Source organism: Streptomyces broussonetiae, assembly GCF_009796285.1.
Taxonomy (GTDB): domain Bacteria; phylum Actinomycetota; class Actinomycetes; order Streptomycetales; family Streptomycetaceae; genus Streptomyces; species Streptomyces broussonetiae.
The window spans coordinates 8,888,574-8,944,277 of the sequence record NZ_CP047020.1 but is presented as its reverse complement, the minus strand read 5'-3'; the positions used below and the strand labels follow the sequence as shown (position 1 = coordinate 8,944,277).

At 72.0% G+C, this 55,704-nt stretch carries 51 protein-coding genes and 3 pseudogenes (2 of these 54 running past the window's edge); 23 read left to right on the top strand and 31 right to left on the bottom strand.

The features are described 5' to 3' along the window. A protein-coding gene (locus tag GQF42_RS40700) for a thiopeptide-type bacteriocin biosynthesis protein (RefSeq protein ID WP_158928457.1) crosses the window boundary here: on the bottom strand, positions 1-433 show its 5' portion. Its footprint begins 530 nt before the window's first position; the window shows 433 of its 963 coding nt (coding positions 1-433); its start codon is at positions 431-433; its stop codon lies off the left edge, out of view. 337 nt (positions 434-770) lie between these two features. Between GQF42_RS40700 and GQF42_RS40695 the strand changes: the two genes are divergently transcribed. Next, positions 771-1,469: an LmeA family phospholipid-binding protein gene (locus GQF42_RS40695; RefSeq protein ID WP_233273651.1), complete on the top strand. Its 699-nt coding sequence runs from the start codon at positions 771-773 to the stop codon at positions 1,467-1,469. A 666-nt stretch (positions 1,470-2,135) separates the two neighbouring features. Here the strand turns inward: GQF42_RS40695 and GQF42_RS40690 are convergent. Then, complete coding sequence (locus GQF42_RS40690; protein WP_158928453.1) at positions 2,136-3,200, bottom strand: cobalamin-independent methionine synthase II family protein; 1,065 nt, start codon at positions 3,198-3,200, stop codon at positions 2,136-2,138. Positions 3,201-3,393: 193 nt separating this feature from the next. Here GQF42_RS40690 and GQF42_RS40685 point away from each other — a divergent pair, with 193 nt between their 5' ends. Together GQF42_RS40685 and GQF42_RS40680 are read left to right on the top strand one after the other, a co-directional pair. Next, positions 3,394-4,386, top strand: a complete 993-nt coding sequence (locus GQF42_RS40685) for a MerR family transcriptional regulator (RefSeq protein WP_325100417.1) — start codon at positions 3,394-3,396, stop codon at positions 4,384-4,386. 15 nt (positions 4,387-4,401) lie between these two features. Continuing rightward, on the top strand, positions 4,402-5,046 hold the full coding sequence (locus GQF42_RS40680) for an FMN-binding negative transcriptional regulator (protein WP_158928451.1): 645 nt from the start codon (positions 4,402-4,404) through the stop codon (positions 5,044-5,046). Here the strand turns inward: GQF42_RS40680 and GQF42_RS40675 are convergent. Beyond that, positions 5,028-5,492 carry a GNAT family N-acetyltransferase gene (locus GQF42_RS40675; protein ID WP_158928449.1) on the bottom strand — a complete coding sequence of 155 codons (465 nt, stop codon included), beginning with the start codon at positions 5,490-5,492 and terminating at the stop codon, positions 5,028-5,030. The genes GQF42_RS40680 and GQF42_RS40675 overlap by 19 nt on opposite strands. Positions 5,493-5,502: 10 nt before the next feature. Continuing rightward, a pseudogene (locus tag GQF42_RS40670) lies at positions 5,503-6,156 on the bottom strand (alpha/beta fold hydrolase). A 288-nt stretch (positions 6,157-6,444) separates the two neighbouring features. Between GQF42_RS40670 and GQF42_RS40665 the strand changes: the two are divergent. Beyond that, positions 6,445-7,170 (top strand): hypothetical protein, encoded by a 726-nt coding sequence (locus tag GQF42_RS40665; protein ID WP_158928447.1) that lies wholly within the window; start codon positions 6,445-6,447, stop codon positions 7,168-7,170. A 704-nt stretch (positions 7,171-7,874) separates the two neighbouring features. Here the strand turns inward: GQF42_RS40665 and GQF42_RS40660 are convergent. Together GQF42_RS40660 and GQF42_RS40655 are read right to left on the bottom strand one after the other, a co-directional pair. Continuing rightward, a complete protein-coding gene (locus GQF42_RS40660; protein WP_199272970.1) occupies positions 7,875-8,054 on the bottom strand; it encodes a nitronate monooxygenase in 180 nt (59 codons plus the stop codon). Between the two features lie 134 nt (positions 8,055-8,188). Beyond that, the gene (locus GQF42_RS40655; RefSeq protein WP_158928445.1) at positions 8,189-8,644 is read right to left on the bottom strand and encodes a hypothetical protein; all 456 of its coding nucleotides are present in this window, start codon (positions 8,642-8,644) and stop codon (positions 8,189-8,191) included. A gap of 509 nt (positions 8,645-9,153) precedes the next feature. Here GQF42_RS40655 and GQF42_RS47855 point away from each other — a divergent pair. From GQF42_RS47855 to GQF42_RS40635, 4 genes and pseudogenes are all read left to right on the top strand, one after another. After that, positions 9,154-9,606 (top strand): annotated as a pseudogene (locus GQF42_RS47855) (methyltransferase family protein); the annotation flags it as partial. A gap of 241 nt (positions 9,607-9,847) precedes the next feature. Next, positions 9,848-10,597, top strand: a complete 750-nt coding sequence (locus GQF42_RS40645) for an SDR family oxidoreductase (RefSeq protein ID WP_158928443.1) — start codon at positions 9,848-9,850, stop codon at positions 10,595-10,597. A 117-nt stretch (positions 10,598-10,714) separates the two neighbouring features. Further along, a complete protein-coding gene (locus GQF42_RS40640; RefSeq protein ID WP_158928441.1) occupies positions 10,715-11,179 on the top strand; it encodes a MerR family transcriptional regulator in 465 nt (154 codons plus the stop codon). Positions 11,180-11,187: 8 nt separating this feature from the next. Continuing rightward, the gene (locus tag GQF42_RS40635) at positions 11,188-12,213 is read left to right on the top strand and encodes an aldo/keto reductase (RefSeq protein WP_158928439.1); all 1,026 of its coding nucleotides are present in this window, start codon (positions 11,188-11,190) and stop codon (positions 12,211-12,213) included. Here the strand turns inward: GQF42_RS40635 and GQF42_RS47380 are convergent. The 5 genes from GQF42_RS47380 to GQF42_RS47850 are packed head-to-tail and all read right to left on the bottom strand — an operon-like array spanning position 12,210 to position 16,972. Further along, entirely contained in the window at positions 12,210-12,584 is a 375-nt protein-coding gene (locus GQF42_RS47380; protein WP_325100395.1) for a hypothetical protein, read from the bottom strand. The two genes, GQF42_RS40635 and GQF42_RS47380, sit on opposite strands and share 4 nt — an antisense overlap. A 29-nt stretch (positions 12,585-12,613) precedes the next feature. Then, positions 12,614-13,030 carry a type 1 periplasmic-binding domain-containing protein gene (locus GQF42_RS40630; RefSeq protein WP_325100394.1) on the bottom strand — a complete coding sequence of 139 codons (417 nt, stop codon included), beginning with the start codon at positions 13,028-13,030 and terminating at the stop codon, positions 12,614-12,616. Positions 13,031-13,051: 21 nt separating this feature from the next. Next, positions 13,052-14,476 (bottom strand): phytoene desaturase family protein, encoded by a 1,425-nt coding sequence (locus GQF42_RS40625; protein WP_158928437.1) that lies wholly within the window; start codon positions 14,474-14,476, stop codon positions 13,052-13,054. 30 nt (positions 14,477-14,506) lie between these two features. Next, positions 14,507-16,843 (bottom strand): FdhF/YdeP family oxidoreductase, encoded by a 2,337-nt coding sequence (locus GQF42_RS40620; protein ID WP_158928435.1) that lies wholly within the window; start codon positions 16,841-16,843, stop codon positions 14,507-14,509. A gap of 51 nt (positions 16,844-16,894) precedes the next feature. After that, positions 16,895-16,972: a 50S ribosomal protein bL37 gene (locus GQF42_RS47850; protein WP_373287922.1), complete on the bottom strand. Its 78-nt coding sequence runs from the start codon at positions 16,970-16,972 to the stop codon at positions 16,895-16,897. A 111-nt stretch (positions 16,973-17,083) separates the two neighbouring features. Here GQF42_RS47850 and GQF42_RS40610 point away from each other — a divergent pair, with 111 nt between their 5' ends. Beyond that, on the top strand, positions 17,084-17,560 hold the full coding sequence (locus GQF42_RS40610) for a GreA/GreB family elongation factor (RefSeq protein WP_158928431.1): 477 nt from the start codon (positions 17,084-17,086) through the stop codon (positions 17,558-17,560). A gap of 102 nt (positions 17,561-17,662) precedes the next feature. Here the strand turns inward: GQF42_RS40610 and GQF42_RS40605 are convergent, their stop codons facing one another. From GQF42_RS40605 to GQF42_RS40590, 4 genes are all read right to left on the bottom strand, one after another. Further along, positions 17,663-17,947 (bottom strand): hypothetical protein, encoded by a 285-nt coding sequence (locus tag GQF42_RS40605; protein ID WP_158928429.1) that lies wholly within the window; start codon positions 17,945-17,947, stop codon positions 17,663-17,665. A 13-nt stretch (positions 17,948-17,960) separates the two neighbouring features. Further along, positions 17,961-20,507, bottom strand: coding sequence for an ATP-dependent Clp protease ATP-binding subunit (locus tag GQF42_RS40600; RefSeq protein WP_158928427.1), 2,547 nt, complete (start codon positions 20,505-20,507; stop codon positions 17,961-17,963). A gap of 90 nt (positions 20,508-20,597) precedes the next feature. Beyond that, positions 20,598-20,981, bottom strand: coding sequence for an encapsulin (locus GQF42_RS40595; RefSeq protein WP_233273844.1), 384 nt, complete (start codon positions 20,979-20,981; stop codon positions 20,598-20,600). Positions 20,982-21,102: 121 nt separating this feature from the next. Beyond that, positions 21,103-22,095: a Dyp-type peroxidase gene (locus GQF42_RS40590; protein WP_199272969.1), complete on the bottom strand. Its 993-nt coding sequence runs from the start codon at positions 22,093-22,095 to the stop codon at positions 21,103-21,105. A gap of 137 nt (positions 22,096-22,232) precedes the next feature. On the opposite strand from GQF42_RS40590, the gene GQF42_RS40585 reads away from it, so the two are divergent. Beyond that, the gene (locus GQF42_RS40585; protein ID WP_158928425.1) at positions 22,233-23,168 is read left to right on the top strand and encodes a LysR family transcriptional regulator; all 936 of its coding nucleotides are present in this window, start codon (positions 22,233-22,235) and stop codon (positions 23,166-23,168) included. A gap of 16 nt (positions 23,169-23,184) precedes the next feature. On the opposite strand, the gene fdhD is transcribed toward GQF42_RS40585, so the two are convergent. Further along, positions 23,185-24,021, bottom strand: coding sequence for a formate dehydrogenase accessory sulfurtransferase FdhD (gene fdhD, locus GQF42_RS40580; RefSeq protein ID WP_158928423.1), 837 nt, complete (start codon positions 24,019-24,021; stop codon positions 23,185-23,187). Beyond that, positions 24,009-26,330 carry an FdhF/YdeP family oxidoreductase gene (locus GQF42_RS40575; protein WP_158928421.1) on the bottom strand — a complete coding sequence of 774 codons (2,322 nt, stop codon included), beginning with the start codon at positions 26,328-26,330 and terminating at the stop codon, positions 24,009-24,011. The genes fdhD and GQF42_RS40575 overlap by 13 nt, the downstream gene beginning before the upstream one ends. Before the next feature lie 149 nt (positions 26,331-26,479). Between GQF42_RS40575 and GQF42_RS40570 the strand changes: the two genes are divergently transcribed. Together GQF42_RS40570 and GQF42_RS40565 are read left to right on the top strand one after the other, a co-directional pair. Then, entirely contained in the window at positions 26,480-27,742 is a 1,263-nt protein-coding gene (locus GQF42_RS40570) for a molybdopterin molybdotransferase MoeA (RefSeq protein ID WP_158928419.1), read from the top strand. A gap of 181 nt (positions 27,743-27,923) precedes the next feature. Beyond that, a complete protein-coding gene (locus tag GQF42_RS40565) occupies positions 27,924-28,217 on the top strand; it encodes a thioesterase family protein (RefSeq protein ID WP_233273650.1) in 294 nt (97 codons plus the stop codon). A 10-nt stretch (positions 28,218-28,227) separates the two neighbouring features. Here GQF42_RS40565 and GQF42_RS40560 read toward each other — a convergent pair whose 3' ends face one another. The 4 genes from GQF42_RS40560 to GQF42_RS40545 all read right to left on the bottom strand — a co-directional run bounded on the left by GQF42_RS40560 (position 28,228) and on the right by GQF42_RS40545 (position 31,816). After that, a complete protein-coding gene (locus GQF42_RS40560; RefSeq protein WP_158928417.1) occupies positions 28,228-28,590 on the bottom strand; it encodes an NUDIX hydrolase in 363 nt (120 codons plus the stop codon). An 82-nt stretch (positions 28,591-28,672) separates the two neighbouring features. Next, entirely contained in the window at positions 28,673-29,257 is a 585-nt protein-coding gene (locus tag GQF42_RS40555; RefSeq protein ID WP_158928415.1) for a thioredoxin domain-containing protein, read from the bottom strand. 50 nt (positions 29,258-29,307) lie between these two features. Continuing rightward, positions 29,308-30,189: a diacylglycerol kinase family protein gene (locus GQF42_RS40550; protein WP_158928413.1), complete on the bottom strand. Its 882-nt coding sequence runs from the start codon at positions 30,187-30,189 to the stop codon at positions 29,308-29,310. 34 nt (positions 30,190-30,223) lie between these two features. Then, positions 30,224-31,816 (bottom strand): FAD-binding oxidoreductase, encoded by a 1,593-nt coding sequence (locus tag GQF42_RS40545; protein ID WP_158928411.1) that lies wholly within the window; start codon positions 31,814-31,816, stop codon positions 30,224-30,226. Positions 31,817-31,938: 122 nt separating this feature from the next. On the opposite strand from GQF42_RS40545, the gene GQF42_RS40540 reads away from it, so the two are divergent. Further along, positions 31,939-32,538, top strand: a complete 600-nt coding sequence (locus GQF42_RS40540) for a TetR/AcrR family transcriptional regulator (protein WP_158928409.1) — start codon at positions 31,939-31,941, stop codon at positions 32,536-32,538. Further along, a complete protein-coding gene (locus GQF42_RS40535; protein ID WP_158928407.1) occupies positions 32,535-34,118 on the top strand; it encodes a glycerol-3-phosphate dehydrogenase/oxidase in 1,584 nt (527 codons plus the stop codon). Before GQF42_RS40540 ends, GQF42_RS40535 begins: the two co-directional genes overlap by 4 nt. 615 nt (positions 34,119-34,733) lie before the next feature. On the opposite strand, the gene GQF42_RS40530 is transcribed toward GQF42_RS40535, so the two are convergent. Together GQF42_RS40530 and GQF42_RS40525 are read right to left on the bottom strand one after the other, a co-directional pair. Next, positions 34,734-36,185 (bottom strand): WGR domain-containing protein, encoded by a 1,452-nt coding sequence (locus GQF42_RS40530; RefSeq protein WP_158928405.1) that lies wholly within the window; start codon positions 36,183-36,185, stop codon positions 34,734-34,736. A 124-nt stretch (positions 36,186-36,309) separates the two neighbouring features. Further along, positions 36,310-36,981: a TetR/AcrR family transcriptional regulator gene (locus tag GQF42_RS40525; RefSeq protein ID WP_158928403.1), complete on the bottom strand. Its 672-nt coding sequence runs from the start codon at positions 36,979-36,981 to the stop codon at positions 36,310-36,312. A 160-nt stretch (positions 36,982-37,141) separates the two neighbouring features. Between GQF42_RS40525 and GQF42_RS40520 the strand changes: the two genes are divergently transcribed. Then, positions 37,142-37,927 carry an SDR family NAD(P)-dependent oxidoreductase gene (locus GQF42_RS40520; protein WP_158928401.1) on the top strand — a complete coding sequence of 262 codons (786 nt, stop codon included), beginning with the start codon at positions 37,142-37,144 and terminating at the stop codon, positions 37,925-37,927. Positions 37,928-38,334: 407 nt separating this feature from the next. Here GQF42_RS40520 and GQF42_RS40515 read toward each other — a convergent pair whose 3' ends face one another. From GQF42_RS40515 to GQF42_RS40505, 3 genes are all read right to left on the bottom strand, one after another. Beyond that, positions 38,335-39,303, bottom strand: coding sequence for a threo-3-hydroxy-L-aspartate ammonia-lyase (locus tag GQF42_RS40515; RefSeq protein ID WP_158928399.1), 969 nt, complete (start codon positions 39,301-39,303; stop codon positions 38,335-38,337). Between the two features lie 171 nt (positions 39,304-39,474). Next, the gene (locus GQF42_RS40510; protein WP_158928397.1) at positions 39,475-40,461 is read right to left on the bottom strand and encodes an aldo/keto reductase; all 987 of its coding nucleotides are present in this window, start codon (positions 40,459-40,461) and stop codon (positions 39,475-39,477) included. Between the two features lie 131 nt (positions 40,462-40,592). Then, a complete protein-coding gene (locus GQF42_RS40505; RefSeq protein WP_158928395.1) occupies positions 40,593-40,769 on the bottom strand; it encodes a hypothetical protein in 177 nt (58 codons plus the stop codon). A 112-nt stretch (positions 40,770-40,881) separates the two neighbouring features. Here GQF42_RS40505 and GQF42_RS40500 point away from each other — a divergent pair, with 112 nt between their 5' ends. Both GQF42_RS40500 and hemL read left to right on the top strand, forming a co-directional pair. Further along, positions 40,882-41,301, top strand: a complete 420-nt coding sequence (locus tag GQF42_RS40500) for a hypothetical protein (protein WP_158928393.1) — start codon at positions 40,882-40,884, stop codon at positions 41,299-41,301. Beyond that, the gene (gene hemL, locus GQF42_RS40495; protein ID WP_158928391.1) at positions 41,298-42,638 is read left to right on the top strand and encodes a glutamate-1-semialdehyde 2,1-aminomutase; all 1,341 of its coding nucleotides are present in this window, start codon (positions 41,298-41,300) and stop codon (positions 42,636-42,638) included. Before GQF42_RS40500 ends, hemL begins: the two co-directional genes overlap by 4 nt. Before the next feature lie 374 nt (positions 42,639-43,012). On the opposite strand, the gene GQF42_RS40490 is transcribed toward hemL, so the two are convergent. After that, on the bottom strand, positions 43,013-43,717 hold the full coding sequence (locus GQF42_RS40490) for an SDR family oxidoreductase (protein ID WP_158928389.1): 705 nt from the start codon (positions 43,715-43,717) through the stop codon (positions 43,013-43,015). Between the two features lie 205 nt (positions 43,718-43,922). Here GQF42_RS40490 and GQF42_RS40485 point away from each other — a divergent pair, with 205 nt between their 5' ends. The 5 genes from GQF42_RS40485 to GQF42_RS40465 all read left to right on the top strand — a co-directional run bounded on the left by GQF42_RS40485 (position 43,923) and on the right by GQF42_RS40465 (position 50,200). Further along, positions 43,923-45,032, top strand: coding sequence for a 4Fe-4S binding protein (locus tag GQF42_RS40485; protein ID WP_158928387.1), 1,110 nt, complete (start codon positions 43,923-43,925; stop codon positions 45,030-45,032). 404 nt (positions 45,033-45,436) lie between these two features. Beyond that, a complete protein-coding gene (locus GQF42_RS40480; RefSeq protein WP_158928385.1) occupies positions 45,437-46,237 on the top strand; it encodes an SAM-dependent methyltransferase in 801 nt (266 codons plus the stop codon). A 220-nt stretch (positions 46,238-46,457) separates the two neighbouring features. Further along, a complete protein-coding gene (locus GQF42_RS40475; protein WP_233273649.1) occupies positions 46,458-47,870 on the top strand; it encodes a uracil-xanthine permease family protein in 1,413 nt (470 codons plus the stop codon). 36 nt (positions 47,871-47,906) lie between these two features. Beyond that, positions 47,907-49,493 (top strand): amidohydrolase family protein, encoded by a 1,587-nt coding sequence (locus GQF42_RS40470; protein WP_158928383.1) that lies wholly within the window; start codon positions 47,907-47,909, stop codon positions 49,491-49,493. Continuing rightward, positions 49,490-50,200 (top strand): sulfite exporter TauE/SafE family protein, encoded by a 711-nt coding sequence (locus GQF42_RS40465; protein ID WP_158928381.1) that lies wholly within the window; start codon positions 49,490-49,492, stop codon positions 50,198-50,200. The genes GQF42_RS40470 and GQF42_RS40465 overlap by 4 nt, the downstream gene beginning before the upstream one ends. A gap of 34 nt (positions 50,201-50,234) precedes the next feature. Here the strand turns inward: GQF42_RS40465 and GQF42_RS40460 are convergent, their stop codons facing one another. Then, positions 50,235-51,302, bottom strand: a complete 1,068-nt coding sequence (locus GQF42_RS40460; RefSeq protein ID WP_158928379.1) for a substrate-binding domain-containing protein — start codon at positions 51,300-51,302, stop codon at positions 50,235-50,237. Between the two features lie 619 nt (positions 51,303-51,921). Between GQF42_RS40460 and GQF42_RS40455 the strand changes: the two genes are divergently transcribed. After that, a complete protein-coding gene (locus tag GQF42_RS40455; RefSeq protein ID WP_158928377.1) occupies positions 51,922-53,400 on the top strand; it encodes a glutamate-cysteine ligase family protein in 1,479 nt (492 codons plus the stop codon). A 60-nt stretch (positions 53,401-53,460) separates the two neighbouring features. Here the strand turns inward: GQF42_RS40455 and GQF42_RS40450 are convergent. The 3 genes and pseudogenes from GQF42_RS40450 to GQF42_RS40440 form a co-directional block, all read right to left on the bottom strand. After that, positions 53,461-54,830, bottom strand: a pseudogene (locus GQF42_RS40450) (S41 family peptidase). 112 nt (positions 54,831-54,942) lie between these two features. Next, positions 54,943-55,359 (bottom strand): nuclear transport factor 2 family protein, encoded by a 417-nt coding sequence (locus GQF42_RS40445; protein ID WP_158928375.1) that lies wholly within the window; start codon positions 55,357-55,359, stop codon positions 54,943-54,945. A 23-nt stretch (positions 55,360-55,382) separates the two neighbouring features. After that, positions 55,383-55,704 carry the 3' portion of a winged helix-turn-helix transcriptional regulator gene (locus tag GQF42_RS40440; RefSeq protein WP_158928373.1) on the bottom strand. The gene runs 71 nt beyond the window's last position, so only the last 322 of its 393 coding nucleotides appear in the window; its start codon lies beyond the right edge, outside the window; it ends in the stop codon at positions 55,383-55,385.

The following is a 55,704-nucleotide window of genomic DNA, read 5'->3' as shown; positions in this document are numbered from 1 at the left end:
CGAAGAGGTACGTCTCCGGTTCGTACGTCCCGCAGTGCGGCGCGGCGCTCTGTCCGTCGAGGTCGCCGAAGCGGCGGATCAGCTCCGCACGCAGCAGCCCGTGCCCGGCCCCGCGGGCCTCGAACCGTACCCGCAGCCCGGGAGGTTTGTGCATGAAGAAGAAGGAGCCCACCAGGTCCGCGGCGATCAGGGCGCGGGCCGTGTCCGCGATACGGCGGTACGTCTGTTGCCAGGCCGAGGGACCGGGCGAGAGATTGACCTGGACCCAGTTCGTTTCCGGCAGATTCACACGCAGCGCGGACAGCCCGGCCGTCAGAAAGGTGCGGCGGACCGCCGTATATGCGGGTTCCTCGGAGACGACCGGCACCGTGCCCAGAGAAATGTTCCGGGCATCCTGGAGACAATCGGCCAGCAAGCGTTCGACCTCCACCATGGTCCTTCCCTGGCAACCGACGAAAGTGCGCTCCTGTCATCGGAATTCCGCAATTCCTCCCACCTGAAAAACCGACGGCAATTTTTCATATGATCAACGGGGTTACGCCTGGTGCACATACGGCACATGCCACGCCCAAGGCGCACTCCCGCGCGTCCAACCGGGTGCATGGGAACCACGGGGTTGCCATCGGCCGATGCCCGTCGGCCGATGTCCACAGGGCTTTGTCCACAGGGCTGTTGTCCGGGCCGACGACCGTGCATGATCAGTCCGCGCACTGATCGTGTGCGGCACGGGGCCGGGACGACGGGGTGGGGTCGGTATGCAACGTCGATGGGTGAAATTCCTGGCGATCGCGGTCGTCGTGCCGGCCGTCCTGTTCACGGTCGCCGACCGCGTGTCCCTGCACTACGCGGACAAGGAGGCCGAACGGCTCGCCAAGGAGAAGTACCCCTACGGCAACACCACCGACAGCCACGTGGACGTGTCCATCGAGGGTTTCCCGTTCCTGACACAGGTGTTCAGCCAGGACTTCGGCCATGTCAGCCTCTCGGCCGGGCAGTTCACCGTCGACACCACGGCCAACGCGCAGGGCGGCTGTCTGCACGTCAAGCAGTTCCACCTCGACCTGCACGATGTGAAGGTGACGTCCCTGTCGGCCCGCAGCGCCGAGGCGAACATAGCCACCGGCACACTGACGCTGTCGTACGACGAACTGTCCGACGTGGTGACGCGGCTCGCCGGCAGCGGCGGGCCCCTGCGCGTGTCTCAGCCCCCCGGCTCGGCGGACCAGGCCGCCAAGCTCAGGATCACGGGGACAGTCGCCGGAAGACCGCTGGACAGCACGGGCACGCTCCTCGCCCAGGGCACCGAACTCGGCCTGACAGTTCCCGGAGCGGGGCAGTCGGCGTTCACCTGGCGCGTGCCGCTCCCGGACGGCGCGGGTTTCACCGCGGCACGCTCGACCGCGAACGGCGTCGAGATCAGCATGGTCGGCCACCAGGTCACTCTCGGCAGATCACGCTTCGAGCGATGAGCACCGGCGGCCGCCGCTGTGCCGGTACGCGGCAGGGCCCGGTGACGAAGTCGGGGACGACCGGAAGGAGGGGGAGCAGGCTCGTCCCCGCGTGAGGGCACGCTGCGCACCACCCAGCGGCCTGCCGACGCCGAACCGGCATGGCCGGCAGGGGGCTTCGGCACACGGTCGTCACTGCGTCGGGCCCACCGCAGCGCACGTACCGATCCGCACGCATGGCGGCAGCCGGCGGCCGAGGTGCGGCGTCCCGTCGGTACGTTCTTCAAGGCGCGCATCGAGCACCGCCTGGCCGGCGCCGCACTCAAGGCAACGCCTCGGCCGCACAGCGACGGCAGGTGGGACACGGGCCTGACCTCGGCGGTACGCGGCCGCACGGTTCTGCGCCCCGCCGCCGCGCCGGGCCGCCATCTGTTCCGCAGGTCGTTGCGCCAGGCCTTTGCCGACACCGTGGACGCGCTGGCCCCGGAGCGGAACGAGAACGGCCCGCACTCGACGGCTCAGGACTCCTGCCGGCTGCGCGACGAGTGCTGGACGCGGCGGCGGTTCCCCGACCCCCGGGACAGCCGGGTGATGGCCGCACTCCACGGCACGGCCATCCTGATCCGGGCTCGCAGAGGGCCGGACACGGTCGGTCGGCCACATCGGCCGGACGGACCGGGCGCGGCCTCAGATGCCGAGGGCCTCGATGGCGAGGGCGGTGCCCTCGACACGGGCGCGGATCTTGGCGAAGGCCGTGGCACGGGACGTGGAGGCGTCGTCGGCGAACGGGGCGAAGCCCGCGTCGTCGCAGGTGCCCAGCTGGTCCACGGGGATGTGCCTCGCCGCCCGCAGCACCCGGTCACGGACTTCGTCCGGCGTCTCGACACGCGGGTCGATCGGGTCGGTCACCCCGACGAAGACCCTGACGCCGGGGCGGAGGTGGTCGGCGATCAGGGTCAGGACCCGGTCCGGGTCGGACTCGCTCGCCAGTTGCAGATAGAAATTGCCCACCGTGAGCCAGAAGAGCCGGGGCAGCAGCTCGGCATAGTCGACGTCGAGGCTGTGCGTGGAGTCCTGGTCCGCGCCGGGCCCGCTGTAGACGCCGATCCGTGCCCGCTCGCTCTCGGTGAAGCGGGCCAGCACCTGGTTGTTCAGGGAGACCAGATCGTCCAGCAGCCTTCCGCCGGGATCCAGCTTGAGGCAGAGGCGGGCCTCGTCGAAGTCGAGCTGGACGACATGTGCACCCCCGTCCAGACAGGCACGGATCTCCGCCTCCGACTCGTCGGCCAGCTGGTGGAGGAACTCCTCGCGCGGGTACCCCGAGATCCCGGCGGCCGGGTAGAGCAGGCTCAGCATCGAGGGCGCGACGACGGCCTGCTTCACCGGCTTCCTGGTGTGCTGCTGAGCGGCCCGCAGGTACTGGTCTGCGGAGACCTTGTAGCGGAAGGGCCCGGAGGTCAGGGCGGGCAGCCGACGCTGGTGCCCGTCCGCGAAGGGGATCACGACACCGTCGGGGGAAAGCCCCGGCGAGCCCGCGAGGGGGTAGGTGACAAAGCTGGCCTTGGCCTGCTCACCATCGGTGACGACCGGAGACCCGGCCGCCTCCAGCTCCGTGATGGTGTCACGGACGGCCCGTTCCTGGATCTCCTTGAGCGCGGCTCCGTCCATCCGGCCCAACTGGAACTCGGCCATGGCGCTGAGCAGTTCGGGAGAACGCGGGAGGCTGCCGATGGGTTCGGTGGGGATCTTCATGGCGGCAGCCTAGGAAGCACACCGGCACGAACCAGCCCATAACACCTCCCGCACTCGCATGTCCACCCTCCCAGGGCACACCCGTCACACCGCGTTGACCTGGCGCTACGGTCGACGTCCGGTCCGCTCCGGGCCAGGCCCATACCTTCGGTCTTGACCTTGCCCCCGGGGACAAGGTTTAGCGTTGAGCGAGGTGAACGGCATGAAGATCAGTGAGCTGGCGCGTCGTGCAGATGTGACGACGAAAGCGGTGCGGTACTACGAGTCGCTGGGGTTGATCACACCCGGGCGCCTCGCCAACGGCTACCGGGACTACGACGAGGACGACGTACGCCTTGTGCGGGAGATCAGGGCTCTGCACCGACTGGGGATCCCCGTCGAGCGCACCCGGCCCTTCCTCGAGTGCCTGGCCGCCGGAAGCGCCTATGCGGACGACTGCCCTGCCTCGCTGGCGACCTATCGCGAAGCCGTGGACGAGCTGACGGAGCGCATCGAGGCCCTGACCGCCCGTCGCACCACGCTGATCGCCAACCTCAACGCCGCCGCGCGCCGGGGCAGCGCCGTCGTACCGCCCGCGGCGCACGGCGACGGCGAGGACTACCTCACACTCCCGGCGGACCTGCCCACCCCCGAGGACGACGGTGCGGCGGACCACCTGGCCGGTACCGCGATGCCCGCGCTCACCCTGCTCGACACGGCGGGGAGGGCGATCCGCCTGGACGCGCTCGGACCTCGTCGCACCGTCGTGTATGTCTACCCCCTCACCGGCCGTCCGGGGACGGACCTGCCGGAGGGCTGGAACTCCATCCCCGGAGCCCGCGGCTGCACGCCCGAGACATGCGGTTTCCGCGACCACTTCCAGGACCTCCTCGAAGCCGGCGCCGGCCGGGTGTACGGGCTGTCCAGCCAGGACTGCGGCTACCAGAACGAGGTCGTGGAACGCCTCGGCCTGCCCTTCGACATGCTCTCCGACCCCGCACTCGGCCTGGCCGGCAACCTGGGCCTGCCCACGTTCGAGGCCGACGGGATGCGTCTGTTCAAGCGGCTGACGCTGGTCGTCCGCGACGGCGTGATCGAGCACGTCTTCTATCCGGTCTTCCCGCCGAACGCGCACGCCGAGCAGGTTCTGAGCTGGCTGCGCGAGAACCCGCTCCGCGGCGGTGCCGCCACCGCACACTCCGACTGACCGAAAGGCCCATCCGTGTACGTTCCCAAGCCCTTCACGCCCGACGAGGCCGACGTCCGCGCACTGCTCACCCACCTCGGAGCCGCCGACCTGGTGACCATGACCCCGCAGGGCCTGCTGGCCACCCTCCTGCCCTTCGAGTACGACCCGGACACCGGTGAACACGGCGCCCTGATCGGACACATGGCGCGCGCGAACGGTCACTGGCGCGAGCCTGTGCAGGGCGAGGCCATGGTGATCGTCCATGGGCCGCAGGCCTATGTGTCGCCCACGTGGTACGCGACGAAGGCGGAGCATCATCGTGTGGTGCCGACCTGGAACTATGTGAGGGCACACGTGTACGGCCGGTTGGCCGTACACGACGATCCGGCCTGGATCGTGGCACAGATGCGGCGTCTCACCGACCGGCACGAGGCCGGCTCCGCCGAGCCCTGGTCCGTCGACCAGGCCCCGGCGAAGTTCCTCGAAGGCCAGCTGCGCGCGGTCGTCGGCGTCGAACTGGTCATCAGCCGGATCGAGGCCAAGGCCAAGCTCAGCCAGAACCAGCCCCGGCAGAACGTCGAAGGAGTCATAGCCGGCCTGGAGGCCCGCGGCCGGAGCGACGACGCCGCGGTCGCCGCCGCCGTACGCGCCCACAGCCGCTACGCCGACACGCCCTGACCGCCCGCAGCCGGCTCGCGGACCATGAACACGTCGACCGGGTCCTCGGACTCGACCGTGAAACCGTGCCGCTCGTACAGCCACCGGGCCTGACTGCCCCGCAGCACGTTGAGCCGGATGCGGACCCGCTCCCGGTCGCAGCGCGCCGTCAGCATCCTCAGCACGGCCGACCCGATGCCCCTGCGCTGGAGTGCCGGGTGCAGGTAGAAGTGCTCCAGCCAGTGGGCTTCCGGTGCCGCCCGCAGCGCCACGCAGCCGGCCAGGGCTCCGGCCGTCTCGATCACCCAGGTGTGCTCCGGGACGAATCCGTCGCGCAGCCGCTGCCGGACGCGGTGTTCGTCGTAGCGGCCCAAACGCTCCAGATCCGCTCTCAGCACCACGGCCCGCAGCGCGGCCACCGCCTCGACGTCCGCGGCCGACGCCTGCCGTATCCCCCAGTCGGCCATGACCGCGATGCTACAGCCCGCCCAGGAACGTCATGACGGCCGCCACGAACCGGTCCGCGTCGTCCAGCCAGGGGAAGTGTCCGGCACCCGGTTGTACGACGAGTTCGGCGTGCGGGAACAGGCCGGCGAACTCGGCCGCGGCGGGCACAGGCGCGCCCGGGTCGACCTCCCCGGCGACCACCACCGCGGGCTTGCGGTAGCGGCGAGCGCCCTGCGCGTGGTGTCCGGGTCGAAGGCACCCCGCGCGCCGAAAGCCGCCACGACCGCCAGGTTCAGCTGTTCGTCCTCCGCAGCCTTGTGCGCCCGGGCCGCCTCGTCCCAACGCCCGCATGAGAGGAGAGCGATGGCCTGGAAGTTCTCCGCCGTGGCCGCACCCGCTCCGATGGCCTGCAGCGCCGCGAACTTCGTCGCGAACCACGGTTCCTCCCGGCTTCCACATCGGCGACCATGCGGTCACACCGGCAGGAGGAGATGTCCCCGGACATGGCGGAGCCACCGGTGCCCCCCAGGTCCAGTCGGATCAGTGTGCGGTGCGCGGACAGTCAGCCCAGGTCACCGAGGTGGCTGACGGCCGGGGCCCGCCGGGCGGACACACCGTGGGCGTGCCGTCCCCGGAGGCCCGGTAGGCGAGTCCGGTGCCGTCGTAGGAGGTGGGAGTTCCCATGGCAGGCATGGTGCGGACCTCTTTGCGCCGCGGCCATCGGTTATGGCGCGCCGCCGAATGACTCGCGCATTCACCCCGAGGCGGGGTCGGCACAGCACATGAATAACCTGAACGGCCCGTGCGGCACATCTTGTCGGCACGCAACGCACAGGGTTCACTCAGCAGAAAACATGCCGACCCACCCGTATCATCCATGTGTTGTGCGCCCTGAAGCGCAACTTCCGCTCCCCGCCTGCCGCAAGCGGCCGCGAGGAACCGGCGTTTTCACCGTCAGGAATGGAGACACAGATGTCGGAGAACACCACACCCGTCACCCAGTTGACCTCGCAGTACGTCAACCAGGTGACCGGTGACCTCGAACGCAACGTCAAGGAGCAGGACCGCATCACGGCCGAAATCTCCGCCCTGCAGGAGCAGTTGGCCGGTCTGCAGCACGACCACACCGTTCTGGTGAGCATGCAGCAGGCGCTCGGGGTCGCGGCCCCGGCCGGCACACCTGCCGTCACCGAAGGCGCCGTGGTGCCTGCGCCGCGCAAGACGCCCACCGTACTCACCAGCACGCAGCAGCCGCCTAAGAAGGCGGCCGAACAGGAGGCCGAGTCCAGGAAGAGCCCTGCCAGGAAGCCCGCGACGAAGAGGGCCGACGCGAAGACGTCCGACGCGGAGAAGTCCGACGCGAAGAAGTCCGTGGCGAAGAAGTCCGTGGCGAAGAAGGCGGCCCCGCAGGCGGGTCAGCCCACCCTCGTCGAGCTCGTCCGGCGCCACCTGGCGGAGCAGAAGGAGCCGCGCTCCGCTGCGGAGGTCTCCGAGGCGCTCGGCAAGGCACACCCTGCGCGAGAGATCCAGACCAAGGTCATCCGCACCACGCTGGAGAACCTCGTGGCCCGGAACAACGCCCAGCGCACCAAGCAGGGCACGTCCGTCTTCTACACCGTTCCCAGCGCTTCCGCGGAGTCGACGCCGGCACCGGGTGCCGCACGCAAGGAGGAGAGCGGACCTGACGCCGCGCAGTAGGCCATGGCCCCGGCGCCGCCGTTCTGACCGTGCCGCCGGGGCGTCGAAGGAGGTCTCAGGCTGCTCAGGGCCGGTTTCGGGCACCGACGGCGACGGATGTCTGCGGAGTTCCGGATAGGGGCCGGCGGGCCGCGGGCGGGAGTTGGTGCACCTCTGCCGGAGGTCGCAGTGTCGGCGTGTCCCGGGGCGGGTGTCGCCGCGTCCCGGGCCGGGGGGTATGTCCCGGGGGGTGCCGTCGTCGCGTCCCGGGGAGTCTCGGCGCGACTCGGGCGGCGATCGGTGCCTCTGAGGGCGGGTGCCTCTGTGTCCCGGGCACGAGCCGGGGCGTCGGTGTCAAGTTCCCGGTGCCTGGTCGGCGCCAGGCGTGCAACCGGTGTCATGCGCGGGGCGATTGCTCATGCGCGCCCCGTGGAACAGCCCGCCGAGGCGAGCGCGACCGACCAGGCAGCAACTCCGTGTCGCCGCCGCCACGCAAGACCCACTGCCCGCTGCGGGTCCATGCCCGGGCGCCCTGGAGTCCGCGACGCCGAGTGAGCCGGATGCTCCGGTGGACAGACCGAGCAAGTCGAGCCGGTCGTACCGGAAGGACGGGACGGACGCGCTCAGCCTCTGCCCGCGCGGGCCAGTCCGCCCTCCGCCTGGGTCGCCAGGACGCCGACCGGATCGGCGGCGGACAGCTGGTCGTCTTCCGGCACCTTCGGCGGTCACGAGCGGCAGCTCGCGTCGGAGCCGGCCAGATCGCCGGTCCCGCCCCCCACCAGTCCGAGCCCGCCTCCGCGCGAGACCGCGCCGGCGAGCGCGCCACCGGCCCAGCCGCCCATCGGCGCCGGCGCGACCGGGTGCTCCACACCGGACAAATGCGCAAACACTGTCGACAACCCCATGGAACCATCATGTCCCCGCCCCACGTCGTGCCACAGGCAGATCGGTGGTTCCGCCCGAGCGGTGTGCCGGCGGCGGCCCGCTCCCCCAGAGACCGCCGCCGGCTGCTTTTGTGCGGACGTCCCCGCGGTACGCGCTACAGCGAGGCGAACTCGGCGGTGGCCCCGTCTCCGTTGAGGCTGAAGCCGAGCTTCTCGGCGACGAGGGTCGTGCCGTCGCTGAAGCAGAGCGTGACGCGGGCGTCGTCGACGGGCCAGTTGTCGCTGCCCTTCGTCTTGATCCACATCCGGACCTTGAACCCGTCGCAGTCCGACTTGCGTGCACCGGGCGCCTCGACAGCCAGCGGCACGATGTGGTGGGAGTCGTCCTCGTAGGTGGTCATGTCCATGCCTGAACTGTCCGCGTTGTTGATCGAGGCCGGCAGGGCCTTTTCGTCACCGGTTTTCACGGTGAGGTGAGTGCCGGTGTCCGGATCCTTGTTGTCCGAATCTCCGGTCAGGGTGAAGAGTTCGGCGCGGAACAGGATCGGCGCTGCACCAACGCCCGCCTCCTCCGCCCCGTTGGCCTGCCCTGCATCCACCCCCTCGGTCATGCACACATCCCTCAGCAGGTATTCGAGGAATTCGGTCTCCCGTGACGTACCCTCACCCGCCGACCCTAACGGTCGCCGCCGTGAAGAAATGATTCCGCCCCCTTATTTCATATAGGCCGACTAACGGCTCTCGCATACGGACCAGACTTCCCGCAACAGCACCGGACAGTCCTCGCCGTACGTGGGCAACGGCCGCGTACACCGCGCCGAGTGCCGCCCGCAACGGGTGGTTCGGAACTGCAGGGGACCTGCTCCCAACGTCTGCGGATTCGGGCCCCGCACCAGGAGCGGGACATGCCCGGCACCACTACGTCCCGGCACTGACAACGCCCGGCCTCCGGCACATCGCCGCACCCACGTCGTCCCGCTGCTGTGCGGTGTCGCCCGTGGGGTGGAGATCCGAGGTGGAGGAATCGGGTGGAGACGATTTCCACCCGTGGGTGCGTGCTTCGAGAGAGGCAACGGGCGACCGTGGAACGTGACATCGCCGAAGGTGAGGAGCGAGCGCGATGGCTCTCCCCAGTCTGTTCTCCGTGCTGGGCATCATGTGCTGGATCGGGTACGAGATACTGCTGCGCCGTCGGGAGGACTCGGCCGCCGTTACGTGGCAGGCGGACGACCGGGACCGGGGTTCGACCCGGCTGCTTATCGTCTCCTACGTGGCCGCAGCCGTGATCAATACGGTGTTGGGCAGCACGTCGGTCGGCCAACTCCCCATAGCCGTACGCTGGTTCGGCGTCGCTGCCTTGGCCGGCGGGCTGACACTGCGTGCCTGGGGCATGCACACCCTGGCCCAGTACTACACGCGTACGCTGCGCACGGTCGACGATCAGCGTGTGGTCCAGGAGGGCCCGTACCGTCTGATACGCCATCCCGGGTACTGCGGCAGCCTGCTGGTGTGGGCCGGCTACTCGCTGGGCCTGGGCAGCCGGCCCGCGACCCTGATCGTGGCCGCGCTGCTCACGGCGTCCTATCTCTGGCGCATCAGTGCGGAGGAGCGACTGCTGACGGCGGCCTTCGGCCCGGCGTACACGGACTATCGCGGCGGACGAAGCGCCTGGTCCCTTTCCTCTTCTGATTGTCTCCCGACAGGGTGCCGTCCGCGTCCGGCTCCCCCTTCGCCTGACGGCACCCCATCCTCCCCGGCAGGTCGAGGTCCGTTCACCGCCAGCGTGCCTCACGCCCCGCCGATGAGATGGGGACATGACTTCACAAGCACCTCTGAACGGCAGGAAGGCACTGGTCACCGGCGGCAGCCGCGGCATCGGTGCGGCGACGGCACGACGACTGGCACAGCAGGGCGCGGACGTGGCCGTGACCTATGTGCACGGCAAGGAAGCGGCGGCGGAGGTGGTACGGGACATCGAGGCCCTCGGACGGCGGGCGGTCGCCCTGCGGGCCGACGCCGCGGACGCACAGGAGGCGACGGAGGCGGTACATCATGCGGCGCGGACGCTGGGAAGCCTGGACGTGCTGGTGAACAACGCGGCCCTCGGTGTGATGCAGCCGCTGCAGGACCTGTCGCTCGCCGACGTGGACCGGCTCATCGCCGTGAACATCCGCGGGGTGTTCCTCACCTCCCAGGCCGCTGCCGCGCTCATGGCGCCCGGCGGGCGGATCATCACGATCGGCAGCTGCATCACCCAGCGCGTACCGGGGCCCGGGGCCACGTTGTACACCATGACCAAATCGGCGGTCGTCGGGCTGACGAACGCGCTGGCCCGGGAGCTGGGCGCGCGAGGGATCACCGCGAACGTCGTCCATCCGGGCCCGATCGACACCGAAATGAACCCCGCCGACGGTCCCTCCGCGTCCGGCCAGGCTGCCATGACCGCGCTGGGCCGCTTCGGCAGGGCCGAGGAGGTGGCGTCCGCGGTCGCCTATCTCGCGGGACCGGACACGGTGTACCTGACGGGTGCGGAGCTGGCGGTCGACGGCGGCTACGCGGCTTGAGCGGGTGGGGTGGGGTGCGCCCGGGCCGGCGCGGCGCACCCCACCCCCCGGCTTCGAGGGGGCGGTTCACGGAACGCACTTGCTTAAAGCGCACTTGAACCCTCTAGCGTGATCCACATGACGGTGATCGACAGCACCCGGGTGAAGTCCCTGCGCGGGGACTCCTGTTCCTCCCCCGGACCGGAGCGGCCTCGGCCGGACGGTCAGGGCCGCTACACGATCAGCGAGGTCGCGGCGTTCACCGGTCTCCGCGCGCACACGCTGCGCTGGTACGAACAGATCGGCCTGATGCGGCAGGTGGATCGGTCACACGCCGGCCAGCGCCGCTTCGACGACCGGGACCTGGAGTGGCTCTCCTGTGTGACCAGGCTGCGGCTGACGGGGATGCCGGTCGCCGACATGGTGCGCTTCGCGCACCTGGTCCGGCAGGGAGCGCAGACGTACGGGGAACAGCGGCGGATGCTGGAGCGGACCCGCGGCGAGGTCCTCGCGCGCATCGCCGAGTTGCACGACACCCTCACCTACATCGACGCCAAGATCGACTCTTACGGGGACGCCCAGCGGGCGTCGGAAGGAGCCTGAGCGCCACCATGGGCAGCACCATCGAGCAGATACGCAAGGTCGAACTGGGCACCGGCGGACCCCTCGTCGGGGTCCAGGGCTTCGGCGCCATGGGCATCAGCGCGGCCTACGGCCAGACCGATGACGCCGCCGCCCGTGACACCCTGGAGGCGGCCGTCGAGGCGGGCGTCACCCTCATCGACACCGCCGACGTGTACGGCATCGGGGCCAACGAGGAGTTCCTCGCGCCGTTCGTCGCCGCGCACCGTGACACCCTCACCGTGGCCACCAAGTTCGGCATCGAATACCGTGCCGACGACCCGTCCTACCGAGCCATCCGCAACGACCCCGACTACATCAGGAAGGCCGCCGAGGCGAGCCTGCGCCGGCTGGGTGTCGAGGCCATCGACCTGTACTACATGCACCGCCGGGACCTCGCCGTCCCGCTGGCCGAGTCGGTCGGCACCATGGCCGAACTCGTGCGGGAGGGCAAGGTCAGGCACCTGGGCCTCAGCGAGGTCACCGGTGACGAGCTGCGCGAGGCGCACGCCGTGCACCCGATCACCGCCGTACAGACGGAGTGGTCGCTGTTCAGCCGGGACGTCGAGCGCAGTGTGGTGGGCGCTGCCGCCGAGCTGGGAGTCGCCTTCGTGCCGTACTCGCCGCTCGGCCGGGGCTTTTTGACCGGCGCCTTCGCGGACGCGGGCAAGGACCTGTCCGGCGGTGACTTCCGGCAGCTGATGCCCCGGTTCAGCGGCGACAACGCCAAGGCGAACGCGGCGCTCCTCGCGCCCGTGCACGAGATCGCGGCCGACCACGGGGCGACCACCGCGCAGATCGCCCTGGCCTGGGTGCAGCAGCGGGCGCAGGTGCACGGTCTGACGGTGGTACCGATCCCGGGAACCCGCAAGCGCAGCCGGCTGCTCGAGAACGCCGGGGCCACCCGGATCACGCTGAGCGCGCAGGAGCTGGCGCTGCTGGAGCCGATCGCCGACCGGGTGGCGGGCGAACGCTACGCGGACATGTCGCTCACCTCGGCGGGCCGGGAGTCCTAGGGGTTCCGCTCGGCTCCGGTCGCCGCTACGAGCACCCGTACGTCCCATGGGCCGGGTTCGACCGTCGTTCCAGCCGGTACGTCCTCGACCGCGAGGACGTCGCCTTGGCGCCGACGGGATCCCAGCTCCAGTTGCGGACGATGTGGACGCGTCGGCCGTCGGGTGACGTACCGGTGGAGGCCGTGGCGGACGGCGGGACGGCCGGCCGTTGCGCGGCGCGGGCGCCGGTCAGTCGGCGAGGGCCCGGGCGAGGTCGCGGGACCGACCGGGGCCACGGCGTCGAAGGGCCGGCGCACGGTGGTCAGCGGCGGACCGATGCGGACAGCGAGGCGGACGTCGGCGAAGCCGGCCACGCTCACGTCCTCGGGCACGCGCAGCCCGGCCTCGGTGAGCGCGTGGATCAGGCCGGCGCCATGTCGCCGGCGGCGAACACCGCCGTGAGTTCGGGCTGTTCGGGGAGCGCGCGGCCCGCCGTGTATCCGGACGCGGCCGACCAGCCACTCTCGACGGCCGGCTGCTGCGGGACACCGCGCTCCGCAAGTGCCGTACGCCACCCGTCGGGTCGGCCCCGGGCGACGAACCGCCACTGGGGGCCGAGCAGGTGATGCACCGTCGTATGGTCCAGCTCCAGCAGGTGTTCGGTGGCCGCACGCGCCAGGGCCGCGCCGCCGTCCGCGGTCACGGCGCAGGGCCCCACCGAACCAGGTGGTGCGCCGAGGACCGGCACCAGGACGTCGGCCGCAACCGCGAGCGAGCCCTCGTCGAGGGGTTCGGACAGCATGACGCCGTCCACGCCCTGTTCGAGGAGCGAGCGCACGGCGCGATACCGGCCGGACCGTCACCTGGACCGGGACCTCACGTGGCGCAGGGCGGCCGTCGCGGCTGCGGCTCCGCAGATGCCGTGGGCGCCGGGGCAGGGTGGGGTGGCCGCCGAGCACAGGAACACACCGGGCACACCGGTCGCATAGGGGTCGAGGGCCGGGCGGGGGCCGAGCAGAAGTTGGCGAGTCGTCTTGGCTCCGGTGACGATGTCCCCGCCCGCGAAGTTGGGGTTGAGGGCTGCGAACCGGGAGGGAGAGGTGGCCTGTTGGGCCACGACACGGTCGCGGACGCCAGGGGCGAAGCGCTCCAGCTGACGGAATATCGCTTCGGTCGCGTCCGCGTCGTACCCGTACGGGACGTGGGCGTAGGTGTAGACGGGGTGGATGTCGCCGACCGAGCGGGAGGGGTCGGCGAGGTACTGCTGGCCGACCAGGACGAACGGGCGCTCGGGCATGCGTCCGGCCACCACGTCCCGTTCCGCCTGCGCCACCTCGGCTATGGGGCCGCCGAGGTGCACGGTGGAGGCCCGGCGTGCGTGTTCGTTGGTCCAGGGCACACCGCCCTGGACGGCGAGGTCGAGCTTGAAGACGCCGGGGGCGCGGCGAAAGCGCTGGTAGGCGGCGCGGGCCCGGGCCGGCATGCGGTCGCCGTAGAGGGCTACGACCTGACCGGGGTCGAGGTCGAGGAGCGTGACGTCGGCGGGCGGAAGCTGCCGGCGGTCGGTGACGCGGACGCCGGTGTGGAGGGTTACTGCGTGCTCGCGCAGCACGCTTTCCATGCCGCGGGCGATGGACCGCGAACCGCCCTCGGCCACGGCCCAGCCGCCCGCGTGGCCCGCGGTGAGGATGCCGAGTCCGACGGCCGAGGTGAACGGGCGCGACAGCGGGCGCAGGGCGTGTGCCGCGACTCCGGCCCACAGGGCCCGTGCCTGCGGGGTGCGGAAGAGGCGGGCGAGCACGGTGGCGGGCAGGGTGGTGGGCAGACCGAAGCGGGCGAGCAGCAGGGGGTGGGAGGGGACGCGGAGCAGCGGGCCCAGCACATCGGGTGCCAGGGTGTCCCAGTGCCGTACGGGAGTGGTGAACAGGGCCCGATAGCGGGTGCCGTCGGGTCCGAGGTGACGCGCGGTGTCCGTGACGGATCGCATCAGGACCCCGGCGCTGCCGTCGTCCAGCGGGTGGACGCAGTCGATGTCGGCCAACCGCCAGCGCAGGCCGTGCTGTTCGAGGGCAAGGGCGCGCAGCGCCGGGGAGGCGACAGCCGTGGGGTGGATGGCCGAGCAGTGGTCGTGCAGCAGGCCGGGCAGGAGAGCCTCATGGCTGCGGGTGCCGCCGCCGATCTCGTCCGCCGCCTCCAGGAGCGTCACCTCGAGCCCCGCCCTGGCGAGAAAGGCCGCGGCGGCGAGCCCGTTGGGCCCGGCGCCGACCACGACCGCGGATGTCATGCCGTGCCCCCGAGGTGCCTCGTGCCGGATTCAAGTGCTCGGGGCGATCGTAACCCGGAGGTGTTTCATGAGGGGCTGGTCGCTCTGCTCGCTGAAGTCGCACAGGGCGACGAGGACGTTCATCTCCGGCATGTAGCCGGCCGCGCAGCCGCGGGGCATGTCGTAGGGGACGGCGAGGAAGCCGTCGAGGGAGCGGGTGGTGCCGTCCTTGGCCGTGCTGACGATGTCCACGGGGCCGAACTCGCAGATGCCGCGTTCGCGCATGTCGTCCTCGTTCATGAAGACCAGCGTGCGCAGGTTCTTGATGCCGCGGTAGCGGTCGTTGTCGGAGTAGATGGTCGTGTTCCACTGGTCGTGGGAGCGCATGGTGCCGAGTGCCAGGGTGCCCGGGGCGGGGACGACGTCGGGCAGCGGGGCGGCGGAGAACTCCGCCTTTCCGGACGGCGTCAGGAAGACCAGTTCGCGGGCGGGCTGTTTGATGCGGAAGCCCAGCGGCAGCCGCACCCGACGGTTGAAGTCCTCGAATCCGTCGAGGACTTGGGCCATGGTGTCGCGGATGCGGTCGTAGTCCTCGGCGTACCACTGCCACGGGGTCGGGCTGTGCGGCAGGGCGGCGCGGGCCATGCCGGCGATGATGGCGGGCTCGGAGAGCAGGTGCCGGGAGGCGGGGCGTTTCATGCCGACGGACAGATGGACCATGCTCATCGAGTCCTCGACCGAGGTGCTCTGGATGCCGCTGCGCCGGTGGTCCTTCTCGGTGCGGCCGAGGCACGGCAGGATGAGGGCCTGTCGGCCGTGGACGACATGGCTGCGGTTCAGCTTCGTGCTCACCTGGACGGTGAGGTCGCAGGAGCGCAGTGCCTCGTAGGTGAGCAGGGTGTCGGGGGCGGCGAGGGCGAAGTTGCCGCCCATGCCGACGAAGACCTTGACGTCGCCGCGCCGCATGGCGGCGACGGTGCCGACGGTGTCCAGGCCGTGCTCGCGGGGCGGGTCGATCCCGCACACCGCGGCAAGCCGGTCGAGGAACTCGGCGCTCGGGCGGTGGTCGATGCCGCAGGTGCGGTTGCCCTGGACGTTGCTGTGGCCGCGCACCGGTGACGGCCCGGCGCCCTCGCGGCCCAGATTGCCGCGCAGCAGAAGCAGGTTGACGATCTCGCGGACGGTGTCGACGCCGTGCTCGTGCTGGCTGAGGCCCAGGCACCAGCTGACGATGCTGCGGTCGGCGTCGCGGTAGACGCGGGCGGCCTTGAGGATGTCGGCGCGGTCGAGGCCCGACTGGCGCTCGATCTCCTGCCAGGGCGTGGCCTCGCACACCTTCCGGTAGTCGTCGAAGCCGATGGTGTGACGTTCGATGAACTCCTGGTCCAGGGCCTTGGGGTCGCTCCTGGCCTGTTCCAGCACGGCCTTCGCCATGCCGCGCAGCAGCGCCATGTCCCCGCCGATGCGCACCTGGAGATTCAGGGTGCTGGTGCGGGTGGAGTGGCCGGTGGCCATGTCCACGAAGTCGTGCGGGATGATCGTGCGCCGGGCGGCCGCCTCGATCAGCGGGTTGACGTGCACGATCTGGGCGCCGCGCCGGTAGGCCTCGGCGAGGGCGGTGAGCATCCGGGGCGCGTTGGAGGCGGCGTTCACGCCCATGATGAACAGGGCGTCTGTGCTCTGCCAGTCCTTGAGGTCGACCGTGCCCTTGCCGGTGCCGAGCGAAGCCTCGAGGGCGCGTCCGCTGGCCTCGTGGCACATGTTGGAGCAGTCGGGGAGGTTGTTGGTGCCCAGTTCCCGGGCCATCAGCTGGTACAGGAAGGTGGCCTCGTTGCCGAGCCGTCCGGAGGTGTAGAAGGCGGCCTGGCCGGGGGCGTCCAGCTCGCGCAGGGTCCGGCCGACCAGCTCGAAGGCGTCGCGCCAGCTGATCGGCACGTAGTGGTCGCGGCCGGGGTCGTAGACCATGGGCTCGGTGAGCCGGCCCTGGTCCTCCAGGGCGAAGTCGCTCCATTCGGACAGTTCGCTCACCGAGTGCTCCGCGAAGAACGCGCGGCCGACCCGCTTTCGGGTCATCTCCCAGGTGACGTGCTTGATCCCGTTCTCGCAGATGTCCAGGCGCAGGCCCTTGGTGTCGTCCGGCCATGCGCACCCGGGGCAGTCGAAGCCCGCGTTCTCGTGGTTCATCCTCACGATCGCGCGCGGTCCGTCGACCAGGGCACCCTCGCGCGCCAGGAACCTGCTCACGCTCTTCGCGGCGCCCCAGCCGGCGGCGGGGTGGTGGTAGGGGCGGAAGGACGGCTCACCCCCGGGGGCGGGGCCCACGCGGGGCTCCGGCCCTTGCTCCCCCTCGGCGGTCCTGCGCTGCTGCTCGTCACGCGAGGTGCTCACGGCTCTCCCCTTCCGCCGTCCGGGTGCGCGGGCCCGGGGTGCCGGCCCGGCTCAGGACTGAGGCCGCTTCCCGTGGTTGGCGGCGTGCTTGCGTCGCGACTTCTTCTTCCTGCGTCGCTTCGAGGACATGGCGACCTCCCCACAAGGGAATGATTCGATATACGATACGAAAAATATCCGCCTCATTATCTTTGCTCGCATCTTGGATCATTTTCGCCCTATACGACCTGAGGAGCCGAAATGACCGGTGACCCCGAGCCGATCGGCGCCGCGGCCCGCCGTGCGCTGGAGCAGGAGCTGTCCGACCTGCACGACGAGCGGCGGCTCGTCGCCGGAACCATGCAGGACACCACCGAGGTGGGCGACCGCGCCGACGAGGCCGACGAGTTGCAGCGGGCCGACCAACTCGACCGCCTGGACCGCCGTATCGAGGAGATCACGGTACGGCTGCGCCAGGCCGCGCCGGCCGGGCCCGCCCCCACCGACGCGGTGGGCGTGGGCAGCACCGTCACCGTCCGCTTCCCGGACGGCTCGGTGGAGAGGCTCCAGATCGGCGAGATCGCCGAGGCGTACGACCAGAACCTGGTCACCTCGGACAGTCCACTCGGCCGTGCCCTGCTCGGCCACCATCCCGGTGAAACCGTCCGCTTCACCGCACCCGGCGGTCCGGCGAGTGCGCTCGTGGTGTCGATCGGCGAGGCGGGCGAAACCGGGTGACAGGCTGAGGCCGGGCGACAGGCCGAACGGCCCTCCCGGCGGCCATGGTTGACCGGTGGCCGCCGGAACCGGTTCTCACGATGCGGGCGTGGCGGGGGTGTGTCAGCCCTCGTAGTCACTCGGCGGGTACGGGTCGCGGTCCTTGCGCCGGGTGTCGCCGGACTTCATCCGGCCCTCGCGCACCTCCTGGTCGACCTCGGCCTGTGCCTCCTCGTACGAGGCGTCGGGGTCCTCCCGGCGCCCGGTCGGCAGACCCGCTTCCCGCCGGTCCTCGCGCGTACGCTCGGCGAGTTCCGGCTCGTCCGGCCGGCGCGGCATACCGCGACCGTGACCGGTGTCCGGATTGCCCTCGACCTGCTCGTTGGACTTGTGGTGGTGACGCGCCATGGGTCCTCCTCCGTCACTGCTCCGGCGCCGCGGTGCCGGCCCCGGCGGAGTCGCCGGAGTCCTCGGCTGCGCCGGAGTCGCCGTTCTTCTTCACCGTGCAGTGCAGCGAGTCGTCCACCACGTCGGCGACGATCGTGTCCCCGGGCTCTGCCTCGCCGCTCAGCAGGAGGGTGGCGATGCGGTTGTCGAGTTCCGCCTGGATGGTGCGGCGCAGCGGACGGGCGCCGAACTCCGGCTGGTGGCCGTGTGCGATGAGCAGCTTCTTCGCGGACTCGGTGACCTCGAGCCGCATGCCCTGCGCGTGCACCCGGCGCTTGCTCTGGTCCAGCAGGTGGTCCACGATCCGGCTCAGGTCGTCCTCGGTCAGACCGTGGAAGATGATGATGTCGTCGATGCGGTTGAGGAACTCCGGCAGGAACCTCGTCCGCAGGTCGTCCATCAACTCGTCCTTCAGCTCGGACACATCGCCCTTGTGGTCGAGGATGCGGTGCGCACCGATGTTGGACGTCATGATGACGACGCAGTGCCGGAAGTCGACGGTGCGGCCCTGCCCGTCGGTCAGCCGGCCGTCGTCCAGGATCTGCAGCAGGGTGTTGAACACGTCGGGGTGGGCCTTCTCCACCTCGTCGAACAGCACCACGCTGTACGGCTGGCGGCGCACCTTCTCGGTCAGCTGGCCCGCCTCCTCGTAGCCGACGTATCCGGGCGGGGCCCCGACGAGCCGTGCGACCGTGTGCTTCTCCTGGAACTCGCTCATGTCGAAGCGGATCATGCGGTCCTCTTCGCCGAACAGCAACGCCGCGAGTGTCTTGGCGAGTTCGGTCTTGCCGACGCCGGTGGGGCCGAGGAAGAGGAACGAGCCCACGGGCCGGTTGGGGTCGCCCATGCCCGCGCGGTTGCGGCGCACGGCCTGCGAGACCGCGGTGACCGCCTCCTCCTGGCCGACGATCCGGGCGTGCATCTCCTCCTCCAGCCTGAGGAGTTTCTCCTTCTCGCTGGCGGTGAGCTGGGCGACCGGGATGCCGGTTCGGCGGGAGACGACGTCCGCGATGTCGGCGGCCGTGACCGACACGACGCCCTCGCGACGCTCCTCGATCCCGGCGAGTTCGCCCTCCACCTCGGAGATCTCCCGCTTCACCTCGGAGGCCTTCTCGAAGTCCTCGGCGGAGACGGCCTGTTCGAGTTCCCGGCGCAGCTTGGCGATACGGTCCTCGCGGCTGACGACCTCGGTGGAGCGGCCCGCGCTGCGCAGCCGTACCCGGGCGCCCGCCTGGTCCATCACGTCGATGGCCTTGTCGGGCAGGAAACGGTCGGTGATGTAGCGGTCGGACATCTCGGCGGCGGCAGCCAGCGCCGCGTCGTCGAAGCGGACCTGGTGGTGGGCCTCGTAGGAGTCACGGAGTCCCTCGAGGATCTGCACGGTCTCCTCGACGGTGGGCTCGGGGACCATCACCGGCTGGAAGCGGCGCTCCAGCGCGGCGTCCTTCTCCACGTACTTGCGGTACTCGTCGATGGTCGTGGCACCGACCACGTGCAGTTCACCGCGTGCGAGTGCGGGCTTGAGCATGTTGCCCGCGTCCATGGACCCCTCGCCCGTCGCACCGGCGCCGACGACCGTGTGCAGTTCGTCGATGAACAGGATGATCTGGCCCTTGGCCTTCTGTACGTCCTCGATGACCTTCTTCAGCCGCTCCTCGAACTGCCCCCGGTACTGCGCTCCCGCCACCATGCCCGACAGGTCGAGGGAGACCACCCGCTTGTCCTTGAGGGTGTCCGGGACCTCGCCCGCCACGATGCGCTGTGCCAGCCCCTCCACGATGGCGGTCTTGCCGACGCCGGGTTCGCCGATGAGCACGGGGTTGTTCTTGGAGCGCCGGGAGAGGATCTCGACGGTCTGCTCGATCTCATCGGCGCGCCCCACCACCGGGTCGAGCTTGCCCGCCTTGGCCTCTTCCGTCAGGTCCCGGCCGTACTCGTCCAACGTCGTGGCCGGCTGCTTGCGCTCGGCGGCCGTCGAGTCGGTGCGGGAGGTCTGTTCGGCAAGGCCCGCCAGCTTGTCCGTGTCCATGCCCTCGGCGCGCAGCAGCTTGGCGGCGCCGGTGTCGCTGTCGCCCAGCAGGGCACTGAGGATGTGTTCCGGACCGATGTACGACACACCGGCCGCCTGCGACTGTGCGTAGGCGGCGCCGAGCGTGCGCTTGGCCGCAGGGGTGAGGCCCGGTTGCGCGGACGGCTCGCCGGACTCGCGCGGGAGGATCTTGGCGATCTCGGCCCCCAGCTCGTCGGGATCGATGCCCACCTGGGACAGCAGCCGCCGGGACGAGTCGACCTTGGTGGCCGCCCAGAGCAGGTGTTCGGTGTCGAGGTCCGTGGTGCCGTCCTCGACGGCCCGTTGCGCGGCCAGGTTGAGCAGTTCCTGCGACGACTCGGTCAGCAGCCGTCCGATGGGCACGCGTTGCACCGCGGGCGGCGATGACGCAGGAGACATACCGAAGAAGCGGTTGAACAACTCGCTGAACGGATCCGACGAACCGAAGGGGGCTCCGAACGACATCGACATGACAGCTCCTGGGCGCGGAGAAACGGTGATCCGCGAAGGTGTGAACGCGGGGCTGATCCGGGGGCCAGTGACCGATCCGGCGGTCAGTACTCACTGAACCCCTCCGCACACGGCACCGCAAACGGAGGACGGTGCCGGGACACCTCCGCCCTCACCGCCCTGCGCGTTCGCCCACGCACTCAGTGCCACCGCGGCCTCGTGGGTGCGGGGCCCGCCGGGCAGGGCGCTCACGCGGTGGGACGTATGGCGGCGCAGCCCGTCGGTCCCGGCCGCCGCGCACCCGTCGAAGACCGCCCCGTCCGCGGCGAACGCCATGGCGCCTGCCGTGTGCCCGACCGGCTCCCGGTCGCAGTCCCGCGCGCCGCGCTCGACGTCGTCCACGGCGTCGCGGCTCACCGTGACCGGCGCCCGCAGTTCCACCAGGTGCTGCGCTCGGCGCAAGCGCGCCGCGACCGCCGGTGCCGGTGCCTCGATGCCGGAGAGATGTCCCGTGCCGACCGCGGCCGGCTGTGGGCCGTCGGGCCGGTGACGTCGACGATCCGCCGGCCCGCGAGATCACGCGGGAAGGCGGTCACGGCGGTGAGCGCCGTCGTGGTCAGGTTCCCTTGAGGCCTGCGCTGTCCGACGATCCGCCGGTCGTCTCGCTCCCGCCGCCCGGAGCGGCGGGAAGGTCGTCGAGGAAACCGATGGTCGGCACATGGAAGAGGCAGCCTGTGACGGGAACCGAGAAGTCGAGAATCCGGTCGTGCTGACCGGGCTCCCGGCCGAGGAACATGTTCCTCAGCATTTCCTCGGTCACGTCCGGCGTGCGTGAGTACCCGATGAAGTAGGTGCCGAACTCGCCCTTTCCGACGGTTCCGAAGGGCATGTTCTCGCGGACGATCTTGCGTTCGGTGCCGTCCTCGTCGGTGATGGTGTTGAGGGCGACATGGGAGTCGGCCGGCTTCATGTCGTCGGGGAACTCCACGTTCGCCAGTTTGGTGCGCCCGATGACCCGGTCCTGTTCCTCGTCGGACAGGGCGTTCCAGGCCGCCATGTCGTGCAGGTACTTCTGCACGATCACATAGCTGCCGCCGGCGAACTCAGCGTCCTCGTCGCCAATGAACACCGAGTCCCGCGCGAGCCTGCCCTCGGGGTTCTCGCTGCCGTCGACGAAGCCGAGCAGATCGCGTTCGTCGAAGAACTTGAAGCCGTGCACCTCGTCCACCACGGTGGCCGCTCCTTCGAGACGTCCCCCGAAAAGCCGGGCCAGCTCGAAGCAGAGGTCCATGCGGTGGGACCGGACGTGGAAGAGGAGGTCGCCGGGCGTGCCGGGAGCCCGGTGGCGCGGGCCCGCCAGGTCCACGAAGGGATGCAGTTGCTTGGGACGCGGCCCGTCGAAGAGCCGGTCCCATGCCTGCGAGCCGATGCCTACGACACAGCTGAGTTCCTCGGCGGGCGCGCGGAAGGCGACCGAGCGGCGCAGAGCGGAGACGTCTTCGAGCAGGCCGCGAGCCGTGTCCTCGCCGCCGGGCGCGATGGTGACGACGAGGAACACGGCGGCCCGGGCCGGCGGGACGATGACGGGCTGTGGATCGACCACGGGCATACGCTTCCCCTTGAGATCCGGTACGACCGCATGCGGGTCGGCTCCTTCGCACCAGCATGGCGCCGCCCGGCCGACTCGGCAGTTCGGCGCCCGTGCGGAGATTGGCATTCCGGGGACCTGTCGGGTACACCCGTCCCGTGCTCTTTCGTCAGCTCGAATACCTTGTCGCGCTCTCCCGCGAGCGGCATTTCGCCCGTGCCGCCCAGGCCTGCTACGTCTCCCAGCCCGCCTTGTCGGAGGCACTGCGCAAGCTGGAGGAGGAACTCGACGTACCGCTGGTGCGACGCGGCCGCAAGTACGAGGGCCTCACCCCGGAGGGAGAGCGCATCGTCGTGTGGGCGCAGCGGATCCTGGCCGACCGCGATGCGCTCAAGGACGAGGTCGACGCGCTGCGCGGCGGTCTGGCCGGGCGCATACGGATCGGCTCGGTGCCGACCGCGTCCGGTGCCGTCGCCCATCTGACCGGCCCGTTCTGCGCGGCGCACCCCCTGGTCACGGTGGAGGTCAGCGCGGACATGCAGTCGGTGGACATCCTGCGGCAGGTGCGGAACTTCGAGCTGGACGCGGGGGTGACGTACCTGCGCGAGGACCTGGCGGATCGGCCGGAGCGTTTCCACACCGTGCCGCTGTACCAGGAGCGGTACGTCCTGCTGCTCTCGGCCGCCGACGCTCTGGCCCGGCGTACGACGGCCACGTGGGCGCAGGCGTCGCAGTTGCCGCTGTGTCTGCTGAGCCGGGCAATGCAGGGGCGCCGGGTGCTGGACGAGCTGTTCGCCGAGGCGGGGACCGAGGCCTCGCCCCGGCTGGAGACCGATTCCGTGGCCGCTCTGTTCGCGCATGTGCGCACGGGACAGTGGGCGAGCATCGTGCCGCATGCCTGGCTGCATGTGTTCGGTGTGCCGCACGGCATGCGGGCGGTGCCCCTGGTCGAGCCCGCGGCCTCGGTGCCGGTGGGCCTGGTGATCGCCGCGCGGGAGCCGGGGTCGGTCATGGCCAGGGCCCTGACGGACATCGCCCGCACGACCGATGTGGCCACGGCTTTGGAGCGTATCCCCGGAGACTCGGGCCGCTGACCTGCGCGCAGGGCGGTCAGCCGACCGGCTGGGGCGCCAGGCGTTCGGCGCCGCTGTAGACGTTCATCGACGTTCCGCGCAGGAAGCCGACCAGGGTCAGTCCGCTCTCGGCCGCCAGGTCCACGGCCAGCGAGGAGGGTGCCGAGACGGCCGCGAGCAGGGGGATTCCGGCCAGGACGGCCTTTTGCACCAGCTCGAACGAGGCTCGCCCGCTGACCAGGAGCACGGTGTTGCGCAGCGGCAGCAGGCCCGAGCGCAGGGCATGTCCGACGACCTTGTCGACAGCGTTGTGCCGGCCCACGTCCTCGCGCAGGCACAGCAGCTCGCCGTCCGCCGTGAACAGGCCTGCCGCGTGCAGAGCGCCGGTGCTGTCGAACACCCGCTGGGCCGCCCGCAGCCGCTCGGGCAGCGCGGCGAGCAGCTGCGGTGCCACGCTCAGCGGATCCTCGGCCACGGACCATCGCCTCGCCATGCGCACCGCGTCGAGGCTCGCCTTGCCGCACAGGCCGCACGAGGAGGTGGTGTAGAAATTCCGCTCCAGCGACGCGGTGGGCAGGCTCACCCCTGGCGCGAGACCCACGTCGACCACGTTGTAGGTGTTTCCGCCGTCCGCCGTGGCGCCCGCGCAGTAGCGGATCCCGGTGACGTCACCGGCGGCGTGCACGACGCCCTCGCCGACCAGGAACCCCGTCGCGAGGTCGAAGTCGTCGCCCGGGGTGCGCATGGTCACGGTGAGCGGACGGCCACCCACCCGGATCTCCATGGGTTCCTCGGCGGCCAGGGTGTCCGGCCGGTGCGAGGGCACGGCGTCGCGGATGCGCAGCACCCGCCGCCGTACGGTCACACGTCCCATGGTCCTGTACCTCCCCCCGTCTCCTCGGCGCGTGCGGGCTCCAGCCGGACCAACACCCCTTTGGAGGTGGGCGTGTTGCTGATGTCGGCGACGCTGTCGAGCGGTACCAGGACGTTCGTCTCGGGGTAGTAGGAGGCGGCCGAGCCACGGCTGGTGGGGTAGGCGACGACGCGGAAGCCCTCCGCCCGGCGCGCACGTCCGTCGTGCCAGACGGCGACCAGGTCCACCAGGTCGCGGTCGGCGTACCCGAGTGCTTCGAGGTCGTCGGGGTTGACGAGGACGACACGGCGGGCGTTGTGGATGCCGCGGTAGCGGTCGTTCATCGCGTAGGGAACGGTGTTCCACTGGTCGTGGGAGCGCAGCGTCTGGAGCAGCAGATGCCCCTCGGGGATGTCGGGCATCGTGAAGTCGTTGCGGGTGAAGACGGCCTTGCCGCTCGAGGTGCGGAAGACTCGCGCGTTGACCGGGTTGGGCAGCCGGAACCCGCCGGGCCTGGCCACGCGGGCGTTGAAGTCCTCGAAGCCGGGGACGACGCGGGAGATGCGGTCGCGGACGGTGCCGTAGTCGGCCTCGAATTCCTCCCAGGGGATGTCCGGGGTGTCGCCGAGGGTCCTGCGGGCCAGCCGGCTGATGATCGCGACCTCGCTGAGCAGATGCGGGGAGGCCGGATCCAGCTTGCCGCGGGAGGCGTGCACCTCGCTCATGGAGTCCTCGACGGTGACGAACTGCTCACCGGCCGCCTGGATGTCCCGGTCGCTGCGGCCGAGGGTGGGCAGGATGAGGGCGGTCTCGCCGCAGACCGTGTGGGAGCGGTTGAGCTTCGTGGAGATGTGCGCGGTGAGCCGGCACCGTCGCATCGCCTCCTCGGTGACCAGGCTGTCCGGGGTGGCCCGTACGAAGTTGCCGGCGACGCCGAGGAACACCTTGGCGGTGCCGTCGCGCATGGCCCGGATGCCGTCGACCGAGTCCAGTCCGTGCCGCGCGGGCGGGGTGAAGCCGAACTCGCGTTCCAGGGCGTCGAGAAAGGACTGGGGCATCCGCTCCCAGATACCCATGGTGCGGTCGCCCTGGACGTTGCTGTGGCCGCGCACCGGACACACCCCCGCGCCCGGCCGGCCGACGTTGCCGCGCAGCAGCAGGAAGTTGACCACCTCGCGGATGGTGGGCACGCCGTGCTTGTGCTGGGTGAGTCCCATCGCCCAGCAGACGATGATCTTCCCGCTGCGCAGCACCCGGCCGTGGACGGCCTCGATCTCCTCGCGGCGCAGCCCGGTCGCGGCAAGGACGTCCTCCCACGCGATCTTCCGGGCGTGGTCGGCGAACTCGGCGAAGCCGGTGGTGTGGGCTCTGATGAAATCGTGGTCGAGGACGGTGCCGGGGCGCTCGTCCTCGGCCTCCAGCAGCAGTCGGTTGAGCGCCTGGAACAGGGCGAGGTCGCCGCCGGGGCGGATCTGCAGGAACTGGTCGGCGATCTCGGTGCCCCGGCCGATCACCCCGCGTGCCTTCTGCGGGTGCTTGAAGCGCAGCAGTCCGGCCTCGGGCAGCGGGTTGACGGCGACGACCGTGCCACCGCGCCGCTTGGTCTCCTCCAGCGCGGACAGCATGCGCGGGTGGTTGGTGCCCGGGTTCTGTCCGACGACGAAGACCAGGTCGGCGGTGTGGATGTCGTCCAGCGAGACGCTGCCCTTGCCGATGCCGAGCGTCTGCGTCAGCGCGGAGCCGCTCGACTCGTGGCACATGTTGGAACAGTCCGGCAGGTTGTTGGTGCCGAAGGCGCGGGCGAAGAGCTGGAGGAGGAACGCGGCCTCGTTGCCCACCCGGCCGGAGGTGTAGAAAAGGGCCTCGTCCGGGGAGTCCAGCCGGCCCAGTTCCCCGGCGAGCACCCCGAACGCCTCGTCCCAGCCGATGGGTTCGTAGTGCTCGGCGCCGGGCCGCTTGATCATCGGCTCGGTCAGCCGGCCCTGCTGGTTGAGCCAGTAGTCCGACTTGGCGCCGAGTTCGGCGATTGAGTACCGGCGGAAGACCTCGGTGGTGACGCGGCGCGTGGTGGCCTCGTCGTTGATGTGCTTGGCACCGTTCTCGCAGTATTCGTTGAGGTGCCGCTTACCGGCCGCGGGCTCGGGCCAGGCGCAGCCCGGGCAGTCGATGCCCCTGGCCTGGTTGACGTTGAGCAGGGTCAGCGCGGTCCGTCGTACGGAGGTCTGTGCCAGGGAGTAGGCCAGCGCGTGGGTCACCGCCGGGACGCCGGTGGCCCAGCGCTTGGGCGGGGTGACTGCCAGATCGTCTACGGGGTCCTCGATGCCGCTCATGATCCGGCAGCATCCGCCCCCTTCCAGTGGGACGTCAAAGCGTTCTTTCCAATGAGCCGATAAGCGCTGGTTATCGGATAGGCGGCGCCTATCGGCAGACAAACAGCCCCTCTTTGACTTCGCCGGACGGTCGGCCGACGATGACCGGCATGACCGCATCCCGGACGGACACGGCCGACGGCACGGCACCCCACGGACCGGACACCCGGCCGGGCCCGCTGCGGGCCGCCCGGGACTGGGAGCGGGCTCGCGCGATCGCCCGGTCCTGCGCCGGGCAACCCCTGCCCGCCGTCCCCCGCACCCTCGCCGACGCGCTCGGCCACGCACTGGCCGAGCCGCTCCTCGCCCTCACCGATCTGCCGTCGTTCGACACGGCCGCGATGGACGGCTGGGCCGTGACCGGACCGGGCCCGTGGCGCCTGGCCGGTGCGGGGGTCCTCGCCGGTGCGCAGCCCGGGCCGCTCGGGCCGGGGTCGGCCGTGCCCATCGCCACCGGCGCCCGGGTGCCACCGGGCGCGACCGCCGTACTGCGTCGCGAGCACGGCGAGGCGGACGCCGGGCAGGGCCTGCTGTACGACCGCTGCCCCGGCCCGGTGTGCGAGGGACAGGACATCCGGCCGCGCGGTCAGGAGTGCCGTTCCGGTGAGCCGCTGCTGCCCGCCGGCACCGCCGTGACCGAACGCGTGCTGGGTCTCGCGGCTGCGGCCGGGTACGACCGGCTGACCGTGCATCGCCGTCCGAGCGTCGAACTGCTCGTCCTCGGCGACGAGTTGCTCGGTGAGGGAGTGCCGCGCGGCGGACGGGTCCGGGACGCGCTCGGCCCGCTGCTGGTGCCCTGGCTGCGGCGCTGCGGCGCCGAGCTGATCGGTCATCACCGCATCGCGGACGATCCCGGCCCGCTGCGCGAAGCCGTGCGCCGCTCGCCCGCCGACGTCGTCCTCACCACCGGCAGCACCGCGGCGGGCCCCGTCGACTTCCTGCACGACACGCTCCGGTCGGTGGGCGCCCGGCTGCTGGTCGACTCCGTGGCGGTACGCCCCGGCCATCCCATGCTGCTCGCCGAACTGCCGGCCACCGCCGACGGCCGGGCGCGCCGGCTGGTCGGGCTGCCCGGCAATCCGCTGGCCGCGGTGTCCGGCCTGGTCACCCTGGCCGAGCCGCTGCTCCGTCACCTCGGCGGACACCGTGACCCCGCACCTGCCCGGCTGACGGCCGCCGCCGCGCTGCCGGGACATCCGAGCGACACCCGGCTGCTGCCGGTGTTCACGGCCGGGCGGGACGTGACCCCGCTGCCCTTCGACGGCCCGGCGATGTTGCGCGGCCTGGCCCTGGCGGACGCTCTCGCCGTGGTCCCACCGGGCGGTGTGCCGGCCGGGACCGGCGTGGACGTTCTGGAACTGCCCGGCCGGTGAGCCGGTCGCAGCGGCCGAGCGGCGCGCGCTGCTGGAACAGCTCCTGCCCGGCGTGCGGGCCCGTGTCGTACGGCGGACCGGGTCCGGCGGAGCTGGCGTGAGGACATGCGCCACGAGGTGACCGATGCCGACACCGCGGCGGCGGTCGGCAGCGGGGATGTGCCCATGCTGGCCACGCCGGTTGATCGCGTGGCTGGAGGCGGCCGCCGTGCGGGCCGCCGCGCCCTTCGCCGGGGCCGGGGAGACCATCGTCGGGACCGAGATCCGGGTCCGGCATGTGCGGCCCGCCCGGGTGGGTGGCCGGGTGGAGGTGAGCGCACGGCCCCTGCCCGCCACGGCGGACCGGCGGCTGACCTTCCTCGTACGGGCCGTGGACGGCCCGGGCCGACTGGTCGCGACGGGCGAGATCGACCGGGCGGTCGTGGACCGCCGGCGCTTCCTGGAACAGGCTGCCGATCCGGCGGCGGATCGCTGACCAGCGTGTTTCACACCGGTGTATGCCCCGCGACGTACGCGCGTACGACCGCCGGAAGGTCGGCGTCGGCCGTGTCGGCCAGCGGTGTCCAGCGCAGTTGCTCCGGTTCGAGGCGGGCGCCGTCGGACGGGGATTCGGTCAGCAACTGGCACACCACCGCCGTGGCCCCGTCCTCCGGTGCCAGGCTCTCGGTGCCGTCGACGAGGTAGCCGGTGAGTTCGTAGACCACCCGTGCCGCGGTGGCCTCGGCCGACTCGGCCGGCTCGGCAGTGCCTGACGGCAGTCTCCAGCCCTCGCCCCGCTCGGCCAGCAGCAGCCGCCCGGCGTACAGGACGACGGCCTGCACCGTGCCCTCGGCGGGCTCCAGCGTCATGTCGGACCACCCCCTCTCCCGGCGCGCGCGGCCGGGTTCCCCTCCCCTACCCAGGGCCGGGCGGTCGTGCACCGATGCCGTGTCACTTCCCGATCCGGGCCAGGAATTCCTGTGGGGTGAGGGCGGGTCCGCCCTCGGTCTTCACGACGGGGACGACGGTTTCGTCGTACCAGACGACGGGGGTGCCGACCACGCCGAAGGAGTCGAATTCGCCGACCGCTTGTCCGGCCCAGGTGAGGTAGGTGCGGTCGGTGACCTTGCGGTCGAAGTCGGCCGAGCGCAATCCGGTGACCGTGCTCGCCAGGTCCAGCAGTACCTCGGGGTCGGCGAAGTGGTCGTCGCCGGGCGGGAAGGGCTGGTTGGCGAAGAGCGCCGCCAGGTATTCGATGAACTGGCGCTGGCCTGCGTCGCTCGCCGCGCCGAGCGCGCTCAGAGCCTGCCGGGAACCGTCGCCGCCGACCGTGTCGTCCAGCGTCGCCGCGAAGTGGAACTTCACGACGAACCGGCCGTTGTCGGCGCCCTGACGCATGGTGTCGAGGAGGCTCACGGCCACCCGGTGGCTGGCTCGGTCGCGCAGTTCCAGGAAGACCTGGAGCACATGGGGTGCGTCCAGGTCTCCGTAGTACAGGGTGGTGCCGTCGGCGCCCGTCGTGTTCGCGGGAGTCATGGTCCGAGCTTGGCACACATGCCCGCACTCCACGAACGGTGCGGGGGTGGTCAGTACAGCACCGGCAGGTCGGCGGGCCGTACCCGCACCGTCACCGGCAAGGTGGCGTCGACCTCTCCGTCGGCGCCGTAGGGGACGGGCCGGGCCGCCTCGATGCGCAGTTCCCGGCCGTGCAGGACGCGCACCTCGGGACGGTGGACGTGGCCGCCGCTCTTCAGCTCGTTCATGAGCGCGAAGAACAGCCGACGAGGCGCGTCGCGGATCATCACGATGTCCAGCAGTCCGTCGTCGACCCGGGCGCCGGGGGCGATCAGCCGGCCGGAGCCGTAGTAGGGGGAGTTGGCCGCGACGACGGTGTAACCGCGGTGGGTGTGCTCCTCGCCGTCGACGGTGACGCGGTAGTCGGCCGCGCGCCAGCTGGTGACGGCGCGCAGGCCGCCCGCGTAGTAGGAGGCGGAGCCGCGCAGCAGCCGGGCGTTGTTGGCGTGCCGGTTGGCCACGGCGTCCACTCCGGCGTACACGCTGCCGAGGACCACGGTGCGGGCGTGGACGGCCGACTCCACCTCGATGGTGTCGACCGGCCGTGGCTCGGCGTGCAGCAGGATGTCGGCCAGTGCGGCGGGGTCGGCGGGCAGCTCGAGGGCGCGGGCGAAGTCGTTGCCTCGTCCGGCGGGCACCAGGCCGAGGACGGTTCCGGTGCCGCTCAGCGCGCCGCCGATACCGCCGGCGATGCCGTCGCCGCCGACGGCCAGGACGATCCGGCCGCGCTCGCCGGCCCGGCGGGCGATCTCCTGGGCGTGGGCGAGGCTGTGGCTGTACTCCGTCTCCAGCCCGGCCCCGGCCTCGCGCAGCAGGCGGGCCAGGTGCAGCAGGCTGGCCGCCCCGGTGGAGCCGCCCGCGGTGGGGTTGACGACGGCGGTGAACTGTCGCATCGGTGTGCCTCCGAAGCAGGCGGATCGGGCGGGGTCAGTCGGTGGGCAGCAGGACGCCGGGGTTGAGCAGGCCCTCGGGGTCCAGGCGGCGCTTGACGGCGCGCAGGGCCGAGATGCCGAGCCGCCCGGCCTCGCGGACGTACCAGTCGCGATGGTCGGTGCCGACGCCGTGGTGGTGGGAGATGGTACCGCCGGCGGCGAGCACGGCCTCGTTGGCCGCGTGCTTGGCGGGCTCCCAGTGCGCCACCGGATCCTCGCCCTGGGCGCTGACGACCGTGAAGTACAGCGACGCGCCGTTCTCGTAGACGTGGGAGATGTGGCACATCACCAGCGGCGGGGTGCCGGCCTCGGTGAGGGTGTCGGTGAGCGCGGTGCGCACGGCCGAGTAGAGGTCGGGGATGCGGGACCAGAAGGCCGCGGTCTCCAGGGTCTCCGCGAAGGCGCCGACGTCGAGCAGCGCGTCGCGCAGGTACGGCGCCGAGAAACGGCCGTGGGCCCAGCGCTCGCCCGGCTCCGCACCGACGAGGGTGCCGCCGCACGCGCTGAGGACGGCCGCCGCCTGCTGCCGGCGCTGTGCCGTGTCCTCGGCCGTGCCCTCGTAGCCGGCGATGGCCAGACAGCCGGCCGCGCTCTGGCTCAGGTCCCCGCCGATGGACTCGGGTTGGGCCAGGCCGATGAGGGTCTCGGTCTCGTCGGACAGTCGCAGCACGGTCGGGCGGGGCCCGTCCTGGGCGAGCCGGCGCAGAGCCGCGGCGCCCTCCTCGAACGAGGCGAACCGCCAGCCCTCGTAGACGCGCGTCTCGGGCAGGGGGCGGATGCGTACGGTGACGGAGGTGATGATCCCGAAGGCGCCCTCCGAGCCGAGGATCAGCTGACGCAGGTCGGGTCCGGCGGCGGAGCGCGGGGCACGGCCGGTCTCGAGGGTGCCTTCGGGGGTGGCGAGGGTCAGGCCGAGGACCATCTCGTCGAAGCGGCCGTACCCGGCGGACGCCTGGCCGCTGGAGCGGGCCGCGGCGAAGCCCCCGATGGTGGCCCACTCGAAGGACTGCGGGAAGTGGCCGAGGGTGAAGCCGCGTTCGGCGAGCAGGGCCTCGGCCTCGGGGGCGCGCAGGCCGGGCTGGAGGACGACGGTACGCGAGACGGGGTCGAGGTCGAGCAGGCCGTTCATACGGCGCAGGTCCAGGGCGATGAACGCGCTGCGTTGCGGGGCGAGTCCGCCGACGACCGAGGTGCCGCCGCCGAACGGGACGACGGCGAGGCCGTGTGCGGCACAGGCGCGCAGCACGGCGAGGACCTCGTCGTGGGAACCGGGCAGGACGACGGCCTGCGGGACGTCCGTGATGTCTCCGGCACGGATGCGCAGCAGGTCGGGGGTGGACTTGCCGCGGGTGTGCCGGATGCGGCTCTCGTCGTCGGTGCGCACGTGCTCCGCGCCGCCCACGGCCTCGGCGAGCGCCTCGAGCGCGGACGGGCCGGCCGTGGTTGCGGGCGGGCGGATGTCCTCGAGGCCGAGGGCGGGGGTGGTGCGGGGCTTGACGCCGAGCAGGTCGCGCAGCAGTCCGGTCACCGACTCGGGCAGGGGTGCCGCCTTGGCCGGGTCGCCCCAGCCGTTCCACAGCATGTCCATTGAAACGGTCGTCCTCACAGGTCGGTGTGCTCGGTTCCTCGGTGCGCGCGACGGCCCGGCGGCCGTGCCCGGGGTGAGGTCGGCTGCTTCCGTCCGCCTCCCGGGGCGTTACACTGTGACACATGACGCCTATTCGTCACAACGGTTCGGACAGTGATCACGTGCTCGACGCGGTACGCGACTGCGTGCTGGCCGTCGGAGTCCGCCGCACCACCCTCGCCGACGTGGCCCGCCGCGCCGGCGTCTCCCGGATGACGCTGTACCGGCGCTGGCCGGATCTGCGGACCCTGGTGGGCGATCTGATGACCCGTGAGTGGATCGACGTGGCCACCCGGGCGATCCCCGAGCCCGGTGCCGGCGCGGACACCCGCACCCGGATCGTGGACGGACTGGTCACGGGCGTCGAGGCGTTCCGGGCACATCCCCTCTTCCGCAAGATCGTCGACGTCGATCCGGAGATGTTGTTGCCGTACGTGCTCGACCGGCGCGGGGCGAGCCAGGAGGCGCTGCTGGCGCTGCTGGCCGACGCGCTGCGCGAGGGCCACACGGACGGCTCCGTGCGCCCCGCCCATGTCGAACGGCAGGCCCGCGCGCTGCTGTTGACCGTGCAGTCCTTCACCCTGTCCCTGCGCACCATGACCGACGAGGACGATCCGGAGCTGGACTCCGCCGCTTTCCTCGCCGAGCTGCGCACCCTCCTGGAGAGGATCCTCACGCCATGAGCCACACCAGGACCGACGCCGGCGCCTCCCTCAACGCCCGCCGGCGGACCCGGGAACTGACCGAAGCCACGGACGGCCGGGTGGTGGACGTCCTGGTCGTCGGGCTCGGCGCGACCGGGGCCGGAGCCGCGCTGGACGCGGCGGCCCGCGGGCTGGACGTCGTCGCCGTGGACGCCCACGACCTGGCCTTCGGCACCTCCCGCTGGAGTTCGAAGCTCATCCACGGCGGGCTGCGCTATCTGGCGTCCGCGCAGTTCGACGTCGCGCACGAGAGCGCGGTCGAGCGCGGGGTGCTGATGACGCGTACGGCCCCGCACCTGGTGGCCGCCCAGCCGTTCGTCCTGCCGCTGACCCCGTTGGTGTCCCGCACCCAGGCCTCGCTGGCCTGGGCCGGTTTCCGCGCCGGGGACGTGCTGCGGCTGGCCGCCCGGACCCCGCGCCAGGTGCTGCCCGCCCCGCGTCGGCTCACGGCGACGGAGGCCCGCCATCTGGCGCCCTCGGTCCGCCCGGCCGGGCTGCGCGGCGGGCTGCTGTCCTGGGACGGCAAGGTGAGCGACGACGTCCGGCTGGTCACCGCCCTGGCCCGGACGGCCGCCGCGCGCGGGGCCCGGGTGCTGACCCGGGTCAGGGCACTGGACCTGACCGGCGCCGGTGCCCGGATCCGTGACGAACTCACCGGCGAGGAGGGCGAGATCAGGGCCCGCGCCGTCATCAACGCGAGCGGGGTGTGGGCGGGCGATCTCGTCGAGGGCATCCGGATCCGGCCGTCCCGCGGCACCCATCTGGTCCTGCGCTCGGAGCGGCTCGGCACCCTGCCGGCCGGCCTGCATATCCCGATCCCCGGCGAGACCAACCGCTTCGTCCTGGTCCTGCCCCAGGGCGACGGCCGGGTCTACGTCGGTCTCACCGACGAGCCGGTCGAGGGCGGGATCCCTGATGTCCCGGAGGTGCCCGAGACCGACATCGGCTTCCTGCTGGACGTCCTCGGCTCGGTCCTGGACACACCGGTGACCCGCGACGAGGTCGTCGGCGCCTTCGCCGGGCTGCGCCCGCTGCTGGACACCTCCGGCGGCGCCGGCCCGGCCGGCGATACGGCGCGCACCTCCGACATCTCCCGCCGGCACGCGGTGCTGACGTCTCCCGACGGTGTCACGACGATCGTCGGCGGCAAGCTCACCACCTACCGGCGGATGGCGCAGGACGCCGTGGACGCCGCGACCGCCGCCCGGGGCCTGCCGACCACCCCCTCCCCCACCGCCGCGCTGCCACTGGTCGGTGCCGCCGCACCGGCCCGGCTGGGCGCCCTTGCGGCACCGCCGCGGCTGGTCCGCCGCTACGGCACCGAGGCGGAGGCCGTACACGCCCTCGCGGCCAAGGATCCCGCCCTGGCCGAACCGGTGCTGCCGGGTCATCCGGTCACCCGGGCCGAACTGCTGTGGGCGGTCCGGCACGAGGGCGCCCTGGACGAGTCGGACCTGCTGGACCGGCGCACCCGCATCGGCCTGGTCCCGCAGGACCGTGCCGAGGCGCTCACCGCGGCACGGGACGCGCTGGCACAGACGGCATCCGTACGCCCCTGAGCCACCGGCAACGGGCCCACGCCGGAGCAGAACAGCGGGGCGACGCAGGGCGAGCACCGGTGGCTCCGCGGCGGGCCCGGGTGACTCGCGGTGGGCCCGGGGTGCGCCAACGGGGACCCGGAGGCACCGGCACAAGCACGGACCGCGCCACCGCGAACGCCGAAGACGACGCAGCGGGCGGGGGCGGCGCCACCACGAACGCAGGCGGCACCACCCCGGCAGGAACCGCGCCGCCGCGAACGCGGAAGCACCACTGCGAGCACGGCCGGCGCCGCCAAGGACGCAAACGACTCCACACCAGGCCCCGGCCGCACCACCGCGGACGCGGAAGGCAGCACCCCGAGCGAGGACGGCACCACCACCAACGCAAGCGGCGCCCCCTCAGACAGGGACCACGCCGCCGTGAACGCGCAAGGCGGCACGCCGGGCGGGGACGCCGTCACCGCCGACGCGGGCGGTGTGACCGCGAGCACGGGCGGTGGCACCGCGAGCACAGGCCGCGGCACCGACGACACACGCGGTGCCGCGGCAGGCGTCGGCTGGAGCATCGTGGGTCGTGCGCCGTCGTCCCGGGCACCCGTGGGCGTGGGCGGCCCCAGCTCGGGCACGGTGGGGTCACAGCAGGCGGCGGATGTCGCCGCGGACTCGGTAGAAGCCGCCGGCCGCGGGGTGCAGGGCGTCCACGACGTAGCGGGCGCCCGGTTCCCGTATCGCGCGCGGGAACTGGACGTTCCAGGAGGTGTCGTAGCCCCCGGACACCACCTGCATGCGCAGCCGGCCGCCCTGCTGGACGCACTCGACGACGACCGCTCCTGCGGGAGCCTGGGCAACGGTGGCCACCGCGGCCGCGGCGGTGGCGGGTGCGTAGGTCGGAAGGGCGGCGGCGAGCTTGACGTCCCGCGCCACCGGCACCGTGCCCTGCTGGGCCGCGGCGATGGCAGCCTCGCTCGCGTCGACACACACCAGTGAGCCGTCGGTGGTCACCAAGTACAGCCGCTCGTCGCTGTACTGCATCGACAGCGCCGAGCCACCGCCGGTGCCGAGCTTCCACAGCCGCGTGCCGTCCTGGTCGAAGCAGTAGACGGATGAGGCGGCGTCCCCGGCGAAGACGAATCGTCCGCCCGGCGAGGTGGCGCACGAGTACACCGCGCCGTCGCACGCGTACGTCGCCTCGATCCTGCCCGTCGCCTTCGACAACCGTTGGACCACGCGGTGTCCGGTGCCCGCGTAGACGGCATCGTCCTCCTGCCAGCCGAAGAGCACGCTGCCGCTGGTGGCCGTGTGCCACAACTCGCCGCCGCCGTCCGGGGCGTAGGCCGTCACGCCCCTGTGGTGACCGTGGTACACGGCCCGGTCGTCGGCCCGCACCATCCAGGCGTGCTCGCCCTGGCTGCGGCGGGACCACTGGTGCTCGTCCTCGTGGTCGATGACGGTCAGCCGGCCCGCGCGGTCCGAGACGTCGAGCACGCCCTCGTGGATGTCCAGCCAGAAGATGTCCACGTCGGCGGCGATGTCGTACGCAGCGAACGGCAGCTTGGAGGAGAGGTCGTAGACCTTGCCGTCGTCGCAGCCCGCGTAGATCCAGAAGTCGTCGGCGACCAGGCACTTGACTCCGTCCGGCAGGCTGAACCGGGCCAGGACGGCGCCCTCGTGGTCCAGGGTGTAGACGTCACCCGCCTGGTTGCCCACCCAGCAGCGCTCGTCGTCGACGTGGATGCCGAAGGCGGCGGAGCCGGTGCGGAACCGCCACAGCACCGGCGCCACCGCCCGCGCGGTCGACGGGGCCGAGCCGATCTGACGCCGGGTCACCGCGCGCGGGGCACGCTGTCCCTGGACCGCCGGGGCGTATCCCTTGCGGACCTTCTCCCCCACCTTCCTCGCGGCGGCGGCCCTTGCCTTCTCGGCGGTCGGGAACGTCGTGGTCTGGAGCTGTCCGGCCGCGCCGATCCTGCCATAACGCACGGTCACCACGAGGCCGTCGACGCTCACCTCGTAGAACTTGTGGGCTCCGCCGCCCTCCTGCGACAGCTCCAGATACGTCGTCGACACCGCGGACGCCGTGGACATGGCAGACCCCTCCCCAGGACGGACCTGCGGCTGTTTCGGCAGATCCTCACTGAGCAAACCGTAAGGCCGACCACTGACAACGGGCCGGGCACGATCGCGGACCGGCCGCAGGGCGTCACCGGCGTTACCCCTCGCCATCCCCGTCCGGCGCCAACGCGCCCATTCCGCCCAGCAGTTGGCGCAGGCAGTCGATCGCGAGGACGGCCGGGGAGCCCTCGCCCGTGACGCCGGCCTCCGTGTCGGCCCAGATCTCCAGCGCGATCCGGATCGCGTCCGTGGCCGCCGCCGCGACCAGGCGCACCTGCACCGGCTCCAGACGCCCACCGGCGAGGCGGGCGACGACCGGCACAAGACGCTCTTCGGACTCCTGGTTGACGCGGTACCACACCGCCCGCAGCGCGGGATCGTCGGCGGCGGCCCGCAGCAGGCCCCGGGTTCGCAGCAGCGCCTGGACGGCGTTCTCGTCCGGTGCCGCGAGGGACTGCTCCACTGCCGTCCGCAGCGCCCGGGCGAGCCCGGTGCCCGGCTCGGCCGCCTCCAGCAGGGCCCGCCACTCGTCGGCTCCGGCGGCGAGCAGCGGGCTCACCGCGTCCTGCTTCGAGCGGAAGTAACGATAGAAGGTGCGCAGCGCGACCCCCGCACGCCGGGCGATCTCCTCGGCCGTCGTCGCGTGCGGGCCCTGTGCGGCGAACAGTTCGGCCGCCGCGTGCGCGATCTCGAGCTGGGTGGCGGCCTTGCGGCGCTCGGTCAAGGAGGACGGCGGCGTGCTGCTCGCCCGGGACGGCTTGGTGCTCACCCCAGAAGGGTACGGCCCCGCATCCACTCATGGCACTCAATGCCGCAATGGCAAAACGTGCCACTGGGGCGTAACGTGAAGGCCATGAGGACGCCGGCAGGCAAGAGACCCGGCGTCGCGAGTGCCCTGCCGCACACCGGCAGGGCAGGCAGGAGAAGACATGAACCGCTACGAAGGCCGCCGCGCGCTGATCACCGGAGGCGGCTCGGGCATCGGCCAGGCCACCGCGCTGCGCATCCTCGCCGAGGGCGGCACCGTCGTGGCCGCCGACGTGAGCGAGCGGGGCCTGAAGGACACGGCGCAGAAGGCGGGGGCGCACGCGGAGCGCCTCACCACGCTCGTCGTGGACATCGCCGACGAGTCCTCCGTACGCGAGGGTGTGGCCGCGGCGACCGCCGCGCTCGGCGGGTTGGACGCACTGGTCAACGCGGCCGGAATCCTGCGCTCCGCGCACACCCACGAGACGAGCCTCGCGGACTTCACCCGCATCCTGCAGGTCAACCTCGTCGGCACCTTCCTCGTCATCCGTGAGGCCATACCGGCGCTGTTGGAGGGCAGGGACGCGGCGGTCGTCAACTTCAGCTCCACCTCGGCCGTGTTCGCGCACCCCTACATGGCGGCGTACGCGGCGAGCAAGGGCGGGATCCAGGCCATGACCCACGCGCTCGCCGCCGAGTACGCGCGGCAGGGCATCCGGTTCACCGCCGTCCAGCCCGGCTCGATCTCCTCCGGCATGACCGACGGCAGCGGCGCCAGCGGGCAGAGCGCCGGGCCGGGGCTGCCCGCGGACGCCGACATGGCCCTGTTCGCCAAGCTGTCCCCGGCGCTCGGCCACGGCTTCGCCGGACCGGAGACGGTGGCCTCCGTCGTCGCGATGCTCGCCTCTCAGGACGGGAAGTTCATCACGGGAACCGAGATCCGTATCGACGGCGGCACCCACTTCTGAGCACCGGCGTGGCCGCCGCGCCGACGCACCGCCGTCAGGCCAGGGCGACCAGGTCGAGTCCTCGTTGCACAGGTCCCCGGCGTACCCGGCCGCGTCCGGCCTGGGAGGTGGCACCGGCGTGGGCGGCACGGCCCGCCGCAACACCGCCGGGCGGCCCGCGGCGGCCACGTCGCCGTCCCCGCCGCGCGCAGTTCACGCGGTCCGGTGTCGAGCCCTCGGACGGACAGGGTCCGGTCGGTGACCGTCATGCCCGGGTCGGCGGCGCGGGAGCCCTGGGCCAGGGGTTCTCTGCCTGGAACTCGGGGCGCGGACACACGGTCGCAGCAACCGAGGCACTGCGGGCGGCACATGCGGTTCTTCCGCGCCGACCTCGTGACCTGCGTGGTCCCTGCCGGCCAGGAACGCGGTCAGGTTCCGAGGAGTTGGACGAACCGTTCGGTGTCGATGTTGCCGCCGGAGGCGATGACGCCGATGCGGGACGGCGGGGTGTCGACGCGGCCCGCGAGGAGTGCGGCCAGGCCGCTGGCGCCGCTGGGCTCGAGCACGATCTTCAGGCGCTCGAAGGCGAACCGCATCGCGTTGATGATCTCCGCGTCGCTGACGAGCGAGATCCCGTCGACCAGGCGCTGGTTGACGGAGAAGGTGAGCGCGCCGGGCGTGGGCAGGGCCTGCCCGTCGGCGATGGTCCGGGGTACGGGCACAGTGACGCGGGCGCCGGTCTCCAGGGACTGCTTGGTGTCGTCCCCCGCCTCGGGCTCCACACCGACGATCCGGATGCCGGGGTGCAGGGCCTTGGCGGCGGTGGCGCTGCCCGCGATGAGTCCGCCGCCCCCGACGGGCACCACGAGGGCGTCCAGCGGGCCGGTCTCTTCGAGGAGTTCGAGTGCGGCGGTGCCCTGGCCGGCGATGACATGCGGATGGTCGTAGGGCGGGATGAGGGACAGGCCGCGCTCCTCGGCCAGTGCCTCGCCGAGCGCGGTGCGGTCCTGGGTGTAGCGGTCGTAGGTGACGATCTCGGCCCCGTACCCCGCGGTCGCCTCGCGCTTGGAGCGCGGCGCGTCCTCGGGCATCAGGATCACGGCGCTGGTGCCGAGTTCGCGGGCGGCGAGAGCGGTGGCCTGGGCGTGGTTTCCGGAGGAGTAGGCGGCGACGCCCTTGGCCAGTTGCTCCGGGGCGAGCCGGGCGACCGCGTTGTACGCGCCGCGGAACTTGAAGGCGCCGACGCGCTGGAAGTTCTCGCACTTGATGAACACCTCGGCGCCGACGAGGGAGTTCAGCGTGCGCGAGGTGAGGACGGGGGTACGGCGGGCCACGCCTTCGAGGCGTGCGGCGGCGGCACGAACGTCGTCGAACGTCACGGGCGAAGCGGCGGCCATGTCGAGATCCTCTCCCCGGTGCACCCTGGACTGGCTATTGGATGGATTTTCCAACTATGTACACGAAGTCTAAAAGGGCAGTGCCCGTCTGTCCAGGTGCCGGACGGACGGGCGCCGCCGTCGCCGCGGGCTCGGCCAGGCCCAGCAGGGCTCAGCAGGGCTCAGCAGGGCTCAGTGACCGCTGATCCCGCGGGGCGTGTACGGCTCCTCCAGCTGCCGGACCTCTTCCTCGGTGAGGCGGAGGTCGAGTGCGGCGAGCGCGTCCTCGAGGTGAGCGGTCCTGGTGGCGCCGACGATCGGAGCGGTCACGCCCGGCCGGGAGGCGACCCAGGCCAGCGCCACCTGGGCCCGCGGGACGCCCCGGCGTTCGGCGATCGCGGCGACGGCGTCGACGATCCGCTTGTCGTCCGGCTGGTACAGGCTGCGGCCGACGGCGTCCGTCTCGCCGCGGGCGCTGCTCGCCTCCCAGTCACGGGTGAGCCGGCCACGGGCGAGCGGGCTCCACGGGATCACACCGACACCCTGGTCGGCGCAGAGCGGCAGCATCTCGCGCTCCTCCTCGCGGTAGAGGAGGTTGTAGTGGTTCTGCATGCTGACGAACTTCGTCCAGCCGTGCAGCTCCGCGGTGTGCTGGAGCTTGGCGAACTGCCAGGCGTACATCGAACTCGCCCCGATGTAGCGGGCCTTGCCCGCCCTGACGACGTCGTGCAGCGCCTCCATCGTCTCCTCGACCGGGGTGTGGGGGTCGAAACGGTGGATCTGGTAGAGGTCCACGTAGTCGGTGCCGAGCCGGCGCAGGCTGTGGTCGATCTCGGTCATGACCGCCTTGCGGGACAGCCCCGACCGGTTGGGCCGCTCACTGCGCGCCGCGCCGTTGTCCACCGCGAAGAAGACCTTGGTGGCGATCACGACGTCCTCGCGCCGGATCATCTCCCCGAGAGCCCTGCCGACGATCTCCTCGCTGGTTCCGGCGGAGTAGCTGTTGGCGGTGTCGAAGAAGGTGATCCCCGCGTCCAGGGCCTGGCGGATCAGCGGGCGGGCGGCGTCCTCGGGAAGGGTCCACGGGTGCGGGCCCCGGTCGGGCACCCCGTAGCTCATGCAGCCCAGCGAAAGCCGGGAAACCTGCAGGCCGCTGGTGCCGAGCTTGACGTACTCCATCGTTCGGTCCCCTCGTCGGTGTGGTCCCACCTGTGCGCCCGGGCACTCGTCCGGGGACGGGCGGGCCTGCTCCGTCAGAACGATCGAGATCGTATCGGGCGTGCCACGACGGCCGGATCGGTGGCACCCGGTCAGCAGCGCACGCGGCCCGCGACGGCAGGTGTCCGGCGGGCCGGGTGTTCGGTGATCCTGTCCGGGGCCGCGCGCTCCGTCTCGGTGGGGTCGTCGGTGCTCTCCGGCTCGGAGAACGGAACCATGTTCAGGTGGGTGCCGATGACGCTCCCCTGATGCCGCCTGCCGAGCGACATGGTGATCCGCCCAGCAGGAACGCGGACTTGCGGCCGATGCCGTCGGCCGGCCTCCCCGCCGGTACGGGCATGGCCGCGGGGCACCCTTGCCGACGTCCGGTAGTTTCACGGCATGACCAGAGTTCCGGGCACCCTGGCGGTGCCACTGCTGGATCAACAGGCCCCGATCGAGGCCCCGATCGCGTGTCAGGCCTTCGGCACCCCGCCGGACGGCCACGCGGCCGACCGGTACGACGTACGGCTGTGCGGCGTTGACGGCGCAGGGTCCCTGGTGCACGGCGACCGCCGCAACCACCAGCAGGACCCGGCCGGTCGCCGCGAGGGTCTGCGCGGGGCGGCCACCTCCGGCGTCCCGGTGCGGGCCTGCCAGACCCGCGGAGAGCACATCGGCATCGAGGCTCCGGCCGCACCCGGCTGGATCGGCCGGGACCGGGCGGTTCCGGAGACCACCACAGCCGTCCGCCGCGCCGGCGCCGACGCGGTGCTCACCTACTGGGCCGTCGAGCCCGCCACGAGGCTGATCGAACCATGAGTACACCGACAGGCAATGAGTACCAGTTCGCCCGGGCGCAGAAGGTCATCCCGGGCGGGGTCAACTCGCCGGTGCGTGCGTTCCGTTCGGTCGGCGGTGCGCCCCGCTTCATCATCTCCGCCGCCGGCCCGTACGTCACGGACGTCGAGGGGCGCGAGTACGTCGATCTCGTCGCCTCCTGGGGACCGGCGATCCTCGGTCACGCGCACCCGGAGGTCGTCACCGCCGTCCAGGACGCCGCTTCCCGTGGTCTGTCGTTCGGCGCCACGACCCCGGCCGAGACAGAGCTGGCCGAGCTTGTCGTCGAACGGCTCGGCGGCACACGTGCGGCGGGCGGCCTGGTCGACGAGCTGCGTCTCGTGTCCACCGGCACCGAGGCGACCATGACGGCGATCCGCCTGGCTCGCGGCTTCACCGGCAAGCCGCTGCTGGTGAAGTTCGCCGGCCACTACCACGGCCACTCCGACGGTCTCCTCGCCGCCGCGGGCTCCGGCGTGGCCACCTTCGGTCTGCCCACGTCGGCCGGTGTGCCCGAGCCGATCGCCGCCCAGACCGTCGTCCTGCCCTACAACGACCTCGACGCGGTACGGGCCGCCTTCGCGGCCCACTCGGGTCGCATCGCAGCAGTCATCGTCGAGGCGGCAGCCGCGAACATGGGGGTCGTCGCTCCCGACCGCGGGTTCAACGCCGCTCTCGCCTCGATCGCCCACGAGAACGACGCCCTGCTGATCCTCGACGAAGTCCTCACCGGGTTCAGGGTCGCACCGGACGGCTACTGGGGTCTGGAAAGGGCGCGTTCCGCACAGCCCTACGACGTTGACCTGGTGACCTTCGGCAAGGTGATCGGCGGCGGCATGCCCGTGGCCGCGGTCGGCGGCAGAAGCGACATCATGGACCACCTCGCCCCGAACGGCCCCGTGTACCAGGCCGGCACCCTGTCCGGGAACCCGCTGGCGGTCGCGGCCGGCCTGGCCACACTCCAGCTCGCGGACCAGAGGACATACGCCCGACTCGACCAGGCGAGCAGCACGATCCGGGCAGCGGTGTCCGACGCCCTCACGCAAGTCGGCGTCGGCCACACGGTCCAGTCCGCCGGCAACCTGTTCTCCGTCCTGTTCGCGCCACAGCCGGCTCGGGACTACGCAGCCGTGCAGGCGCAGGAGACCTTCCGGTTCCCGCCGTTCTTCCATGCCATGCTCGAGCACGGAGTCGCCCTGCCGCCGAGCGTCTACGAAGCATGGTTCGTCACGGCCGCCCACGACGACCGCGCAATGACCAGGATCATCGAGGCGCTTCCGCACGCTGCCCGCGCCGCGGCCGAGGCTCGCCCCGACTGATCACGCAAGGACCCCGCACGGCGATCGTGCGTGCAGCCGCTCCCGGCCGGTGTGTGCTCGGCGTGTCAGCCGGGCACACACCGGCATCGCCGAACCAGGTCCTCCCGCACGCCGGGATGGCGGGTGCGGCCGGTCGGGCAGGCGGGCGCGCACCGTATCCGTCGTGCGTCCGGCACCTTCCGCCGGTGCAGGGGCGCGCGCCGGGAACGGCACCCGTGCGGCGCTGCGCCGTACCGCCCCGGCTGCGCGGACGGCGGCCCGGGCGCCCCCCGTCCGGTCGTTGCCGTGCCCGGCCGGCCGGTGCGCCGACTCCACGGTTTCCCCGGCGGGTGAGAGGTGGTCGTACCCGATCGCCGCGCCTTCGAGTCGATCGTCTAGTCGGCCAGCTGCGGGTACAGCGCTGCCAGGTCGCCCGAGAGCCCCGCCTTCACATTCCGGGTGACGTCGTCCGCCAGCACCTCGTACGCCCCGGTCTCGATGCCCTCGACGGCGAGCGCGGCGACCTCCTGCGGCGTGGACTTGGGTGCGTCGATGGCCGAGGCCATGTCCGTGTCGATGTAACCGACGTGCAGTCCGGTCACCCCGATGCCCCGCGCATGCAGCTCCAGGCGCAGTGAGTTGGTCTGGGACCACAGCGCGGCCTTGGTGGCGCTGTAGGACCCGGCGATACCGAGCCAGGAGAGCACGGAGTGCACGTTGAGGAGGTGTCCGCCGCCGTTGCGCTCGATCACCGGGACGAAGGACCGGGTGACCAGCAGCGGGCCGTAGAAGTTCGCCTCGAACTCGCGCCGTACGACGTCGAGTTCGGCGTCGAGGAAGGTGCGCGCGCCGACCGAGACACCGGCGTTGTTGATCAGGACGGTGACGTCCTGCGCCTGCGCGGCAGCGGCCTGGACCGAGGCGGGGTCGGTGACCTCCAGTGCGAGCGGTACGGCGTCCGGATGGGTCACGGTGCGCGGGTCCCGGGCCGTGGCGTACACCTTCGCGGCGCCGCGTGCGTACAGCTCCTCCACCAGCGCCCTGCCGAGTCCACGGCTGCCGCCGGTGACGAGGGCGACGGAGTCCTTGATCGAGGTCATGCGCGTCTCCTGGGGAAATCGAGAGCCGGAAACCGATCGGTTTCCGCCGGACCACCCCCACGGTAAACCGATCGGTTTCCAAGCGCAAGCGGGCCCTGCCCGGACGGACGCACGAGCATGCGGCCACCCCTTGCCTCCGCGCCCCTTCCCCCTCCATAGTGAGTTTGATTTTCCAACCCATCAGGCATCGGGAGGAAGGGCCGGGATGAGCGAGCAGCGCACAGCCGAGGAAGCCGGAGGCCGGAAGCTCCCCGGCCGGCTTGCAGCCCACCCGTCCGTACGGGCCGTACTGGCCTCTCGCGCGGCCGGCGCTCCGGCGCAGCCGCCACCGGTGATCGACGCGGACCGGCTGCGCGCGCTGTGCCTGGAGGCCGGCGCGGACGACGCGGCGGCGGTGAGCCTGGACCACCCCGACCTCGCCGGAGAGCGGGACCATGTCCTGGCCGCCCTGCCGGGCACGCGGTCACTGGTTTCGCTGATGGTGCGCATGAACCGCGACAGCACCCGGTCGCCCGCGCGCAGCGTGGCCAACCAGGAGTTCCACCAGACCGACGAACAGGTCAACGCCGCCGCCCGCCGGGTGGTACGGGCCCTCGAGGACGCCGGTCATCGCGCGCTCAACCCGTCGGCCGGGTTCCCTCAGGAGATGGAGCGCTTTCCCGGCCGCATCTGGGTCGTCGCCCACAAGACGGTCGCCGTGGCCGCGGGCCTCGGCGTGATGGGCCTGCACCGCAACGTCATCCACCCCAGGTTCGGCAACTTCGTGCTGCTCGCCACGGTGCTCGTGGACGCCCCGGTCAGCGCATACGGGCAGCCCCTGGACTACAGCCCCTGCGTGGACTGCAAGTTGTGCGTCGCCGCCTGCCCGATCGGCGCCATCGGCAAGGACGGCTCGTTCGACGCGCTGGCCTGTACGACCCACAACTACCGTGAGTTCATGAGCGGGTTCACGGACTGGGTGCAGACCGTGGCCGACAGCATGGACGGCGCGGACTTCCGTTCCCGGGTCACCGATCCGGAGAACGCCTCGATGTGGCAGAGCCTGGCCTTCAAACCCAGCTACAAGTCCGGCTACTGCCTGGCCGTCTGCCCCGCCGGAGAAGACGTTCTGGGCCCCTACCTCGATGACCGCAAGGCCTATCTCGACACGGTCCTGCGTCCCCTCCAGGAGAAGACGGAGACCTTGTACGTCCTGCCGGACTCCGCCGCCAAGCGGTACGCCGAACGCCGCTTCCCGCACAAGCCGGTCAAGGAGGTGTCCGGTGGCTGGCGGTCTCCCGCGCAGCGGCGGCCGGACGCGGCCGAGCCCCACTGAGCGCCGGCCGCGTCACCCGGCCGGCCCGCTTCCATTGGCCTTTGCGCGGCCGACGGCGGAAGGTCTGAACAAGATCGGTGAGTCGATGCTTCGTCCGACCGGTCGGCGAGTCGTCCCTCCCCGTCCGTGACGCGGCGGGCCGACCCACCCGGGGGGCGGGGAACAGTGTCCATGCGCTCGGGTCGTTCCCCGCCCCGCCCGCCCCCTCGCCGCTGCGCGTCAGTTCCGGATGCGCACCGGATCTCCCGGTCTCGGCCGTGGCCCGACCGGCCCCACCAGGCCGTCCGCACGCCCGTGCGCCGCCGCGGGCGGAACTGCGGGCACCGGCGAGGTAGTTGATATGGGAAGCTTTGGCCAACCGTTTGCGGGACCGAGTCCGTGACGGTCGGGGAGAGGAGCCCAGCGTGACTCAGGACGGCGGCCAGGCCGTGCACATCGACACCAGCAAGCCGCATCCGGCACGGATCTACGACTACCTCCTGGGCGGCAAGGACAACTACGAGGTGGACCAGGAGGCGGGCGACCAGCTCGCCGCCGTCGCGCCCGAGGTGTGGATCTCCGTACGGGCCAATCGCGCCTTTCTGCAGCGTGCGGTCCGCCACGTCATCGACAGCGGGGTCCGCCAGATCCTCGACATCGGCACCGGGCTGCCCACCTCGCCGAACGTGCACGAGGTCGCCCAGGAGCTGGCGCCGGACGTGCGCGTCGCCTACGTCGACAACGACCCGATCGTGAAGGCGCACGCCGACGCGCTGCTCAGCCGGGCCGGTACGACCAGCATCGTGCTCGCCGACCTGCGCGATCCGCAGTCCATCGTGGATCATCCCGAGGTCCGCCGGGTCATCGACTTCGGCCGACCGGTCGCCCTCTTCCTCGTCGCCATCTTCCACTTCATCCGCGACGCGGACGAGCCCGAGCGGATCATCGCCACCCTGCGCGACGCGCTCCCGGACGGCAGCTTCCTGGTGCTCTCGCACGCCACGGGCGACTTCGCCGACGACCGCAGCGAGGCCGAGGCCGTCTACCGGGGCGCCACCGCCACCATGAACCTGCGCTCCCGCGACCGGGTCGAGGGGTTCTTCGACGGCTTCGAACTGGTCGAGCCCGGCCTGACCCAGGTGCCGTTCTGGCGCCCGGACACCACCCCGCCACCCGGCTCCGAGGAGATCGGCTTCTACGGGGGCGTGGCCCGCAAGAACGCCTGAGGACCACAGCTCCGCCGGCACCGCACCAGCGCGTCCTGCGCGACCCCGCCTTCGGGCCGGTTCGTGCGGGGCGCGCTGTTTCGTTTGCCCGCCACCCCTTGACCGACCCCCGGTTCGCGCCCTCATACTGGCGGCCGAATCGATTGGCCAAATCGATTTGGCCGCCGTCCACGGCCGGATCGTCGAGGCCTGAGCCGAGCGAGCCGAACGGAGCCCGCACGTGTCCAGTCCCGTACATCCCGCCGACCCGACTCCCGTCCCTGCCGCGCCTGCCGACGCCCCGGGTGCCGTGCACCCCGTTGACGAGTCCCGCCCCCTCGGGCGGATCCTGCTGTTCGGCGTGCAGCACGTCCTCGTCATGGCGGCGACACCGATCTCCGCGATCTTCCTGATGAGCGCCACCCTCCGGCTCGGCCCGCACCTCACCGTCGACCTGCTCTCGGCGGCCCTGCTGCTGTCCGGGATCGGCTCGCTCGTGCAGTCCCTCGGCCCCTGGAAGTTCGGGCCACGACTGCCGTTCGTGATGCTGCCGGGCGGTGCCCCGCTCATCCTGTTCCTGTCGATCGCTCAGGCGCACGGGCTGCGCACGGCGACCGGTGCGGTGCTGCTCACCGCCGTGTTCACCTTTCTGGCACTGCCCCTGTTCGCACGCCTGCTGAGATTCTTCCCGCCGCTGGTCATCGGCACGATGATCGTGATCGTCGGGGTGAATCTGGTGAAGGTCGGCGCGCTGCTGGTCACCGGGCAGCCCGGCACTCCCGGGTTCGCCGATCCGGCCCGGCTGGGGCTGGCCTTCGCCACCATCGGCCTGATCGTCGTCTTCACGCGGCTGCTGCGCGGGATCCTGCGGCAACTCGCCGTCCTGCTCGGCCTCGTGGCCGGCACCGCCCTCGCCTTCGCCGTCGGCCAGGCCCACCTGGGTACCGCGCTCTCGGGCCGGCTGATCGGCGTACCGAGACCGTTGCCGTTCGGCACCCCCGTCTTCGACCTGCTCGCCGCGCTGCCGCTGATGCTGTACAGCCTCGCGTCGATGGCTGAGGCGACCGGGCAGACCGTCATCAACGCGGAGGCGGTCGGCAAGGACATCGACGTCCGCACCACCGTGCCGCGCACGGTGCGCGGGGACGCCCTGACCTCACTGCTCGGCGGCTGTTTCGGGCTGCCGTTGATGGTGACCAGCGGGGAGAACATCGGCATCGTCCGGGTCACCGGCGTGCGCAGCCGGTACGTGACGGCCGCCGCAGGTGTCGTCCTCGTCGTCCTCGGGTTTGTCACCCCGGTTGCGCGGGCGCTCACCGTGATGCCGCCGGCCGTGGTCGGGGGCGCCGCGATGGTCGTGTTCGCGGTGATCACCGTCCTCGGCGTGCAGATGCTCGGCCGGGCCCGGCTCGAGGACCACACGGCCACGGTGACCTGCGCGGTCGCACTCGCTCTGGGGCTGCTGCCGATCCTGGTCCCCGGTGCGTACACCGGTTTCCCGTCCGGCGTGCGGATCCTGCTGGAGAGCGGGGTCGCCGTGGGTGCCTGCGTCGCGGCCGTCCTCAACGTCGTCTTCCACCACCTGGGGCGGCGCGCCACGGACACCGCCGCCGCCCTGCCGGCCGATGCGCCGGATTCGGCCGCACGTGTCTGACCGCGCCCGCCGTTCCCTCTCGAACTACGGAGAAGCATGACCGACCTGACCCCCGACCGGCTCCGCCAGGAAGCGCTGCTGCTGGTCCCCGACGTGACGCTGACCCCCGAGGGCCCGCTGGAGCTGCACGCGGTGCTCGTGCGCGACGGAGTGTTCCACGACGTCGGTCCGGTCGAACGGATGGTCCGTACGTACCCGGCGCCGACTCCCGTCCGGCTGCCCGGACATGTGCTGATGCCGGGCTTCGTCGACGCCCACCACCATCTGACGCAGAGTTTCGGCGGCGCCCTCGCGTTCGGCGAGCCGTCGGAGATCTTCCGCCGGGTGTGGGTGCCGCTGGAGCGCGCGCTGGACGAGGAGTCGGCGTACGTCGCCGCGAAATTGGCCGCGCTGGAGTCGCTGCGGGGCGGTTTCACGACGGTCGCCGAGTCGGGGACCCGGGCCACGGTGGACGTGGACGTGGTGGCCTCGGCCGCACGGGACGCGGGGATCCGGTGTGTGCTCGGGCTCGTCTGCAACGACGCCTCGGACGGCACGGGCCAGGACGCGGACCCGCGGGCCGTGCTGGCGGCCGCCGAGAGGCACCTGGCGCACTACGGCGATGACGACCTGGTCCGTGCGTCGCTGGCGGTGTCCGTGCCGGAGGCCGCGACGGCCCCCACGCTGGCGGCGACCGCCCGGCTCGCCGCCGAGGCGGGCGCGGTCGTACAGATCCACGTCAACGAACACCTCGTCGCCGTCGAGCGCTCCCTGGTCCGGCACGGGCTGCGGCCCCTGGAGTATCTGCATCAAGTCGGCGCGCTCGGCCCGCAGTTGCTGGCCGCGCACGCCACGCTGCTCACCCCGGCCGAGGTCACGCTGCTCGCGGACGGCGGGGCCGCGGTGAGCTACAACCCCGTCGCCAGCGCGTGGAAGGGCAACGCCGTCGCCCCCGCGACCACCTTCGCCGAGCGCGGCATCCGGTTCGGGCTGGGCACCGACGGGACACGCGGGGACGGTTTCCGGCTCGCGGACGCGGCAGAGTTCGCGCAGCGGCTCACCCATGGCTTGGCCAGCGGCGATTCCTCCTGCGGGGCCGGCTGGACGTGGTGGGAGCGGGCCACGGCGGGCGGTGCGGACGCGGTCGGCCTCGGCGCGCGCACGGGTCGTGTCGCGCCCGGTGCCGCGGCGGACTTCCTCCTGGTGGACGTCGGCGGGCCGGAGATGCAGCCGTCCTGGGACCTGCCGTGGGAGCTGGTCCGGCGTGGCAACCGCGACCAGCTGACCGCCGTGTTCGTGGCCGGCCGGCTGCGACTGTGGCGCGGCTGGCCGCCGGACTGGGACGGACCGGCCCTGGTCCGTCGAGCCGCCGAACTGGCCCCGCGCGTGGTACGGCGTGCGGGGGTGACACGGGCCCATCCGACGTCGGTGGCCGCGCGGCAGCGGACGGCGATGTCGGCCCGGGCAGCGGACCAGTCGCATGATGCGTCCGAAGCCCCGCCGACGGCAGGGACACCTTCGCGGGCGGGGGCCCCGGCTGCGGGTTCGGTCGGAACACCGGAGGGGTCGCTGACCACGGCCCCGCTCCCGGCCGGGCCCACGCCCGCCTTTCCGGCGGTGCCCTGTCGCGGTGGTCGTCGATGAGCGGCGGCACGCTGGCGGTGCTGGCGTTGACCGTCGCGGCGGCCGCGTTCGTACAGGGCACCAGCGGGCTCGGGTTCGCGCTGATCGTCGCGCCGGTCGCGGGCCTGCTCGATCCGGGGCTGCTGCCGGTGTTCGTGCTGACCGCGATGATCCCGCTCAATCTGTACGTCGCCTGGCGCGAGCGGCACAGTCTCGATCTGCGCGGCGCCCGGTGGATCACGGCGGCACGGCTGACGGCGACACCGGCGGGGCTGGCACTGCTGTGGGTGATCCCGCAGGGCGCTCTCGGGGCGGTCGTCGGCGCGGCGACGGTCCTGGCGGCCGTAGTGAGCCTCGTCGTCCCGTCGTTCGTGCCGGGCCGCGGCGCCTTTGTGGGCGCCGGCGTCGTCACGGGGCTGACCGAGACCGCAACCGGCGTGGGCGGCCCGCCGCTCGCCCTCGTCTACCAGCACCGGCCGCCCGGCGAACTGCGGGCCACGGTCGCCGCCTGCTTCCTGGTGGGCGAGGTCGCCTCCCTCGCCCTGCTGTTCGCCACCGGCAAAGGCCGTCCCGCGGACATGGGGTGGGCGCTCCTGCTGCTGCCCGCGCTTGCCGCGGGGGCGTGGCTGAGCCGACTCGTGCACCGGCGTGTCGACGCGCACCGGATGCGCGCCTTCGTCCTCGTCTTCGCCCTGGTGTCGGGGGTGGTGCTGATGGCGGGGACGTGACCCCGGCCGGCCGCCCCTGCCTCGCCCCGCCGCGTCAGCCGTGGTCGGCGGACGGCGGGCGGCGCAGGGACGAAGCGCGCGGGACGAGCCGGGGCCCGGCCGCCGGGGCTGCCTCCTCGGTGTCCGTCCCGGCCGCGCCGGCGGCGGGCCGCGCCCCCAGCCGGGCGAGCAGCAGCTCCACCGCGTCGGCGGCGGCCCGGTCCAGCCCCAGGTCGACCGCGGTGAGCGGCGGTTCGCAGGTGCGGGCGCGCAGACCGTCGTACCGGGTGACGACCATGACGTCGTCGGGGATACGGCGCCCCGCCTCGCGCAGCGCGCGTACGGCGCCGACGGCGAAGGCGTCGACGAGCACGCACAGCGCGTCGGTTCCGGGGTGCTCCGCGAGCAGGGCGGCACAGCTGGCGTACCCCGCCTGTTCGCCGCCGTCCTCCGGGGCGGTGGCGACGACCGTCGGCCAGCCGTGTGCGGCGGCGGCATGCTCGTAGGCCGCGCGGGCGTCCACCGAGGAGTGGCGGCTGCCGGCGCCGACGATGAGCGCCGGGCTGCGGGCGCCCTGGTCCCGCAAGTGGTCCAGCAGCAGTTCGGCCACCCGGGCGCCGTGCAGGTCCACGTAGGGAGCGTCGTCGGGTGCGGTGGGACGGCCCAGGGCGACGTACGGCAGTCCCCGCTCGCGCAGTTGGGCCACGGCCGCGTCGTCCGCCTCGGGCTCGACCACGATCGCGCCGTCGATGTCGACGGAGTACAGCGCGGATCCGGACTGCACCGGCGGGATCAGCACCAGGGCGTAGTCGTGGACGAGGGCGCGCTCGGCCGCGGCGGCGGCCACCTCCATGTAGAAGCCGAGCCGCGAGGGGCCGCCGGCGACCGCGAACGGCATGGAGCAGGCAAGCGCGATGGCCTTGGCCTGGCCCCGGCGCAGCCGCTGCGCCCGCAGGTTGGGACGGTACCCCAGCTCGGCGGCGATCTTCTTGATGCGTTCCCGGGTCCGCGGGTCGACCTTGCCGATGTCGTTGAGAGCGTGGGACACCGTGGTCCGCGACACCGACGCCGCCGCGGCGACGTCGGCGATCGTGGGCCGGCGGCCGCCGGGGGACGTGGTCATGTCCTCATCTTCGCAACCTCGGCCGGTTCGAACCACCACCCCCTGCGCGCGGGGCCCCCGCACCGCCGAGGTCGTCCGCGTCGACGGGGTCCAGTACGGGCGGCTGCTGCCACTGCTGCGTGAGGTGACGTGCAGCCCTGGTCCGCGATCAGCGTCCCGCCGGTGTCGTCGACGGGCGACGGGGCCAGGGACGTCTGCGTGCGAGGGGGGGGCCGGGGCCGGTGCCGGACACGTCCGACTTGGGCCGGCACTGCTCGGCGCGCGCCTTCGGCCACACCGGGGGCAGCGTCTGTCCGGCCGTGCCGGACCAGGGCGCCGGGCTGACGACCGCGGCGCACGTCAACGGCAACGCCCCGCTCACCGACCGCGTCCGCCGCGGCCACGCCCTGTGCACGGCCGTCCACACCCAGCCCGGGTTCACCGCTGCGCAGGACGGGAGAAGCAGCCGTCCGACGGCCGTCCGCGGCCGTATCCGGGCACCGCGCACCGCGGGTTCCGGGCGGCGTCGCCGCGCGGGGGCGGGATCGGGCCGGGGCGGGATCCGCCCGCTTGGTGGGGGTGGTGTGATGGTGCGACGCTGGGTGGAGAAATGTCCGACCAGGGGACTTTCGGAGGGCCGATGGGACGCGATGTCCCGGCGCTCGTCTTCACCCGCGAGGACCGCCGCCGGTACCGGATCAAGATGCAGGAGTGCCTCGAGGCGCTGGCACAGATGCTGCGCGAGGCACGGTTCGAGTCCGAGCGGCCGCAGGTCGGCCTGGAGATAGAGCTGAACCTGGTCGACGACGCGGCCGAGCCGGCGATGCGCAACAGCGATGTGCTGCAGGCGATTTCCGATCCTGCCTGGTCCACCGAGCTGGGCCGGTTCAACCTCGAGATCAACGTGCCGCCCCGGCGGCTCACGGCGGGCGGGCCCGACGCATGGGAGGCCGAGATCCGGTCCGCGCTCAATCACGCCGACGAGCGGGCCCGGTCGGTCGGCGCCCGGCTGATCATGATCGGGATCCTGCCCACGCTGCAGCAGGAGGACATCGGCGAAGGGGCACTGTCGGAGAACCCGCGCTACCGGCTGCTCAACGACCAGATCTTCGCGGCCCGGGGCGAGGACCTGCGCATCGAGGTGGACGGCGTCGACCGGCTGCGTACGTACGCGGACACGATCACCCCGGAGGCCGCGTGCACCAGCACGCAGTTCCATCTCCAGGTCTCCCCCGAGGAGTTCGCCGCCTACTGGAACGCGGCGCAGGCGATCGCCGGGGTCCAGGTCGCGCTGGCGGCGAACTCCCCGTTCCTGTTCGGCAAGGAGCTGTGGCACGAGACCCGCATTCCGCTCTTCGAGCAGGCCACCGACACCCGTCCGGAGGAGATCAAGGTGCAGGGCGTACGGCCCCGGGTGTGGTTCGGGGAGCGCTGGATCAACAGCGTCTTCGACCTGTTCGAGGAGAACCTGCGGTACTTCCCGGCCCTCCTGCCGCTGTGCGAGGAGCAGGGTCCGGCCGAGACGCTGGACCGCGGCGACATCCCCGACCTCGGTGAACTGACCCTGCACAACGGCACGATCTACCGCTGGAACCGTCCCGTGTACGCCGTCGCCCACGACATGCCGCACATCCGGGTGGAGAACCGGGTGCTGCCCGCCGGACCGACCGTAGCCGACACGCTCGCCAACGGCGCGTTCTACTACGGCCTGACCCGGGCCCTGGTGGAGGAGGACCGGCCGGTGTGGTCGCGGATGTCGTTCGCGGCCGCCGAGGACAATCTGCACACCGCCGCCCGCAGCGGCATCGAGGCCCTGCTGTACTGGCCCGGCATGGGTGAAGTCCCGGTGCCGGAACTGGTGTTGCGACGGCTGTTGCCCCTGGCGCACCGCGGCCTCGCCCGCTCCGGCATGGACGAGGCGTGGCGCGAGCCGCTGCTCGGCATCATCGAGCAGCGCTGTGTCACGGCGCGCAACGGCGCGGTGTGGCAGAAGGAGACGCTCCACCAGCTCGAGGCCACCGCGCACACCGGCCGCCACGAGGCGCTGCGCCGGATGGCCCAGCTGTACATCGACTACATGCACCTCAACGCCCCGGTCCACACCTGGCCGGTGGACTGATCCGGCTCGCCCCGGGCCGGCCGCGTGCGCCGAGAGGGATCGGCGCAGGTCCGGCGCGGCTCAGCGCCCGCCCAGCGGGTTCACCGCCCGGTCGAAGGCCGAGTCGCGGTTCTTGGTGAACTCCTCCTTCGTGAGGGCCGGTTCGGCGAGCTGGGGCGGAATGCCGGTGCCGAAGGTGCGTCCGGTGCGGGTGAGGAACTCCTCGTCGGGCAGCCCGAAGACGAGGCCGTCGGGCAGACGGCGCACCAGCACGTCCGAGAAGACGCCCTGCGTGGCCTGGCCGATGCGCACGGTCCGCCCCGGCCGGTCCATCGGCGCCTGGGTGAAGGTCTCGCCCGCGCTGACCGTGGAACCGCCGGTGAGGACGGCGACCGGTCCGGTGTAGCGGGGTGCGTCGGCGGGGACGACGGGCACGGGTTCGGGCCGGGTGTACCGGGCGGGGTCGGCCGGGTCGTTGCGGACGCGTTTGGCGTACGCGGTGTACGGCGTGTCGGTCAGCCGCTGGGCGATCCGGATGCCGAGGGAGTCGGAGCCGCCGCCGTTGATCCGCAGGTCGATGACGAACCCCTTGAGCCGCCACGTACGGCCCGTGGTGTGCACGGTGTGCAACGCCCGGTCGAGTTCGGCCCGTTCGGCGGTGAACGGCGCGTGCTCGCCGGCGTACCCGCCGAAGCCGGAGATGCGCAGATGACCGAGGCCGCCCGGCAGGTCGGCGTAGGTGATCCGGCCGGCGCCGAAGTCCTGGGGGTGGGGCGCCGTCTTGAGGTCGCGGGCGACGATGAACTTCTTTGCCCTGGCGTCCAGTTCGGGGCTCGGGCGCTGCGTGCCGGGCCGGCCCTGGCCGAAGAAGCGGTCCGCGTCCTGCACCGTGACGTGGGCGTCGTACAGCGGACTCACCATCTGGCTGAAGATGCCGAAGAGTTGCTCCTTTGTGGTGTCCTTGTGGACCAGCGGGCGGTAACGGTCGCCCACAGCGTGCCAGTCGATGCCCTTGGCGGCGAAGAAGGGGTAGTTCTCCTCGAAGGTGTGCCAGAAGATGTCGAAGGCGGTGCGCGGGTCGGTGGAGGCCGGGCGGGTGCAGGCGGCGGGCAGGGCCGGCAGGCGGCGCAGGTGCCGTTGTCCCACCGAGCTGTCGGCGGCGAGCAGGGCGCGGTCGCGGTCGTGCGCAAGCCGCACGGTCGGTGTCGTGCCGTCCGTCGCGAGGTAGGTGCCGGGGCCGGTCCGCCGTGAGGTGTCGCCCTTGACGCAGCTGGCGGAGGTCGTCTGGTACTCCTGCAGCGCTCCCCCTGCGAGGACGAGGACGGTGCCGTAGCCGTCCATGCGCCACACCCCGTCGGTGGACGCCGGACCGGGCCGCGTGGCGGCAGCGGCCGGTACGGCTCTGCGGCGGCGAGGTTCAGGACGGCGACGGTGGCCGTGAGGATCCGCACGTTCGTGTCCTTCCGGTGAGTGCTCGCAGGACACCACCGTTCCTGGTCGCCTCTGCCCCGCACCATCCGGCGACCCGGTGCACCGGAACGGGGGACAGCCCCCGCACGCGGCTCAGCCGGTCCCGGTCACGCCGTTCAGGGGGACACGCCGTGCGGTCAGCACCCGGTGGCTGATCCGCCAGCCGTCGGAGGTACGGACAAGGGTGTCGTCGTAGGTGACGGAACCGCAGGTGCCGTCCGCCCTGACGCCGAGACCCTTGGACCGGGCGCGCACCCGGCCGTCCGCCCCCTCGTGCACGACGACGTTGGTGACGTGATGGGCGACGGGATTGCCGGCGCCGAGCGCGAGCGCCGCCTGCCGGACGGCGGGCAGCCCGATGAGCGGGTCCTGGCCGAAATCGGTCACGTCGTAGACGACGTCCGGGGTGAACAGCCGGTCCAGCCGGTCGAGTTGGCCGGCGTCCACGAGGTGGCCGTGCATCGAGATCAACTCGGTGATGGCAAGCCGGTCTTCCAGCGTGAGCGTCATGTACATCCCCATCGGTCCGGTCTCTACGACGTTGCCCCCGCCGCCCGGTCCGCCAACGCCCCGGGGCACCCGGGCGCGTCCGGCAGATGGACCTTCGCCCACTCCCCCAGCTCCCGCAATGCGGGCTCCAGGGCGGCCCCGGCCTCGGTCAGCCGGTAGGAGACGCGCAGCGGCGGGCCCTCGTCGACCTCGCGCACGACGAGGCCGGCCCCGCCGAGTTCGGCGAGCCGGTCGGACAGCATGCGTTCGCTGATGCCGGGGACGGCGCGGCGCAGGTCGGCGAAGTGTGCGGGCTGTTCCACCAGGACGGCCACGATCGGACCGCTCCAGCGCTTTCCCAGCAGC

Bases quoted from the DNA above. Each gene is read 5' to 3' on its own strand.
- GQF42_RS40570 (WP_158928419.1), top strand. From the start codon at position 26,480: ATGACCGCATCCCGGACGGACACGGCCGACGGCACGGCACCCCACGGA.
- GQF42_RS40540 (WP_158928409.1), top strand. From the start codon at position 31,939: ATGACGCCTATTCGTCACAACGGTTCGGACAGTGATCACGTGCTCGAC.
- GQF42_RS40515 (WP_158928399.1), bottom strand. From the start codon at position 39,303: ATGGCCGCCGCTTCGCCCGTGACGTTCGACGACGTTCGTGCCGCCGCC.
- GQF42_RS40600 (WP_158928427.1), bottom strand. From the start codon at position 20,507: ATGTCGATGTCGTTCGGAGCCCCCTTCGGTTCGTCGGATCCGTTCAGC.
- GQF42_RS40590 (WP_199272969.1), bottom strand. From the start codon at position 22,095: ATGCCCGTGGTCGATCCACAGCCCGTCATCGTCCCGCCGGCCCGGGCC.
- GQF42_RS40605 (WP_158928429.1), bottom strand. From the start codon at position 17,947: ATGGCGCGTCACCACCACAAGTCCAACGAGCAGGTCGAGGGCAATCCG.
- GQF42_RS40690 (WP_158928453.1), bottom strand. From the start codon at position 3,200: ATGAAGATCCCCACCGAACCCATCGGCAGCCTCCCGCGTTCTCCCGAA.
- GQF42_RS40635 (WP_158928439.1), top strand. From the start codon at position 11,188: ATGGGCAGCACCATCGAGCAGATACGCAAGGTCGAACTGGGCACCGGC.
- GQF42_RS40575 (WP_158928421.1), bottom strand. From the start codon at position 26,330: ATGAGCGGCATCGAGGACCCCGTAGACGATCTGGCAGTCACCCCGCCC.
- GQF42_RS40520 (WP_158928401.1), top strand. From the start codon at position 37,142: ATGAACCGCTACGAAGGCCGCCGCGCGCTGATCACCGGAGGCGGCTCG.
- GQF42_RS40485 (WP_158928387.1), top strand. From the start codon at position 43,923: ATGAGCGAGCAGCGCACAGCCGAGGAAGCCGGAGGCCGGAAGCTCCCC.
- GQF42_RS40465 (WP_158928381.1), top strand. From the start codon at position 49,490: ATGAGCGGCGGCACGCTGGCGGTGCTGGCGTTGACCGTCGCGGCGGCC.
- GQF42_RS40560 (WP_158928417.1), bottom strand. From the start codon at position 28,590: ATGACGCTGGAGCCCGCCGAGGGCACGGTGCAGGCCGTCGTCCTGTAC.
- GQF42_RS40625 (WP_158928437.1), bottom strand. From the start codon at position 14,476: ATGACATCCGCGGTCGTGGTCGGCGCCGGGCCCAACGGGCTCGCCGCC.
- GQF42_RS40445 (WP_158928375.1), bottom strand. From the start codon at position 55,359: ATGACGCTCACGCTGGAAGACCGGCTTGCCATCACCGAGTTGATCTCG.
- GQF42_RS40665 (WP_158928447.1), top strand. From the start codon at position 6,445: ATGTCGGAGAACACCACACCCGTCACCCAGTTGACCTCGCAGTACGTC.
- fdhD (WP_158928423.1), bottom strand. From the start codon at position 24,021: ATGGGACGTGTGACCGTACGGCGGCGGGTGCTGCGCATCCGCGACGCC.
- hemL (WP_158928391.1), top strand. From the start codon at position 41,298: ATGAGTACACCGACAGGCAATGAGTACCAGTTCGCCCGGGCGCAGAAG.
- GQF42_RS40500 (WP_158928393.1), top strand. From the start codon at position 40,882: ATGACCAGAGTTCCGGGCACCCTGGCGGTGCCACTGCTGGATCAACAG.
- GQF42_RS40535 (WP_158928407.1), top strand. From the start codon at position 32,535: ATGAGCCACACCAGGACCGACGCCGGCGCCTCCCTCAACGCCCGCCGG.
- GQF42_RS40545 (WP_158928411.1), bottom strand. From the start codon at position 31,816: ATGGACATGCTGTGGAACGGCTGGGGCGACCCGGCCAAGGCGGCACCC.
- GQF42_RS40530 (WP_158928405.1), bottom strand. From the start codon at position 36,185: ATGTCCACGGCGTCCGCGGTGTCGACGACGTATCTGGAGCTGTCGCAG.
- GQF42_RS40455 (WP_158928377.1), top strand. From the start codon at position 51,922: ATGGGACGCGATGTCCCGGCGCTCGTCTTCACCCGCGAGGACCGCCGC.
- GQF42_RS40470 (WP_158928383.1), top strand. From the start codon at position 47,907: ATGACCGACCTGACCCCCGACCGGCTCCGCCAGGAAGCGCTGCTGCTG.
- GQF42_RS40610 (WP_158928431.1), top strand. From the start codon at position 17,084: ATGACCGGTGACCCCGAGCCGATCGGCGCCGCGGCCCGCCGTGCGCTG.
- GQF42_RS40640 (WP_158928441.1), top strand. From the start codon at position 10,715: ATGACGGTGATCGACAGCACCCGGGTGAAGTCCCTGCGCGGGGACTCC.
- GQF42_RS40645 (WP_158928443.1), top strand. From the start codon at position 9,848: ATGACTTCACAAGCACCTCTGAACGGCAGGAAGGCACTGGTCACCGGC.
- GQF42_RS40675 (WP_158928449.1), bottom strand. From the start codon at position 5,492: ATGGCCGACTGGGGGATACGGCAGGCGTCGGCCGCGGACGTCGAGGCG.
- GQF42_RS40505 (WP_158928395.1), bottom strand. From the start codon at position 40,769: ATGTCGCTCGGCAGGCGGCATCAGGGGAGCGTCATCGGCACCCACCTG.
- GQF42_RS40555 (WP_158928415.1), bottom strand. From the start codon at position 29,257: ATGACTCCCGCGAACACGACGGGCGCCGACGGCACCACCCTGTACTAC.
- GQF42_RS40490 (WP_158928389.1), bottom strand. From the start codon at position 43,717: ATGACCTCGATCAAGGACTCCGTCGCCCTCGTCACCGGCGGCAGCCGT.
- GQF42_RS40655 (WP_158928445.1), bottom strand. From the start codon at position 8,644: ATGACCGAGGGGGTGGATGCAGGGCAGGCCAACGGGGCGGAGGAGGCG.
- GQF42_RS47850 (WP_373287922.1), bottom strand. From the start codon at position 16,972: ATGTCCTCGAAGCGACGCAGGAAGAAGAAGTCGCGACGCAAGCACGCC.
- GQF42_RS40510 (WP_158928397.1), bottom strand. From the start codon at position 40,461: ATGGAGTACGTCAAGCTCGGCACCAGCGGCCTGCAGGTTTCCCGGCTT.
- GQF42_RS40460 (WP_158928379.1), bottom strand. From the start codon at position 51,302: ATGACCACGTCCCCCGGCGGCCGCCGGCCCACGATCGCCGACGTCGCC.
- GQF42_RS40550 (WP_158928413.1), bottom strand. From the start codon at position 30,189: ATGCGACAGTTCACCGCCGTCGTCAACCCCACCGCGGGCGGCTCCACC.
- GQF42_RS40660 (WP_199272970.1), bottom strand. From the start codon at position 8,054: ATGGGGTTGTCGACAGTGTTTGCGCATTTGTCCGGTGTGGAGCACCCG.